This is a genomic window from Caballeronia fortuita, from assembly GCF_001544835.2.
Classification (GTDB): Bacteria; Pseudomonadota; Gammaproteobacteria; order Burkholderiales; family Burkholderiaceae; genus Caballeronia; species Caballeronia fortuita.
In genome coordinates, this window is the sequence record NZ_FCNX02000001.1 from 1 (window position 1) to 55,057 (window position 55,057).

At 63.3% G+C, this 55,057-nt stretch carries 58 protein-coding genes and 1 pseudogene; 26 read left to right on the plus strand and 33 right to left on the minus strand.

The genetic code is table 11. The features are described from left to right. From AWB77_RS35265 to AWB77_RS00015, 4 genes and pseudogenes are all read left to right on the plus strand, one after another. Positions 1-116, plus strand: a pseudogene (locus AWB77_RS35265) (phenylacetic acid degradation protein); the annotation flags it as partial. A gap of 90 nt (positions 117-206) precedes the next feature. Next, the gene (locus AWB77_RS00005; protein ID WP_061132371.1) at positions 207-998 is read left to right on the plus strand and encodes a DUF1835 domain-containing protein; all 792 of its coding nucleotides are present in this window, start codon (positions 207-209) and stop codon (positions 996-998) included. Between the two features lie 33 nt (positions 999-1,031). Then, complete coding sequence (locus tag AWB77_RS00010) at positions 1,032-1,637, plus strand: TetR/AcrR family transcriptional regulator (RefSeq protein ID WP_061132372.1); 606 nt, start codon at positions 1,032-1,034, stop codon at positions 1,635-1,637. Positions 1,638-1,856: 219 nt separating this feature from the next. Beyond that, positions 1,857-2,522, plus strand: a complete 666-nt coding sequence (locus AWB77_RS00015; protein WP_061133079.1) for a GNAT family N-acetyltransferase — start codon at positions 1,857-1,859, stop codon at positions 2,520-2,522. A 31-nt stretch (positions 2,523-2,553) separates the two neighbouring features. On the opposite strand, the gene AWB77_RS00020 is transcribed toward AWB77_RS00015, so the two are convergent. Then, positions 2,554-3,057 (minus strand): Lrp/AsnC family transcriptional regulator, encoded by a 504-nt coding sequence (locus AWB77_RS00020; RefSeq protein ID WP_061132373.1) that lies wholly within the window; start codon positions 3,055-3,057, stop codon positions 2,554-2,556. 151 nt (positions 3,058-3,208) lie between these two features. Between AWB77_RS00020 and hppD the strand changes: the two genes are divergently transcribed. Next, the gene (gene hppD, locus AWB77_RS00025; protein WP_061132374.1) at positions 3,209-4,312 is read left to right on the plus strand and encodes a 4-hydroxyphenylpyruvate dioxygenase; all 1,104 of its coding nucleotides are present in this window, start codon (positions 3,209-3,211) and stop codon (positions 4,310-4,312) included. Between the two features lie 91 nt (positions 4,313-4,403). Here the strand turns inward: hppD and AWB77_RS00030 are convergent, their stop codons facing one another. Beyond that, a complete protein-coding gene (locus AWB77_RS00030; protein WP_061132375.1) occupies positions 4,404-4,613 on the minus strand; it encodes a hypothetical protein in 210 nt (69 codons plus the stop codon). A gap of 342 nt (positions 4,614-4,955) precedes the next feature. Between AWB77_RS00030 and AWB77_RS00035 the strand changes: the two genes are divergently transcribed. After that, on the plus strand, positions 4,956-8,528 hold the full coding sequence (locus AWB77_RS00035) for an indolepyruvate ferredoxin oxidoreductase family protein (RefSeq protein WP_061132376.1): 3,573 nt from the start codon (positions 4,956-4,958) through the stop codon (positions 8,526-8,528). A 73-nt stretch (positions 8,529-8,601) separates the two neighbouring features. Here AWB77_RS00035 and AWB77_RS00040 read toward each other — a convergent pair whose 3' ends face one another. Continuing rightward, positions 8,602-10,875, minus strand: a complete 2,274-nt coding sequence (locus AWB77_RS00040) for an NADP-dependent malic enzyme (RefSeq protein ID WP_061132377.1) — start codon at positions 10,873-10,875, stop codon at positions 8,602-8,604. Between the two features lie 254 nt (positions 10,876-11,129). Further along, a complete protein-coding gene (locus AWB77_RS00045) occupies positions 11,130-12,371 on the minus strand; it encodes an MFS transporter (RefSeq protein ID WP_061132378.1) in 1,242 nt (413 codons plus the stop codon). Positions 12,372-12,655: 284 nt separating this feature from the next. Between AWB77_RS00045 and AWB77_RS00050 the strand changes: the two genes are divergently transcribed. Next, entirely contained in the window at positions 12,656-13,342 is a 687-nt protein-coding gene (locus tag AWB77_RS00050) for an orotate phosphoribosyltransferase (protein ID WP_008352701.1), read from the plus strand. Between the two features lie 84 nt (positions 13,343-13,426). Here AWB77_RS00050 and AWB77_RS00055 read toward each other — a convergent pair whose 3' ends face one another. Next, positions 13,427-14,140 carry a response regulator gene (locus AWB77_RS00055; protein ID WP_061132379.1) on the minus strand — a complete coding sequence of 238 codons (714 nt, stop codon included), beginning with the start codon at positions 14,138-14,140 and terminating at the stop codon, positions 13,427-13,429. Between the two features lie 296 nt (positions 14,141-14,436). Here AWB77_RS00055 and AWB77_RS00060 point away from each other — a divergent pair, with 296 nt between their 5' ends. The 3 genes from AWB77_RS00060 (at position 14,437) to argC (ending at position 16,749) form a co-directional block, all read left to right on the plus strand. Further along, positions 14,437-15,027: a YbhB/YbcL family Raf kinase inhibitor-like protein gene (locus AWB77_RS00060; RefSeq protein WP_061132380.1), complete on the plus strand. Its 591-nt coding sequence runs from the start codon at positions 14,437-14,439 to the stop codon at positions 15,025-15,027. 125 nt (positions 15,028-15,152) lie between these two features. After that, entirely contained in the window at positions 15,153-15,749 is a 597-nt protein-coding gene (locus AWB77_RS00065) for a flavodoxin family protein (protein WP_061132381.1), read from the plus strand. A gap of 46 nt (positions 15,750-15,795) precedes the next feature. Beyond that, the gene (gene argC / locus AWB77_RS00070) at positions 15,796-16,749 is read left to right on the plus strand and encodes an N-acetyl-gamma-glutamyl-phosphate reductase (RefSeq protein WP_061132382.1); all 954 of its coding nucleotides are present in this window, start codon (positions 15,796-15,798) and stop codon (positions 16,747-16,749) included. A 233-nt stretch (positions 16,750-16,982) separates the two neighbouring features. Here the strand turns inward: argC and AWB77_RS00075 are convergent, their stop codons facing one another. From AWB77_RS00075 to AWB77_RS00090, 4 genes are all read right to left on the minus strand, one after another. Continuing rightward, the gene (locus AWB77_RS00075) at positions 16,983-17,348 is read right to left on the minus strand and encodes a response regulator (protein ID WP_061132383.1); all 366 of its coding nucleotides are present in this window, start codon (positions 17,346-17,348) and stop codon (positions 16,983-16,985) included. 7 nt (positions 17,349-17,355) lie between these two features. After that, positions 17,356-17,796 carry a hypothetical protein gene (locus AWB77_RS00080; protein ID WP_061132384.1) on the minus strand — a complete coding sequence of 147 codons (441 nt, stop codon included), beginning with the start codon at positions 17,794-17,796 and terminating at the stop codon, positions 17,356-17,358. Positions 17,797-17,946: 150 nt separating this feature from the next. After that, positions 17,947-18,576 carry a LysE family translocator gene (locus AWB77_RS00085; RefSeq protein ID WP_061132385.1) on the minus strand — a complete coding sequence of 210 codons (630 nt, stop codon included), beginning with the start codon at positions 18,574-18,576 and terminating at the stop codon, positions 17,947-17,949. Between the two features lie 82 nt (positions 18,577-18,658). Beyond that, positions 18,659-19,537, minus strand: a complete 879-nt coding sequence (locus tag AWB77_RS00090) for an NAD(P)-dependent oxidoreductase (RefSeq protein WP_061133080.1) — start codon at positions 19,535-19,537, stop codon at positions 18,659-18,661. An 80-nt stretch (positions 19,538-19,617) separates the two neighbouring features. Between AWB77_RS00090 and AWB77_RS00095 the strand changes: the two genes are divergently transcribed. Both AWB77_RS00095 and AWB77_RS00100 read left to right on the plus strand, forming a co-directional pair. Further along, positions 19,618-20,373 (plus strand): Mut7-C RNAse domain-containing protein, encoded by a 756-nt coding sequence (locus AWB77_RS00095; protein WP_061133081.1) that lies wholly within the window; start codon positions 19,618-19,620, stop codon positions 20,371-20,373. A 48-nt stretch (positions 20,374-20,421) separates the two neighbouring features. After that, complete coding sequence (locus AWB77_RS00100) at positions 20,422-20,691, plus strand: hypothetical protein (protein WP_061132386.1); 270 nt, start codon at positions 20,422-20,424, stop codon at positions 20,689-20,691. A gap of 3 nt (positions 20,692-20,694) precedes the next feature. Here AWB77_RS00100 and AWB77_RS00105 read toward each other — a convergent pair whose 3' ends face one another. The 6 genes from AWB77_RS00105 to AWB77_RS00130 form a co-directional block, all read right to left on the minus strand. Continuing rightward, on the minus strand, positions 20,695-20,946 hold the full coding sequence (locus tag AWB77_RS00105) for a Txe/YoeB family addiction module toxin (RefSeq protein WP_374728668.1): 252 nt from the start codon (positions 20,944-20,946) through the stop codon (positions 20,695-20,697). Positions 20,947-20,957: 11 nt separating this feature from the next. Further along, positions 20,958-21,302: a hypothetical protein gene (locus AWB77_RS00110; protein ID WP_157694712.1), complete on the minus strand. Its 345-nt coding sequence runs from the start codon at positions 21,300-21,302 to the stop codon at positions 20,958-20,960. Between the two features lie 122 nt (positions 21,303-21,424). Then, a complete protein-coding gene (locus tag AWB77_RS00115) occupies positions 21,425-22,714 on the minus strand; it encodes an MFS transporter (protein WP_061132389.1) in 1,290 nt (429 codons plus the stop codon). 172 nt (positions 22,715-22,886) lie between these two features. Further along, entirely contained in the window at positions 22,887-23,204 is a 318-nt protein-coding gene (locus tag AWB77_RS00120; protein WP_061132390.1) for a high-potential iron-sulfur protein, read from the minus strand. Positions 23,205-23,337: 133 nt separating this feature from the next. Beyond that, complete coding sequence (locus AWB77_RS00125; RefSeq protein ID WP_061132391.1) at positions 23,338-24,438, minus strand: NAD(P)/FAD-dependent oxidoreductase; 1,101 nt, start codon at positions 24,436-24,438, stop codon at positions 23,338-23,340. A gap of 184 nt (positions 24,439-24,622) precedes the next feature. Next, positions 24,623-25,600 carry an AAA family ATPase gene (locus AWB77_RS00130; RefSeq protein WP_061132392.1) on the minus strand — a complete coding sequence of 326 codons (978 nt, stop codon included), beginning with the start codon at positions 25,598-25,600 and terminating at the stop codon, positions 24,623-24,625. 292 nt (positions 25,601-25,892) lie between these two features. On the opposite strand from AWB77_RS00130, the gene AWB77_RS00135 reads away from it, so the two are divergent. Further along, positions 25,893-26,414, plus strand: a complete 522-nt coding sequence (locus AWB77_RS00135) for a hypothetical protein (RefSeq protein WP_061133082.1) — start codon at positions 25,893-25,895, stop codon at positions 26,412-26,414. Positions 26,415-26,464: 50 nt separating this feature from the next. Then, positions 26,465-27,271: an endonuclease/exonuclease/phosphatase family protein gene (locus AWB77_RS00140; protein ID WP_061132393.1), complete on the plus strand. Its 807-nt coding sequence runs from the start codon at positions 26,465-26,467 to the stop codon at positions 27,269-27,271. A gap of 6 nt (positions 27,272-27,277) precedes the next feature. Here AWB77_RS00140 and AWB77_RS00145 read toward each other — a convergent pair whose 3' ends face one another. Then, positions 27,278-27,673, minus strand: a complete 396-nt coding sequence (locus tag AWB77_RS00145) for a response regulator (RefSeq protein ID WP_061132394.1) — start codon at positions 27,671-27,673, stop codon at positions 27,278-27,280. Positions 27,674-27,866: 193 nt separating this feature from the next. On the opposite strand from AWB77_RS00145, the gene AWB77_RS00150 reads away from it, so the two are divergent. Beyond that, positions 27,867-28,463, plus strand: coding sequence for an alpha-ketoglutarate-dependent dioxygenase AlkB family protein (locus AWB77_RS00150; RefSeq protein ID WP_061132395.1), 597 nt, complete (start codon positions 27,867-27,869; stop codon positions 28,461-28,463). Between the two features lie 16 nt (positions 28,464-28,479). Here AWB77_RS00150 and AWB77_RS00155 read toward each other — a convergent pair whose 3' ends face one another. Beyond that, positions 28,480-28,854, minus strand: coding sequence for a RidA family protein (locus AWB77_RS00155; RefSeq protein ID WP_374728671.1), 375 nt, complete (start codon positions 28,852-28,854; stop codon positions 28,480-28,482). 153 nt (positions 28,855-29,007) lie between these two features. On the opposite strand from AWB77_RS00155, the gene AWB77_RS00160 reads away from it, so the two are divergent. Beyond that, a complete protein-coding gene (locus tag AWB77_RS00160; protein ID WP_061132397.1) occupies positions 29,008-29,502 on the plus strand; it encodes an MgtC/SapB family protein in 495 nt (164 codons plus the stop codon). Here the strand turns inward: AWB77_RS00160 and AWB77_RS00165 are convergent. The 3 genes from AWB77_RS00165 to arsC all read right to left on the minus strand — a co-directional run bounded on the left by AWB77_RS00165 (position 29,499) and on the right by arsC (position 31,727). After that, positions 29,499-30,671 (minus strand): GGDEF domain-containing protein, encoded by a 1,173-nt coding sequence (locus AWB77_RS00165; protein ID WP_061132398.1) that lies wholly within the window; start codon positions 30,669-30,671, stop codon positions 29,499-29,501. The genes AWB77_RS00160 and AWB77_RS00165 overlap by 4 nt on opposite strands. 244 nt (positions 30,672-30,915) lie before the next feature. Continuing rightward, a complete protein-coding gene (locus AWB77_RS00175; protein WP_061133083.1) occupies positions 30,916-31,185 on the minus strand; it encodes a hypothetical protein in 270 nt (89 codons plus the stop codon). 119 nt (positions 31,186-31,304) lie between these two features. Continuing rightward, a complete protein-coding gene (gene arsC, locus AWB77_RS00180; RefSeq protein ID WP_061132400.1) occupies positions 31,305-31,727 on the minus strand; it encodes an arsenate reductase (glutaredoxin) in 423 nt (140 codons plus the stop codon). Between the two features lie 447 nt (positions 31,728-32,174). Here arsC and AWB77_RS00185 point away from each other — a divergent pair, with 447 nt between their 5' ends. From AWB77_RS00185 to AWB77_RS00195, 3 genes are all read left to right on the plus strand, one after another. Then, a complete protein-coding gene (locus AWB77_RS00185) occupies positions 32,175-32,477 on the plus strand; it encodes a hypothetical protein (protein ID WP_157694713.1) in 303 nt (100 codons plus the stop codon). Between the two features lie 91 nt (positions 32,478-32,568). Further along, positions 32,569-32,835 carry a cupin domain-containing protein gene (locus AWB77_RS00190; protein ID WP_061132402.1) on the plus strand — a complete coding sequence of 89 codons (267 nt, stop codon included), beginning with the start codon at positions 32,569-32,571 and terminating at the stop codon, positions 32,833-32,835. A gap of 8 nt (positions 32,836-32,843) precedes the next feature. Then, positions 32,844-33,659 carry a DUF72 domain-containing protein gene (locus AWB77_RS00195; RefSeq protein ID WP_061132403.1) on the plus strand — a complete coding sequence of 272 codons (816 nt, stop codon included), beginning with the start codon at positions 32,844-32,846 and terminating at the stop codon, positions 33,657-33,659. A gap of 15 nt (positions 33,660-33,674) precedes the next feature. Here the strand turns inward: AWB77_RS00195 and gudD are convergent, their stop codons facing one another. The 3 genes from gudD to garL form a co-directional block, all read right to left on the minus strand. After that, positions 33,675-35,006: a glucarate dehydratase gene (gudD, locus tag AWB77_RS00200; protein WP_061132404.1), complete on the minus strand. Its 1,332-nt coding sequence runs from the start codon at positions 35,004-35,006 to the stop codon at positions 33,675-33,677. Between the two features lie 228 nt (positions 35,007-35,234). Then, complete coding sequence (locus tag AWB77_RS00205) at positions 35,235-36,170, minus strand: 2-hydroxy-3-oxopropionate reductase (protein WP_074168820.1); 936 nt, start codon at positions 36,168-36,170, stop codon at positions 35,235-35,237. 22 nt (positions 36,171-36,192) lie between these two features. Then, positions 36,193-36,978 carry a 2-dehydro-3-deoxyglucarate aldolase gene (gene garL / locus AWB77_RS00210; protein ID WP_061132406.1) on the minus strand — a complete coding sequence of 262 codons (786 nt, stop codon included), beginning with the start codon at positions 36,976-36,978 and terminating at the stop codon, positions 36,193-36,195. Positions 36,979-37,241: 263 nt separating this feature from the next. Between garL and AWB77_RS00215 the strand changes: the two genes are divergently transcribed. Next, positions 37,242-37,946 (plus strand): FadR/GntR family transcriptional regulator, encoded by a 705-nt coding sequence (locus AWB77_RS00215; RefSeq protein ID WP_061132407.1) that lies wholly within the window; start codon positions 37,242-37,244, stop codon positions 37,944-37,946. A gap of 588 nt (positions 37,947-38,534) precedes the next feature. Here AWB77_RS00215 and glmS read toward each other — a convergent pair. The 5 genes from glmS to AWB77_RS00240 all read right to left on the minus strand — a co-directional run bounded on the left by glmS (position 38,535) and on the right by AWB77_RS00240 (position 44,133). Next, positions 38,535-40,352 (minus strand): glutamine--fructose-6-phosphate transaminase (isomerizing), encoded by a 1,818-nt coding sequence (gene glmS / locus AWB77_RS00220; protein ID WP_061132408.1) that lies wholly within the window; start codon positions 40,350-40,352, stop codon positions 38,535-38,537. Positions 40,353-40,434: 82 nt separating this feature from the next. Further along, positions 40,435-41,796, minus strand: a complete 1,362-nt coding sequence (glmU, locus tag AWB77_RS00225) for a bifunctional UDP-N-acetylglucosamine diphosphorylase/glucosamine-1-phosphate N-acetyltransferase GlmU (RefSeq protein WP_061132409.1) — start codon at positions 41,794-41,796, stop codon at positions 40,435-40,437. 96 nt (positions 41,797-41,892) lie between these two features. Continuing rightward, positions 41,893-42,864, minus strand: a complete 972-nt coding sequence (ttcA, locus tag AWB77_RS00230; protein ID WP_061132410.1) for a tRNA 2-thiocytidine(32) synthetase TtcA — start codon at positions 42,862-42,864, stop codon at positions 41,893-41,895. After that, entirely contained in the window at positions 42,861-43,262 is a 402-nt protein-coding gene (locus tag AWB77_RS00235; RefSeq protein ID WP_061132411.1) for a dihydroneopterin aldolase, read from the minus strand. Before AWB77_RS00235 ends, ttcA begins: the two co-directional genes overlap by 4 nt. Positions 43,263-43,290: 28 nt before the next feature. Beyond that, complete coding sequence (locus AWB77_RS00240; RefSeq protein WP_061132412.1) at positions 43,291-44,133, minus strand: SDR family oxidoreductase; 843 nt, start codon at positions 44,131-44,133, stop codon at positions 43,291-43,293. 13 nt (positions 44,134-44,146) lie between these two features. Here AWB77_RS00240 and AWB77_RS00245 point away from each other — a divergent pair, with 13 nt between their 5' ends. Further along, positions 44,147-45,352 (plus strand): class I SAM-dependent methyltransferase, encoded by a 1,206-nt coding sequence (locus AWB77_RS00245; RefSeq protein ID WP_061133084.1) that lies wholly within the window; start codon positions 44,147-44,149, stop codon positions 45,350-45,352. Between the two features lie 10 nt (positions 45,353-45,362). Further along, entirely contained in the window at positions 45,363-45,557 is a 195-nt protein-coding gene (locus AWB77_RS00250; protein WP_061132413.1) for a DUF2905 domain-containing protein, read from the plus strand. Between the two features lie 654 nt (positions 45,558-46,211). Here the strand turns inward: AWB77_RS00250 and AWB77_RS00255 are convergent. From AWB77_RS00255 to AWB77_RS00270, 4 genes are all read right to left on the minus strand, one after another. Beyond that, on the minus strand, positions 46,212-47,447 hold the full coding sequence (locus AWB77_RS00255; RefSeq protein WP_061132414.1) for a multifunctional CCA addition/repair protein: 1,236 nt from the start codon (positions 47,445-47,447) through the stop codon (positions 46,212-46,214). Further along, a complete protein-coding gene (locus tag AWB77_RS00260; RefSeq protein WP_061132415.1) occupies positions 47,444-48,064 on the minus strand; it encodes a glutathione S-transferase family protein in 621 nt (206 codons plus the stop codon). The genes AWB77_RS00255 and AWB77_RS00260 overlap by 4 nt, the downstream gene beginning before the upstream one ends. Positions 48,065-48,082: 18 nt before the next feature. Beyond that, positions 48,083-49,039 (minus strand): complex I NDUFA9 subunit family protein, encoded by a 957-nt coding sequence (locus tag AWB77_RS00265; RefSeq protein WP_061132416.1) that lies wholly within the window; start codon positions 49,037-49,039, stop codon positions 48,083-48,085. Positions 49,040-49,159: 120 nt separating this feature from the next. Continuing rightward, entirely contained in the window at positions 49,160-51,127 is a 1,968-nt protein-coding gene (locus tag AWB77_RS00270) for a lytic transglycosylase domain-containing protein (protein ID WP_061132417.1), read from the minus strand. A 19-nt stretch (positions 51,128-51,146) separates the two neighbouring features. Between AWB77_RS00270 and AWB77_RS00275 the strand changes: the two genes are divergently transcribed. Then, a complete protein-coding gene (locus AWB77_RS00275; RefSeq protein WP_082852549.1) occupies positions 51,147-51,776 on the plus strand; it encodes a 5-formyltetrahydrofolate cyclo-ligase in 630 nt (209 codons plus the stop codon). On the opposite strand, the gene AWB77_RS00280 is transcribed toward AWB77_RS00275, so the two are convergent. Next, positions 51,773-52,285, minus strand: a complete 513-nt coding sequence (locus AWB77_RS00280; protein WP_061132418.1) for a winged helix DNA-binding protein — start codon at positions 52,283-52,285, stop codon at positions 51,773-51,775. The genes AWB77_RS00275 and AWB77_RS00280 overlap by 4 nt on opposite strands. Positions 52,286-52,469: 184 nt before the next feature. Between AWB77_RS00280 and pxpB the strand changes: the two genes are divergently transcribed. From pxpB to pxpA, 3 genes are read left to right on the plus strand one after another with little or no spacing between them, the layout of a single operon-like run. Further along, positions 52,470-53,123 carry a 5-oxoprolinase subunit PxpB gene (gene pxpB, locus AWB77_RS00285; RefSeq protein ID WP_061132419.1) on the plus strand — a complete coding sequence of 218 codons (654 nt, stop codon included), beginning with the start codon at positions 52,470-52,472 and terminating at the stop codon, positions 53,121-53,123. After that, positions 53,120-54,160 (plus strand): 5-oxoprolinase subunit C family protein, encoded by a 1,041-nt coding sequence (locus AWB77_RS00290; RefSeq protein ID WP_061132420.1) that lies wholly within the window; start codon positions 53,120-53,122, stop codon positions 54,158-54,160. Before pxpB ends, AWB77_RS00290 begins: the two co-directional genes overlap by 4 nt. Positions 54,161-54,210: 50 nt before the next feature. Beyond that, positions 54,211-54,957: a 5-oxoprolinase subunit PxpA gene (gene pxpA / locus AWB77_RS00295; protein WP_061132421.1), complete on the plus strand. Its 747-nt coding sequence runs from the start codon at positions 54,211-54,213 to the stop codon at positions 54,955-54,957. The last annotated feature ends 100 nt before the right edge of the window (positions 54,958-55,057 follow it).

Consider the following 55,057-nt stretch of genomic DNA (forward strand, 5'->3'; position numbering starts at 1 on the left):
TGAAGATGGACAAGAACTACACGCTCGAACAGCACGAGATCGATGACGGGTTCGTGCTCACGTGCCAGTGTCATCCGATAAGCGAACGGGTGGTGGTGAGTTTCGACGAGCGATAGGGTCCAGGCCACAGCCCGCCTTCTTTCGATTCGCGTAAACTAGGATCGCTCACTCGAGCGGTCCTTGCGTCTTTCCGGCATCCGATACCGATGAACACGATTCATGTCACGAATGGCGATAGCGCGGCCCAATCCCTCACCGAAGCGCTCTTGCGCGCGGAACGCGACGAACGCGTCATCGCGCTGCGCGACGATCTCGCCGTCGGTCCGATCCGCGATATCGACGAATCACCGCTCGCGCGCGCCGCGTTCTGGCGCCAGGTATTGAACAGCGCGATCGACTTCGAGAACGAACTGGAGGAACAACAGGCGCTTTTCAACCGGCTCGCGCGCGGCGACGGTCAGATCGTCGTGTGGCACGGCCAGAGCGCGGCGGATCAGCTCACGCTGCGGCGCGTCGCCTATCATCTGCGCAACGCGCCGCAGCGCCTCAACGAAGCGAAGCTCAATCACGACGATCTGAAAATCGCAAGCGACGAACGCGATGCCGAACGCGTCGGCCGCGCGACGGCCGTCGGCATGTTTTCGCCGAAGCAACTGCTCGCGAAGCTGCCTACCGCCGCGCCGATCTCCGTGCTGCGCATCAGCCGGCTCGCCCTCGAATGGCAGGAAGCGAAGCACGCCAACGCGGACACGCGCCGCCTGCGCGACAACATGCTCGTATCGGGAACGTGGATCGACATCGACGAAGCGTTGCTCGATCTCGCCGGACCCGAATGGCAGCCCGCCGCCCGAATCGCCGGCGCCGCGATGGGACAGTGCTTCGACTTCATGCTCTCGGATTCGATCGCTTTTTGGCGCTGCCGCGAACTCGTCACGGCGGGACGGCTTAAAATCCGCGGCACGCCGTCGGAAATCAGCAAGGCCGAGCTGCGCCGCTGAATCGATATCCATAAGAACGCAATTTTCCAGCACATGGCCCGTACCAAAGCGCCCGATCACGAGACGCAACGCGAACAGATCCTCGAACTCGCCGCCGCGAAATTCGCCCAGACGAGCTACCCCAGCACTTCCATGGCCGATCTGGCCGCCGCGAGCGGCACGTCGAAGGCCCGCCTCTATCATTATTACGAGAGCAAGGAAGCGATCCTCTTCGATCTGCTCGACCGCTACACGAAGCGGCTGATGCTGATCATCGCGGAAGTCGAAGGCGCTAGTCAGCGTCGCGGGCTGGGCGAGCGCGAGGCGTTCGCCGATCTCGTGCGCGCGTTTCTCGCCGAATACGAGACGTCGCACAGCCGGCATGTCGCGCTGCTCAACGACGTGAAGTATCTCGAAGAGGCGCAGCGCGAAATCATCCTCGATCGTCAGCGGGATATCGTCGCGGCGTTCGCGCGACAACTTGCGCGCGCGTATCCGAAGCGCGCGAGCAAGGACAACCAGACGGCGCTCACCATGATGGTGTTCGGCATGATCAACTGGACGTTCACCTGGCTCAAGCCCGGTGGCAAGCTCGGCTACAGCGAGTTCGCGGAACAGGTCGTCGACATGATCGAGAACGGTCTGAACGGTGATCACTGATTATTGCTGCGGCACACCAGACTCACTGGTCGGTGAATTGTCGTATCGCCGCAGCACGTCTAAACCTCTGATTTTGATGGTATTTATTCGATTTCAGTGATCGTTTAGAAGTCCGCGTCTAACGTAATTTAAGGGTTTTCCCGTACCCGAATCTCCGGAATCCGCTAGAATTCGTTTTGCTTTGCAGCATGCTGCATGACGAATGAAGGAGGAACAGCCGTGGAACTGACCATCAACCGCACTGCCGGGCAGATCGTGCCGCACGATCTGCCACTCAAGGTCGCGCGTAAGCCGGTTCTCGTCCGTGAACTCTCCTCGGCGGATCGCGAGCGACTTCTCGCGCACTTCCTCGCGCTCGACGAAGACGATCGCCTTCTGCGCTTCGGGCAGATCGTCCCGGATCACGTCATCGAGAACTACGTGCGTAACATCAACTTCTCGAACGACAAAGTCTTCGGTGTTTTCGGCAGCGCGCTCGAACTGATCGGCGTCGGTCATCTGGCATATCTGCCGGCCGAAGGCGACAAGCGCACCGCCGAGTTCGGCGTGTCGGTGCTGGAAAGCGCGCGCGGCTGCGGCATCGGCTCCAAGCTGTTCGAGCGCGCCGCCATGCGCAGCCGCAATACGCACGTGTCGGTGCTCTACATGCACTGCCTGTCGCGCAATTCGACGATGATGCACATCGCGAAGAAATCGGGCATGAATATCGAATACGCCTACGGCGAAGCGGATGCGTATCTGTCGCTTCCGCCGGCGGATCAGACGAGCATCATGTCCGAGATGCTTCAGGAGCAGGCCGCCGTGTTCGACTACGCGATCAAGCGTCAGGCGCATCGTGCGTCTCAGGTGTTTCAGGCATTCATTCCGTCGCTCGACGCGGCGTGATCAGCGGGCGGCATCGACCGCCCTTTTCGTTTCAGCGCAGCGGCAGAACCGTCGTCTCCTTGATGCGTTCCAGCGAAAAGCTCGAGCGCACGTCGATCACCGACGGATGATGCAGAAGCTCGTCCTGCACGAAGCGCGAAAAATCATCCATATCGCGCACCTGCACACGCAGCAGAAAATCCATTTCTCCGGTCATCGCATCGCAGGCGACGACTTCCGGCCACGAACGCACCGCTTCGCGGAACATATCGCCATGCGTCGGCGTTTTCGGCGTGCCGGCCGCGGCCTGCGTTCCCCCGCGCTTTTCCAGGCGCACATTGACATAGGCGAGTAGACCTAACCCGAGCTTCTTCGCATCGAGCAACGCGACGTAGCCACGAATCACGCCGCTTTCCTCAAGCCGGCGAATCCGCCGCAGACACGGACTCGGTGACAAATTCACACGATCCGCGATCTCCTGATTCGACAGCCGCCCGTTCTCCTGAAGAATCGCGAGAATGCGCAGGTCGATAGTATCCAGTGCGAGTTCAGCCATTTCATAGCTCCAAGTCGCGAAATGTTGGCAACATAGTGCGCAATCTTAGGAACGGACGATTTGTTTCGCAAGCTTTTGCCAGCCACATGCGACTAGACTGTCTCCACGTCGCGCAAACGCGCCGCATCCCATCAGGAATCAGGAGACATGCATGACCGCAACGACTTGGGAGAATCCCGTCGGGACCGACGGCTTCGAATTCATCGAGTACACCGCGCCGGATCCCGTCGCACTCGGCAAACTGTTCGAGCAGATGGGCTTCACCGCGATCGCAAAGCATCGTCATAAGGACGTGACGCTGTATCGGCAGGGCGAAATCAACTTCATCGTCAACGCGGAACCGGACTCTTTCGCGCAGCGTTTCGCGCGTCTGCACGGCCCTTCGATCTGTGCGATCGCCTTTCGCGTTGCCGATGCCGCCAAGGCGTACAAGCGTGCGCTAGAACTCGGCGCGTGGGGCTTCGACAACAGGACCGGCCCGATGGAACTGAACATTCCGGCGATCAAGGGCATCGGCGATTCGCTGATCTATTTCGTCGACCGCTGGCGCGGCAAGAACGGCGCGCAGCCGGGCAGCATCGGCGACATCAGCATTTACGACGTCGACTTCGAGCCGATTCCGGGCGCGGAGCAGAATCCGGCTGGCCACGGTTTGACGTACATCGATCACCTGACGCATAACGTGCATCGCGGCCGCATGGTCGAATGGGCCGAATTCTACGAACGCCTTTTCAACTTCCGCGAAGTTCGTTACTTCGACATCGAAGGCAAAGTGACGGCGGTGAAGTCGAAGGCGATGACGTCGCCGTGCGGCAAGATCCGCATTCCGATCAACGAGGAGGGCTCGGAAAACGCCGGCCAGATTCAGGAATATCTCGATGCCTATCGCGGCGAAGGCATCCAGCACATCGCGCTCGGCACGAACGATATCTACAGCACGGTCGATGGCCTGCGTGGCGCGAAGATCGCGTTGCTCGATACCATCGACACGTATTACGAGCTCGTCGACCGCCGCGTGCCGGGGCATGTGGAATCCGTCGCCGAATTGAAGAAACGCAAGATTCTGATCGACGGCACCAAGGACGAAATCCTGCTGCAGATCTTCACGGAAAACCAGATCGGACCGATCTTCTTCGAGATCATCCAGCGCAAGGGCAATCAGGGCTTCGGCGAAGGTAACTTCAAGGCGCTATTCGAATCGATCGAACTGGATCAGATGCGGCGCGGCGTGCTGAAGGACACGACCGCAGGCTGATCGGGCAGAAGGCATAAAAAAAGGGACATGAATTCATGTCCCTTTTTTCGTTCCGGCGGACCGTTGCGTTGCCCGGTCCGCGAAGAGCGGGTCAGCCCGCCGTCTCGTCGTCGCTGCGGTCGGATTCGCGGCGCTTTTGGGCGCCCGCCTGAACCGACTGAGCGCGCACTTGCGCGACCTGTGCAACCGACGACGCCCCGAACGGCGAAGCGCCATTCGCGCGCGCGCCGCCCATCGGCGCGCTGATCGCGAAAAAGGCCGCCGATACCATCAAGAAATTCTGGATGTGGCGTTGTTTCATCGTTATCTCCTTCTAACTGCGTATGTACGACACTCCCGAAAGCCAAACGTGCGCAAAAAGACGGCACGGAAATTTCGGAAGCGCCATTTTAGACAGACATGAACGCCGGGGTTCCTCAGATCGGTCGGATTTACACGCTGTAACAAAACCCTCCTGGTGACGGTCAAATCGTCAAGAAACCGACGCAAAGCGGCTGTAAGTGAGGAATTTTTAACGGGTTTGCCCCACTGTCTCGAAAACCCTGAGACCGGCAAACTGGAATCCCGGCCCGACAGTTCACAAGACGCGACGGCCCGAAACATGCTTTGGTGATCCCAAACCTCGGGTGGAGGAAGACACATAATGAACGCCCCGCTAGACGCAGAACAAAGAGCTTCGCTAGAAGCCGCGCTGAAATCCGTCACGCTCGACGACAAATACACGCTCGAACGCGGCCGCGCCTACATGAGCGGCATCCAGGCGCTGGTGCGTCTGCCGATGCTCCAGCAAGAGCGCGACAAGGCCGCCGGCCTCAATACTGCCGGATTCATCTCCGGTTATCGCGGTTCTCCCCTCGGCGGTCTCGACCAGTCGCTCTGGAAGGCGAAGAAGCATCTGGCCGGCCATCAGGTCGTGTTCCAGCCGGGCGTGAACGAGGATCTCGCCGCCACTGCCGTGTGGGGCTCGCAGCAAGTCAACCTGTACCCGAGCGCCAAATACGACGGCGTTTTCTCGATGTGGTACGGCAAAGGCCCGGGCGTCGACCGTTCGGGCGATGTCTTCAAGCACGGCAACTCAGCCGGATCGGCGACGCACGGCGGCGTACTCGTCCTCGCCGGCGACGATCACGCCGCGAAATCATCGACGCTCGCGCATCAGTCGGAGCACGTGTTCAAGGCGTGCGGCCTGCCGGTGCTGTTTCCGTCGAACGTGCAGGAATACCTCGATTTCGGCCTGCACGGCTGGGCGATGTCGCGCTACTCGGGACTTTGGGTCGCGATGAAATGCGTGACCGATGTCGTCGAGTCGTCGGCTTCCGTGGATATCGATCCGCATCGCACGAAAATCGTCCTTCCGACCGATTTTGCAATGCCCGAAGGCGGCCTGAACATCCGCTGGCCCGATCCGCCGCTCGTGCAGGAAGCGCGTCTGCTCGATTACAAGTGGTACGCCGCGCTCGCCTACGTGCGCGCGAACAAGCTGGACCGCGTGGAGATCGATTCGCCGCATGCGCGCTTCGGCATCATGACCGGCGGCAAGGCGTATCTCGACGTGCGTCAGGCGTTGACCGACCTCGGCCTCGACGATGCGACGTGCTCGCAGATCGGCATCCGTCTCTACAAGGTCGGCTGCGTGTGGCCGCTCGAAGCGCAGGGCGCGCACGAATTCGCGCGCGGGCTGGAAGAGATTCTCGTCGTCGAGGAAAAGCGTCAGATTCTCGAATACGCGATCAAAGAGGAACTGTACAACTGGCCGGATGCGCAACGTCCGCGCGTCTACGGCAAGTTCGATGAAAAAGACGGCGCCGGCGGCGAATGGTCCGTGCCGATGGGCAACTGGCTCCTGCCGGCGCACTACGAGCTATCGCCCGCGATCATCGCGAAGGCGATCGCCACGCGTCTCGAGAAGTTCGATCTGCCTGCCGACGTGCGCGCGCGCATCGCGACGCGCATCGCCGTGATCGAGGCGAAGGAAAAGGCGCTCGCGCGGCCGCGCGTCGAGGCCGAACGCAAGCCTTGGTTCTGCTCGGGCTGTCCGCACAATACGTCGACGAACGTGCCGGATGGTTCGCGCGCGATGGCGGGCATCGGCTGCCACTATATGACGGTCTGGATGGACCGCAGTACCAGCACGTTCAGCCAGATGGGCGGCGAAGGCGTCGCGTGGGTCGGCCAGGCGCCCTTCTCCGACGACAAGCACGTTTTTGCGAATCTCGGCGACGGCACGTATTTCCACTCGGGGCTGCTCGCGATCCGCGCGGCGATCGCGGCGAAGGTGAACATCACCTACAAGATTCTCTACAACGACGCCGTTGCGATGACAGGCGGCCAGCCCGTCGACGGCGTTCTGACGGTGCCGCAGATCACGCATCAGCTCGCGGCGGAAGGCGCGGCGAAGATCGTCATCGTCACGGACGAGCCGGAAAAGTACACGGCCGATGTCGGTCTTGCGCCAGGCATCGACGTGCATCATCGCGACAAACTCGACGACATTCAGCGTCAGTTGCGCGAGATTCCCGGCACATCGATCCTGATTTACGACCAGACCTGCGCCACGGAAAAGCGTCGTCGTCGCAAGCGCGGCGCGTATCCCGATCCGGCGAAGCGCGTCGTCATCAACGAGGCGGTGTGCGAGGGTTGCGGCGATTGCTCGGTGAAGTCGAATTGCCTGTCGGTCGAGCCGCTCGAGACGGAGTACGGCACGAAGCGGCAGATCAACCAGTCGACGTGCAACAAGGACTATTCGTGCCTGAACGGCTTCTGCCCGAGCTTCGTGACGGTCGAAGGCGGCCAGTTGAAGAAGCCGAAGGCGACGAGCGTCGCGAGCGATACGATGCCCGCGGTTCCCACGCCGGAGTTGCCGGAAATCGGGCGGCCGTATGGCGTGCTGGTGACGGGCGTCGGCGGAACGGGCGTCGTGACGATCGGCGCGCTGCTCGGCATGGCGGCGCATCTGGAGCAGAAAGGCGTCACGGTGCTCGACGTCACCGGTCTCGCGCAGAAAGGCGGCGCCGTGATGAGTCACGTGCAGATCGCGAACCGCCCGACCGATATCCACGCGACGCGCATTGCGATGGGCGAGGCGGATCTCGTCATCGGCTGCGATGCGATCGTCACCGCGAGCAACGAATGCGGCTCGCGGATGCAGCCTGATCACACGCGCGTCGTCGTGAACAGCGCGCAGACGCCGACCGCCGAGTTCATCAAGAACCCGAACTGGAGCTTTCCGGGCGCGAGCGCGGAGGCCGACATTCGCGCGGCGGCAGGCGAGCACGTTGCGCTCGTCGATGCGAACCGTTTCGCCGTCGCGCTGATGGGCGACGCGATCTATACGAATCCGTTCGTGCTGGGTTATGCGTGGCAAAAGGGATGGGTGCCGCTGCGGCATGAATCGCTCGTGCGCGCGATCGAACTGAATGCCGTGCAGGTCGAAAAGAATCTCGCCGCGTTCGAGTGGGGACGGCGCGCGGCGCACGATCTGTCGTCGGTGACGCGGCTCGCGCAAGGGACGCAGACGCAGGACGCGCCGGCCAAGATCATCACGCTGCATACGCCGAAGGCGCTCGATACGCTCATCGACAAACGCCTCGACTATCTCGCGAAGTACCAGAACGCGGCTTACGCGGCCCGGTACGGACGGCTGGTCGCGGCGGTGCGCGCGAAGGAAGCGGAGTTGGGCAACGCCGATTATCCGTTGACGGAGGCCGTCGCGAGGAATCTGCACAAGCTGATGGCGTACAAGGACGAATACGAAGTCGCGCGTCTTTATGCCGATCCGGTTTTCCTCGACAAGATCCGCGCGAGTTTCGAAGGCGACTGGAAGGTGAAGGTGCACCTCGCGCCGCCGTCGCTGTCGAAGAAGGATTCGCACGGTCATCTGGTGAAGAAGCAGTATGGGCCGTGGATGATGTCCGCGATGCGCGTGCTCGCTCGCTTCAAGTTCCTGCGCGGCACGGCGCTCGATCCGTTCGGCCGCACCGAAGAACGGAAGATGGAGCGGGCGTTGATCGAGGAATACGAGGCGCTGGTGCTCGAGTTGATCGGCGGGCTGACGGCGCAGAAGTTGCCGCTTGCGATCGAACTGGCGAATCTGCCGGATTCGATGCGCGGGTATGGGCACGTCAAGGACAACAACGTGCGGGCGGCGAAGGTGAAATGGGAGAAGTTGATCGCGCGGTGGCGCGATCCTCAGGGCGAAGCGCGACAAGTGGCTTGACGCGTTAGCCCCATAAAAAACGGCGATCCGGTCATCCGGATCGCCGTTTTTCTTTCAGCGCGGCAAATAAACCTTACTTCGCTACCCGCGCATTGGCACTCGCCACCGCCGTCATATTGATGATCCGACGCACGGTCGCCGCCGGCGTGAGGATATGCACAGGCTTCGCAGCACCCAGCAGGAATGGCCCGACCGTCACGCCTTCGCCGCTCACCATCTTGAGCAGGTTGTACGTGATATTCGCCGCTTCGACGTTCGGCATGATGAGCAGATTCGCCTCGCCATGCAGCGTCGTGCCGGGGAACGACGCCTTGCGCACCGCTTCCGACAAAGCCGCATCGCCGTGCATTTCGCCATCGATTTCAAGATCCGGCGCACGCTCCGCGATCAGCTTGCGCGCTTCCGCCATCCGGTTCGCCGACGCGCTCGGCACGCTGCCGAAGTTCGAATTCGACAGCAGCGCGACCTTCGGCTGCACGCCGAATCGCTCGATTTCGCGCGCCGCGAGAATCGTCATGTCGGCGAGCTGTTCGGCAGTCGGCGTCTCGTTGACGTACGTATCGCTGATAAAGAGATTGCGCCCTTGCAGCATCAGCAGGTTCATCGCAGCGAAGTTGTTCGCGCCTTCCGCCTTGCCGAGCACCTGATCGATGAACTTCAGGTGATCCTGATACGTATCGATGAGACCGCAGATCATGCCGTCCGCATCGCCGGTATGAACCAGAATCGCGCCGATCAGCGTGTTGAACTTGCGCAACGCGGCCTTCGCGCTTTCCGGCGTCACGCCCTGACGCGCGGCGATCTCGTGATACGCCTGCCAGCTCTTCTGATAACGCGGATCGTCTTCCGGATTCACGATCTCGAAATCGACGCCCGGCTTGAGCTTCGAGCCCATCTTCTGAAGCCGCATCTCGACGACCGCCGGCCGTCCGATGATGATCGGCTTCGCGATCTTCTCCAGCAGCACGAATTGCGCGGCGCGCAGCACGCGCTCGTCCTCGCCCTCCGCGAAGGCGATACGCGCGGGCGCCGCCTTCGCCGCCGCGAACACCGGGCGCATCACCATCCCCGTGCGATACACCGTGGCGCCGAGCGTCTCGCGATACGCATCCATGTCCTTGATCGGACGCGTCGCCACGCCCGAATCCATCGCGGCTTGCGCGACGGCCGGCGCAATCTTGATGATGAGGCGCGGATCGAACGGCTTCGGAATCAGATAGTCCGGACCGAATTCCAGCGAATGACCTTCGTACGCCTTCGCGACCTCATCGCCCTGATCGGTTTCTTCGGCGAGTTCGGCGATCGCGCGCACGCACGCGAGCTTCATCTCTTCCGTGATCGTCGTCGCGCCGACGTCCAGCGCGCCGCGGAAGATGAACGGGAAGCACAGCACGTTGTTGACCTGATTCGGATAATCCGAACGGCCCGTCGCGACGATACAGTCCGGCCGCACGCGCTTCGCCTCTTCCGGGCGGATCTCCGGCTCGGGATTCGCCAGCGCGAGAATCAGCGGCTTGTCGGCCATCGTCTGAACCATCTCGGCCTTCAACACGCCCGCGCTCGAGCAGCCGAGGAACACGTCGCAGCCGTGCATCGCATCGGCGAGCGTGCGCGCGTCGGTCGACGCCTGATAGCGCTCCTTCGATGCATCCAGATTGCCGCGGCCTTCGTAGATCACGCCCTTCGAATCGATCACGAGCGTGTTCGATTTCTTCAGGCCCAGATGCACGAGCAGATCGAGACACGCGATCGCCGCCGCGCCTGCGCCCGAGCAGACGAGCTTCACTTCGTCGAGCTTCTTGCCGACCACTTTCAGGCCGTTGAGAATCGCCGCCGACGCGATGATCGCCGTGCCGTGCTGGTCGTCATGGAAAACAGGAATCTTCATGCGCTCGCGCAGCTTCTTCTCGATGTAGAAGCATTCCGGCGCCTTGATGTCTTCGAGATTGATGCCGCCCAGAGTGGGTTCGAGCATCGCGATCGCATCGACGAGCTTGTCCGGATCGGTTTCAGCCAGCTCGATGTCGAACACGTCGATGCCCGCGAACTTCTTGAAGAGACACCCTTTGCCTTCCATCACCGGCTTGGCCGCGAGCGGGCCGATGTTGCCGAGACCCAGCACGGCCGTGCCGTTCGTCACGACGCCGACGAGATTCGCGCGCGACGTGTACTTCTGCGCATCGAGCGGTTCGTCGTAGATCGCCATGCACGCGGCCGCGACGCCCGGCGAGTATGCGAGCGACAGGTCGAGCTGATTGGAAAGCGGCTTGGTCGGAGTAACCGAAATCTTGCCGGGACGGGGATTCTGGTGATACGCGAGGGCACTTTGCTTCAGTTGTTCGTCCATGATTGACCTGAGACGTTTGAGATTTATTTGAACAGGGTTCACATTGCCGTCGACCGTGCTGCTCTGAATGCGGGAATGTGAATCGATGGACCAATTGTCATGTGCTCGGCGCGCCGGATAGACGCGGCGTCCCGCTCGCAAGGATGGAACGAGCGGACGGAGCCTTTGGTTTTTTTGGGACAACCAGTGTACACCGCGCGCCTGGAATGACGCGATGCAACGTTTCAGCGCTTTTTCGTCGGATGACTTGGCGTTCAGTCGAGTTCGGCGCCGCGCTTTTCGGGGATGAGAAAGAGCGTCGCGACGACATCGAGCAGATAGATCGATGCGAGAAACGCGAGCGCGACGGCGAACGAGTAACGCGCGGCGAGCGCGCCGACCGCGACCGGCCCGAAACCGCCCACCGCGCGCCCGATATTGAACAGCACGTTCTGCGCGGTCGCGCGTGCTTCGGTCGGATAAATCTCGGAGATCAGCGCGCCGTAACCGCCGAGCATGCCGTTCACGAAGACGCCCATCACCGCGCCGCCGATCAAAAGCGCCGTCGGACTCGTCAGGTTGGAGTAGACGAAGACCATCGCGACCGCGCCGATCTGATAGACGAGAAACGCCGGCTTACGCCCGAAGCGGTCCGCCGCGAGTCCGAACAGCCAGATGCCGAACGCCATGCCGATCACCGTCGCCGCGGTCCAGAGCCCCGATTTCGTCAGCGAGTAGCCGAAGGTCTTCGAGAGATAGCTCGGCAGCCAGATCATCAGCCCGTAATAGCCGAAGTTCTGCACCGAGCACAGGATCACCACGCCCAGGCTCGCGCGCGCGGTGCGGGCATCGTCGAAAAGACGTTTGAGCGGGAGCTTGCGGGCCGCATCGGATTTGGCCGCCGCGCGGCGTTCGGTGAAGAGCGCGGGTTCGTCCACGTGCCGCCGCACGAAGAACGAGGCGACCGCCGGCAGCAGCCCGACCGCGAACATGCCGCGCCAGCCGATCACGGGCAGGAGCATCGGCGTGACGAGCGCGGCGGCGAGCACGCCCAGTTGCCAGCCGATCCCCACATACGACGACACCCGCGCCCGCAATCGCGCAGGCCACGCCTCGGCGACGAGCGCCATACCGATGCCGAACTCGCCGCCAAGCCCGATTCCCGCGATCGTCCGATAAACCAGCAAGTCGCCATAACCCTGCGCCAGCGCGCAAAGACCGGTGAACACGGCGAACAGGAGAATCGTCCACGTGAGCATACGCACGCGGCCGAAGTAATCGGACAGCATGCCGAAGAGCACGCCGCCCGCCACCGCCCCGGCGAGCGTCCACGTGACGAGCGCGCCGGATTGTGCGGGCGTGAGATGCAGATCGGCGGCGATCGCGGGCAGCATGAAACTGAGGATCAGCAGGTCGAAGCCGTCCATCGCGTAGCCGAGAACGGACGCGACGAGCGCTTGCAGCGCGTGCCGCGTGGGCGCGGCGTTGGAATCGTTGGCAGGGGAAACGGATGTCATCGGGCGAATGAGTGAGCGCAACAGCGCCGGCAGTGTACGTGTGAGCGCCGCGCCTTCACAACCTGCAAACCATTCGCTGCGGCCCACCGCGTCGGGTAGAATGACGGGCTAGCCGTGCATGGGACGGCCCTAAGGCGCTAAAGCGCCAAGTCCCGCCGACACGCGCGCAGCGCACGCGAAAAAGCCATCCGAAAGGAATGCTCTTTTCACGTCGATCCATGCGCCAGGGCCCTCGCGGCCGCCTCCCGCTTTTGCAAGCGCCACACAAGTCCAAGGATTCGCCCATGACAGGCTTCGATCGCCAGACGATCTCCGACACCACCGCCAAGATGTTGCTCGAAGTGCAGGCGGTGCACTTCAACGCGGAAAAACCGTACATCTTCACGTCCGGCTGGGCGAGCCCGGTGTATATCGACTGCCGCAAGCTGATCTCCTATCCGCGCGTGCGTCGCGGCCTGATGGAGATGGCCGAAGCGACCATTCTGCGCGATGTCGGTTACGAACAGATCGATGCAGTCGCCGGCGGCGAAACGGCTGGCATCCCGTTCGCGGCGTGGATCGCCGATCGCCTGATGGTGCCGATGCAATACGTGCGCAAGAAGCCGAAGGGTTTCGGCCGCAACGCGCAGATCGAAGGCTTGCTGACCGAAGGCCAGCGCGTGCTGCTCGTCGAAGACCTGACCACCGACAGCCGCAGCAAGATCAACTTCATCAATGCCCTGCGCACCGCCGGCGCGACGGTGAATCACTGCTTCGTGCTTTTCCACTACAACATCTTCAAGGAGAGCGTGTCGGTCTTGAAGGACATCGACGTCGATCTGCACGCGCTCGCGACGTGGTGGGACGTGCTGCGCGTCGCGAAGGAGCAAGGCTACTTCGAGACGAAGACACTCGACGAAGTCGAGAAATTCCTGCACGCGCCGGCGGAATGGTCGGCCGCGCACGGCGGCGCAACCGCCGCGCCGCAATAAGCCTTAACCGCCGCAGTCTCGTAAAAAAACAAAAAGCCGCTGATTAACATCAGCGGCTTTTTGCCATTCGACAACGGAATTACGTCAAAGCGAATTCGGATTAGGAACGGAAGAACTGTCGAGCGAACCGTCGCCGGAATAAGCCGACAGATTCATCAAACCGTTGCTTTGCGCGTACTGAAACAACTCGGAATCGCGCTCGATGCCAAGTTTGCGCATCGCGGTGTTTTTCTGCGTGCTGATCGTTTTGATACTGCGACGGAGTTGAGCGGCGATTTCGGTAATGGTCATGCCCGACACGAACAGGCGCACGACCTCCAGTTCCCGCTTGGACAGAATCACGCTGCGCTGCTGCCCGCTGCTGCTGAGACCCATGCTGTCGAGCGCGGCCTTCACCGAAGGACCGAGGTACTCCTGTCCGCGCATCACGTGTTGAATCGCCCAGCCGATGTGATTCATGTCGTCGGCCTTGTTGATGATGGACATCACGCCCACTTCGCGCAAACGTTTGAGCAAGGCCGGATTTTCGAGCATGGTCAGTACGACGAGCTTCACGCGCGGAAACTGCCGTCCGATATAGCCGAGCAAAGGCATGCCGTCGCCATAGGAGCCGCCGGGCATGGCGAGATCCGTGACGAGGACGTCGCAGGGCGACTTCTGCAGTAGTTGGACGAGTTCCGTTGACTGGCGCGCCTGTCCGACAACGTCGACCTCGGGAAACTTGCTCAGCGCCTGTGCCGCGCCGAATAGAATCACCGGATGATCGTCTGCGATTACGACCTTTATTCGCTGGCTCATTTATATCTCCTGTAAATCGGTCGATTTGTTGCCGCGCGAATCTGCATCGAATTACTCATCTCTACGTTCTATAGAATCGGAAGTCATCGCCGTCAAGGCGCTTCGCACGTTACTACGTCAAAAACCGGTGAGCCTGCGAAGCGCCATCGGTTAAGTCTCAAGGAATCCAAGCTTTAATTCTTTGTTGCAATGTTAAACTGCAAGTTGCTACGAAGCGCATCACTGAGACAAAAAACATCGTTGCAGCCAGCGAAACGCTGCTATATGGCGAAACGATACTGACAGGAGTTCAGCTTATGCGCCTCACCGGCCGACGCGTGAGTTCGACTGGCCACGTCGCATCAGTACTGTTGTTCGCCTTAATGGCGGTGGTTTGCTCGAATTCCCGCGAGGCCGCCGCCGATCCCGCCTTCTCCGTCTCCAGCACGGATCTCGCGCCCGGCAGGCCCGTCGGGCGCGATCTGCTTTTCGATCAATCCGAGTGCAAGGGCGGCAATCGCTCGCCGCAGATTGCCTGGCGCGGCGCGCCACCGAACACACGCAGCTTCGCCGTGACGATTTTTGACGCCGACGCGCCCGGACGCGGCTGGTGGCACTGGGCGGTCGCGGGCATCCCGGCGGGCACGGACCGGTTGCCGAACAACGCGAGCGCATCGGGCGCGCTGCGCAAAATGGGCGCGATCGAGGCGCGCAACGACTGGGACACCGACGGCTACGGCGGCCCCTGCCCGCCACCCGGCAAGCCGCACCGCTACATCGTGACCATCTACGCGCTCGACAGCGCCGATCTGCGGCTGCGCCAAGGCACGCCCGCGCTGATGTTCGAGCACGAAATCCGCACGATGGCGATCGCCAGCGCGCACTTCACCTTCACCTACGGCCGTTAGCCCGACGTCCGGAACCGTGCGGTCGCGCCGGTAGGTCAAAAATTGTCTTTGCTAGACTGGCTGGGACCATCCGCAGGGCGCGCACGACGCGTGTGCCGCGGCGCGCGGCACGACCCGGGGACACCATGTCGAACATCATCATCGTTTATCACAGCGGTTACGGCCACACGAAGAAGGTCGCGGAAGCCGTGCTCGGCGGCGCCGCCGATGCCGGCGCGAGCGTGAAACTGATCGCCGTCGGCGAACTCGACGACGCGAGCTGGGCCGAACTCGACGCTGCCGACGCCATCGTTTTCGGCGCGCCGACCTACATGGGCGGGCCGTCCGCCGACTTCAAGAAGTTCGCCGACGCCAGTTCGAAGCCGTGGTTCGCGCAGAAATGGAAGGACAAGATCGCGGCCGGCTTCACCAACTCGGCCCATATGAACGGCGACAAATTCCTGACGATCTCGTATTTCGTCACGCTCGCGATGCAGCACGGCATGATCTGGGTCGGCACCGGCATGATGCCGTCGAACACGAAGGCGGCCACGCGCAACGATCTGAACTTCGTCGGCGGTTTTTCGGGGCTGCTCACGCAATCGCCCGCGGACGCCTCTCCTGATGAAGCGCCGCCGCCCGGCGATCTGGAGACGGCGAAGGTGTTCGGCGCGCGCATCGCGGAAGTGACGGCGCGCTGGCTTGGCGACATCGGACATCAACCCGCCTCCAAATCGCCTTAAACTATCGGTTTTGCGGCGAGCGCCCGCACGAACCAGCGAGATCGAGATGACCACGAAAGTATTTGTCGACGGACAGGAAGGCACCACCGGCCTGAAGATTTTCGAATATCTGTCGCAGCGCCGTGACATCGAAGTGTTGCGAATCGAGGAAGCGCGGCGCAAGGACATCGAGGAGCGCCGCCGGCTCATCAACACATCGGACGTGACGTTCCTGTGTCTGCCGGATGTCGCGTCGCGCGAGTCGGTATCGCTCGTCGCGCCGGATAACGCGCGCACCGTGATGATCGACGCCAGCACCGCATTTCGCACACAGGACGACTGGGCGTATGGGCTGCCGGAGCTGTCGCGCGCGCAACGCGAACGTCTGCGCACTGCAAAGCGCATCGCGGTGCCGGGCTGCCACGCGTCGGCGTTCGTGCTGTCGTTGCGACCGCTCGTCGCGGGCGGCCTCATTCCCGCCGATTTCGACGCCCACGCCTACTCGATCACCGGCTACAGCGGCGGCGGCAAGAAAATGATCGCGGAGTACGAAGCGGGCGGCAACGAGAAGCTCATGAGCCCGCGCCCCTACGCGCTCGGCCTCACGCACAAGCATCTGCCGGAAATGTCGGTGCACACGGGGCTGAAGCGCGCGCCGCTTTTCACGCCGATCGTCGGCCCGTTCCTGAAGGGTCTCGCCGTGACGACGTATTTCTCGCCCGCCCAGCTCGCGCGCCCGGCGAAGCCGCAGGACGTGCGGGACATGCTGGCCGAGTACTACAACAACGAGCCGTTCGTGCGCGTGATGCCGTTCGAAGCAGAAAGCAATCTCGACGCCGGTTTCTTCGACGTCCAGGCCTGCAACGAGACGAATCGCGTCGATATCTTCGTCTTTGGCAACGAAGAGCGTTTCGTGACGGTCGCGCGCCTCGATAATCTGGGCAAAGGCGCGTCTGGCGCGGCGATTCAGTGCATGAATCTGGCGATTGGCGCCGCCGAGGAAACGGGTCTAGCGCGCTGAGCGCGGTTTCGTCCGAGCGTGAAAGGCCGGTTCGCTTCGCTGCGGACCGGCCTTTTTTGCGTCTGCCGATGCAGGGCAGCATCGAAACATAAGGACGAAAAAAAGCCCGCCAAGCTGGCGGGCTGAATCCATATCAGTGGAGACATGGAGGAGACAGGAGTGAATATACCAAGAAGATTGGTGCGTTGCAACATCGCGTGATGCGACATGCCGACTCGATGCCCGATCGAAGCTCAGGGCTGCATCGTCGAGAGAATGAATTGCAGTTGATCCGCTGAAATCGGCTTGACGAGATGGACGTCGAAACCAGCGTCGAGCGTCATTTCGCGATGCTGCGGCTGGCCCCAGCCCGTCAGCGCGACGAGCATCATCGCGGAACCGTTCGGCAGCTTGCGCAGCGCGCGCGCCGCGCCGAGGCCGTCGACGAGCGGCATGCCCAGATCGAGAATCACGACTTCGGGATCGAACTGCGCGGCGACGTCCACGGCCTGCGCGCCATTCGCCGCGAGCGCGACTTCGTAGCCCATGCCGGTCAACAGATTCGCGAGGCCGGCGAGCGCATCGTCGTCGTCATCGGCTATAAGGATGCGCTTGCTCACGATGGCCTCACCGGGAACCGTAGATCTCGAGTTTCAGCTTGTTCGATCCTGCCTGCGCCGCCGCGATCTCCGTGCGCGCGCCGCGTGCGCCCAGGTAGAAATGCTGGCGCGCGGGCGAATTCTGATCGTGCGTCGCGTCGGGCAGGCACGAAGCGATATCGGCTGCAACGCTCTGCAGCGCGTCGGCACCCGAGCTGCCATGCGGCGTCCACGTGCATCGATAGTTGCTTTGCGTCGCGGCGCACTGCGCGTCGTCGCCATAAGGCAGCGCGACCGGGCGGCCGTCGAATGCGGAAAGCGATGAAAAACCCGGCGCGGCCGCGACGATGCGCTTGAGCGCATCGCAAGGGCTCGGTGTATCGTCGGCGCGCGCGCCAGTCGTCGCCACCAGGCCCATGCAAAGCAGAAGGAGCGCGGCGCGAGCGACACGTCGGCCAAACGGATACATGAGGCGTCTCCTTTTCAGCGTTCTTCTTGTTATCCGCGATCCGCGATGTGCGCGACTATGCGCCCAAAGCCCGCGCAAGTATGTTCGAAAGCGAGTGAAGCACTGTAAGCGGAGCAAATCACGCACCCGTTCGTGCAGACGTTTGCGGAATCAGCGGCGCACGAGCGCCATCATCGCGCCGAATCCGACGAACACGCCGCCCGTCAGCCGGTTGAACGCCTGCGCGACGTTCGCGCTCTTCAGCTTGTCGCCGATACGCGCGCCGAGTCCCGCATACACCGCGTACCAGCTCACTTCGATGATGGCGAACGTCGACACGAGCACGGCGAATTGCGGCAGCACCGGCCGGTTTGCGTCGATGAACTGCGGCAGCAGCGCCGCCGCGAAAAGGATCGCCTTCGGATTGCTGCTCGCGACGAAAAAGCCGTTGCGAAACAGCGTGATGCGCGGGGCGACGTGTGCGGCGCCGCTATCGTCGCGGATATCGATCGCGCTCGCTTTCGCGCGCCAGCTTTTCACGCCCAGCCAGACGAGATAGGCCGCGCCGGTCAGACGCAGCGTGTCGAAGAGACGCGGCCACGCGTCGAGAAACACGCCCAGTCCCGCCGCCGATATCGACAACATGACGACGAGCGCCGTCAGACACCCGGCCATGGTGGCCGTCGAGCGGCGAAAGCCGTGCCGCGCGCCGTGCGTCATCACGAGCAGCATGTTGGGACCGGGAATCGCGGAAACGACGAAAACAGTGGCGACGAACAGCCACCATAGATGCAGGCTCATTGCGGCGTGACGAGGAAGAAGGCGGGATTGGCATTATGCCGTTCGCCCGTCTCCGCCTCGACACCGATTTACGATCTGCAATCTACGATTCGCGCCCGGCGCGGCGCGCCGCCACCTGACCGAGCACGGCGAAATCCTTCTCGCCGTCGCCGTGGGCGAGCGCATCGACCAGGTTGTCGCGCACGACGCTCGCCACCGGCAGCGGCACGTTGACGGCATCGCCCGCGGCGATAGCGAGGCGCACGTCTTTCAGTCCGAGACGCGCCTTGAACAGCGCGGGCTCGTAGCGGCGTTCGGCGATCATCTTCCCGTAGCCTTGGTACACCGGCCCCGGAAACAGCGAATTCGTGATGACGTCGAGCAGCGTCTGCGATTCGATGCCGTGGCCGCTCACGAGCGCCGCCGCCTCGCCGAAGCTCTCGATCGCCGATGCCAGCATGAAATTCGCCGCGAGCTTGAGCACGTTCGCGTGCTGCGGCTCGCTGCCGACGCGCCAGGTTTTCTGGCCGAGCGCATCGAGCACGGGCTGCACGCGGTCGATCGACTCGCTCGCGCCTGCCGCGAGGATGTTGAGCTTGCCCGCCGCCGCGACGTCCGGCCGCCCGAGCACCGGCGCGGCGACATACGCGACGCCGTGCTGCGCGTGCAGTTCGGCGAGTTCGAGTGCGAGCGCGGCCGAAATCGTCGCCATGTTGACGTGCACGAGGCCCTTCGGCGCGTGCTTGAGCAGGCCGCCATCGACGAGCACCGAACGCAGCGCGTGATCGTCGGCGAGCATTGAAAACGCGGCGTCGCCGGCGAACGCCTGCTCGGGCGTATCGACCACCGACGCGCCCTGATCCGCGAGCGCGCGTGTCTTGTCACGCGAACGGTTCCAGACGCGCACCGTGTGTCCCGCCTTGAGCGCGCGCTCCGCCATCGCGCCGCCCATTTCTCCCAGTCCGATGAATCCGATATCCATGTTGAGTTGCTCCTTGAACGTCTGCGCAGTAAAGCACATCGACGCAAAGCGCGCAGAAGCGTGCAATGCCATACTGCTGCATGGTCAAGGCGCGCTTTCACTTCCATCGCGAACTGAACGATTTCCTCGCTCGATCCCTGCGCGGACATACGTTCGCGTGCGCGTGCGCGAAGTCTTCGACGACCAAGCACATGATCGAAGCGCTCGGCGTGCCGCACACGGAAGTCGATCTGATCGTGAAGAACGGCCGCGCGGTCGGCTTCGATGCCCCGATCGAGCCGGACGATCTCATCGAGGTTTATCCCGCGCATCACGCGCCTGCCGGCATGAAAAGCGGCGCGTTGCTGCTGCGTCCGCCGGTCGATGTAGCCGGCCTGCGTTTCATCGCCGATGCGCATCTCGGCGGGCTCGCGCAACTGCTGCGGCTCGCGGGTTTCGATACGCGTTACGACAACAATTTCCCCGACGACGAAATCGAACAGCTCTCGCAAGACGAGGCGCGCATCGTGCTCACGCGCGATCGTGAATTGCTCAAGCGTCGCGCCGTGCTGCGCGGATGCTACGTGCGCGCGCTTCAGGCCGACGGCCAGTTCCGCGAAGTATCGGAACGCTTCGATCTTGCGCCGCACGTGCGCGCGTTCCGTCTCTGCCTGATGTGCAACGCGCCGTTGCGTGCGGCGGCGCCCGGCGAAATCGATGGCCGCGTGCCCGAGGGCGTGCGCGAGCGGCATGCGCGCTTCGTGACGTGCGACGTGTGTCGTCGCGTGTTCTGGGAAGGCTCGCACTGGCGGCGCATGCGCGCGCGTATCGATGCGCTCGCGGAGGCGGGTCGCTAGTTCCGTACAATATCGGGCTGGCAATCAATCGTCGCATCGGAGCATCGCGTGAACAAATTCGAACTGGAACAGAACAAGGCATTCAAACTCGCCAACGACCTGAAGCAAGGCGGCCGTGGACGCATGGCCGCAGCGGATGCGCAGAAGGTCGACCGGCGCGAACAGCGCAAGCTCGATCAGGCGAAAGGGCTCGTGCCGTTCGCATGCAAGCTCGATGAAAAGCTCGTCAGGCAGTTGAAGGAGCGCGCCGAGGCGCACGAAGGCGGCATGACGGAAGTACTGGCGGAGTTGCTGGTGAAGGCGGGGTTGGAGCGGTAAGGGTCAGGTGTCGGCATAGTGGCCGCGGCAGCGAACGATGACAAGATGATCGTCCGTGACGCCGTACACGAGGCGGTTCCTATCATCTATACGACGCGACCACGCTCTCTCGCGCTTCAGCGGCTCGGGCTTGCCCGTTCCCGTGAACGGGCTGCGGCAGCATTCGTTGATCAAGCCCGTCAGCTTCTCGAAAATCTTCGCATCCGAGCCGCGCCACTGATGATAGTCGCTCCAGCTCGGCATCAGAAATTTCACTCCGCGCGCCATCATCCGGCCTGCTTTGTTCGTTTCGCAAACATGTTGCGGAACATATCGAAAAACGACGATTTCGGTGTTCGCGTTCTACGCTCGCGCCGGGCATTGTCGTCTTCAAGATCTGCCGGCGTCAGGAACCTGACGCCCTGCGCTTCCATCAAGTCGAACGTCTCATCGACTGCCCGGCGGCAAAGCTCGTTTTCGACCTCCTGAAGCCGGGCGACAAATAGCGCCATCCTGTCCTTCGAAACAACGACGAGCTTCTGCGAATTCAGCAGCGGCATCTCGCCCCACTCGCTCCCCAACCTCCCCGCTGCCCGCGCCGCCTCATACTTCCGCTCGATTAATTCAACCATCCTAACCATTTTCCGCCCTCGCAGTTGACCGACGATGGACCGATTATGACCGCCAACGCACGCGTCACACCACTCGTCCGAACGGATTAGGACGATTCGCCCGCGCGCGCCTCGGCTTCTGTCTAGCGCGTGAAGTCCCGCGCTTCGTCGACGTCCGCATGCCGCGTCGCCGGAATGCACGCCACCGCGATCAGCGACAGCACGAGACCGCCCATCACATAGAAGACGGGCGCGAGTTGCGCCTCCGTCACGCGGATGAGCCACGTCACGATGAACTGCCCGAAGCCGCCGAAGATCATCACGGCGATGTTGTACGCGAGCGATAGCCCTGTCGAACGCACATGCGCCGGAAACAATTCGGCGATGAGCGCGCCGAACGGCCCGTAGTACCCGGACAGCGCAACCGACAGCAACGCCTGCACGACGATCAGCCGCATCACGCTCGGCTCCGCCGCGAGCCACGCGAAGAGCGGATAGATGATGACGAGCGTGATCGCGAGCGACCACAGCGACAGACCTTTGCGCCCGATGCGATCCGACCACGCGCCCGCGACCGGCGAAAGCACCGTGAGCAGAAGATTGCCGACGATCAGCGCCGTGAACGACTGGCCGAATGGCAGCTTCAACTGCTTGACGGCGAACGTCGGCAGATAGGCGATCAGCACGTAGACGCTCACCGTCAGCGCAATCACCGAGCCGAGCCCGCACAGCACTTCGCGGCCATGCGTGCTGAAGACTTCGCCGAGCGTCGCGCGGCGCGCGGTTTTCTTCGCGTGCAGGAACGCTTCGGTATCGGCCATGTTGCGGCGAATGTACAGTCCGATCGGCCCAATGATGAGACCGAAGATGAACGGCACGCGCCAGCCCCACGCATCGAGGGCTTCGGGCGACAGTCCACGCGAAATCGCCGAGCCGACGATTGCGCCGAGCAACAGCGACGCCGCCTGGCTCGCCATCTGGAAGCTGCCATAGAGGCCGCGCTTCGAGAACGGCGCCGCTTCGATCAGGAGCGCGGTCGAGCTGCCGAACTCGCCGCCCGCGGAAAACCCTTGCAGCAGCCGCGCGAACACGATGACGAGCGGCGCGCCGATGCCGATCGCGGAATACGGCGGCGCAATCGCCAGGAGAAAGATGCCGAGCGTCATCAGCCCGATGACGAGCGTCAGCGCCGCCTTGCGCCCTGCGCGATCCGCATAGAGACCGAGCACAATGCCGCCGACCGGCCGCATCACGAACGCGACGCCGAAGGTTGCGGTGGTCAGAAGAATCGACGAATAATCGCTGCTGCCCGGAAAGAACAAACGGGCGATGACCACCGTCATGAAGCCGAACACGGTGAAGTCGTACCACTCCAGCGCGTTGCCGATGACCGCCGCCGTCACGGCGCGCGCGTTCAATGCTCTTCCTGGCATGCGATCCCCTGGGTCATTGCTCGGGTGTCCGCGCTGTAAAGATGCGCACGCGCGGCTCTTTTTGCCTTGGCGAGTGTAAAGACGGTTTTTCTCCCGATCAAGCGAATTGCGCACGAAAAAAAGCGCGCCGGGCCGCCTGGCCGGGCGCGCTTTCTTTCGACGTCGGTCGCGCTTATGCCTTCTTCACATACGCGCTGCACCAGCCCTTCGATGCGACCTGCTTGTTGCTGAACATCGGGCACGGCGCGTAGGGATCGCTCGCCTTGCCTTGATAAAACTGACAGTTGCCGCAATCCTGGCCGGCGGCGTACTTCGCGAACTTCGCCTTGTCGACCTTGCTCGCGTCTTCCTTGTAGCCGAGGGCTTGCGCGGTAGGGTCGCTTTCCGCGACTTTAGGTGCATCGGCGGCGAATGCGGCCTTCGAGCCGAGCGCGAACGTCGATGCGACGCCCACGCTGGTAATGAGAAACGTGCGACGTGATGTCTTCATGGTGACTCGCTCCATGTTGTATTGGGGGAAAAGCGCCGTTCTTCGCGACGGCGATATCCGAGCATAGCAATCTGAAAGCGAGTCGACGACGTCAAATGTTAGAGATAAGCGACGGCGGAACGTCGCATGCCGGTCAGCGCGCCATGTCGGCGACGCGTTCGCCGATCGCGAGCGATGCCGTCAATCCGGGCGATTCGATGCCGAAGAGATTCACGAGCCCCGGCACGCCGTGCGCCGACTTGCCCTGGATCAGGAAATCCGCCGCCGCCTGGCCGGGGCCGGAGAGCTTCGGCCGGATGCCAGCGTAAGCGGGCTGCAGCGCGTCGTCGGGCAGGCCCGGCCAGTACGCGCGGATCGCGGCGTAGAAGGAATCGGCGCGGCGCGGATCGACATCGTAGTCGAGCGCCGGCACCCATTCGACGTCCGGGCCGAACTTCGCCTGCCCGCCGAGATCGATCGTCAGATGCACGCCGAGTCCGGCTTCGTTGGGCATCGGATAGATGAGCCGTTCGAACGGCGCGCGCCCGCTCACGCTGAAGTAATTTCCCTTCGCGAAGTAGAGCGGCGGCACGTGGCGATCGTCCAGTCCGCGAATGCGCCGCGCGATCTCGTTCGCGTGCAGCCCCGCGCTGTTGATGAGGAACGAGGCCCGCAAGCGCGCCGGCGAAGCGCCGCCCGTCTCGACGATGAAGCAGCCTTCGCGCGCATCGATCGATACGACCGGCGTATGGAACACGATGTTCGCGCCGTGATTCTCCGCCTCGCCCTGCAGCGCGAGCATGTACTGATGACTGTCGACGATGCCCGTGAGCGGCGACCACACCGCTTCGACGCACTGCAGTTGCGGCTCCATCTCTGCCGCCTGCGCGCCGCTGATGCGCACGAGCCCCGTCACGCGATTCTCGACGCCCTTCTGCTCCAGCGCCGCGAGCTGCGGCACCTGATTGCGCGCCGTCGCGACGAGCAATTTCCCGCATTGCCGGTGCGGCACGCCGTGCGCCTGACAGAACGCGTAGAGCATGTCGCGCCCGCGCACGCACAGTTCGGCCTTGAGCGATCCGCGCGGATAGTAGATGCCCGCGTGTATCACTTCACTGTTGCGCGAACTCGTCCCGATGCCGATACCCTCGCCCGCCTCCAGCACGATGACTTCGCGCCCGCGCTGGGCCAACGCGCGCGCGATCGCCAGCCCGACGGCGCCCGCTCCGATTACTACGCACTCGATCCGATCCATGTCTTCTTCCGCGGCAGAGTTGTCCCAACTATTTTACGTTCGGGACTATTGCGCGATACACAACAAACCCACATGGATTGCATCGTTTTCCGGTGCAATTCGGAAAAAGGCAAGAATCTGGCCGCCAGATGTCGAAAATGCCAGGTTTTCGCGGCTTTTTTGGCAATCCCAGAAAGCGCGCGGCTCAGAAACCGATCGCTTTTTTTCGGGAATTACGGTCGATCTGAATGTCGCGCGCCTCCACGCGATGTCGTCCGTCGATGCGCGCGTTGCCGAACGCATTGAGCATCGCGCGCCGCATGCCGCGCGGCGACGCTTGCGTGAGCGCGTCGAGCGGCGCGTCACCAAGCGTTTCCGGGAAGCGCGCGCCCCACGCGTGCGCGTTGCGGATTTGAGCGTAAATCGACTGCGCGATGCGCCGCGCGCCGTCGCGATCCGGCGCGGGAATTTCGTAGACGTTCATGCGGTTCATGAGCGGCTCGGGGATCGCGCGCGCGTCGTTGGCCGTCGCGATCCAGACGACGTTGCCCGCGTTGATCGGCACTTCGGCGAATTCATCGACGAAAGTCTGCGCCGTGTCGTGCTCCAGGAGCGCGTAGAGCGCGCCGAGCGGATCGTATTGCGCGTCGCCGGTGGCCTTGTCGATTTCATCGACGGTGATGACGGGATTTGCGTAGCTGCCGTTCACCAGTGCGTCGAAAACCTTGCCCGGCTTGGCGTTGCGCCATTGCGACGACGCGCCCGAGAGAATCCAGCCCGCCGTCAGCGAACTCATCGCGACGTAATGGCTCGACGTGCCGAGCAGCCGCGCAAGCTGCTTCGCGAAATGTGTCTTGCCGATGCCCGGCTCGCCGAGCAGAAGCATTGGCATGAGTTCGAGGCGGTCGTCGGTTTCGAGGCACAGCGCGATCTGCTTGCGGATATCGGCGAGCGGTTCTTCGAAATTCGGCAGGTCCGCGACGAGGTCGTCGACCGACGGCATGCGGTTCGGCTTCACGCAAAAACGCAGATTGCCCACCTTGAGCATCTTTTCGTAGATGGCGCGCAAGGCGTCGCTCGCGCCTTCGGACAAATCGTTGAGCGCGGATTCCACGTCGTCGAGACTGTAGACCTTGCTGAACGATGCCACCGCGAGCTCTTGTTTGACCACGGCTGTCGTCATGTCACACCCCGTCATTTTTTATGGTCGACGAGTCCAGTGTATCGACGCCAAAACCGCGCGCAAGCGAGCAGTCGAACGCGTGTGCTGCTAATCGGGACGCGCTAGTATCATCGTCGGGCCGATGCGGCGAGCGGGTTCGAAACCTGCTTTGTCTCGCACAATAATGTGTTTCGCGGGCCGGCTGAACCGGGTCCGCACGGCCGTGTCACAAGGAAGTCGCCGAGGAACGCCGATCCCGCGGCCGCGCAAGACGCGCCGCCATCCGAACAGTCCGCGCGCAGGAGCCGCTTTGATGCATACACCGATACGCACCGCCTTTCTGAACGCAGCACTCGTGACGGGCGCATTTTTCGCCACGTCCGGCGCGTACGCGCAGACTCCGCCATCGCAGCCGGTGACGTGGGAATTGCAGGTCGTGCGCGACGGGCAACAGATCGACACGTTTTCTGGCACGACGAACGTCGGCCAGGCGCGCACCGACACGCACCACAACAAGGTGCAGAACCGCGTCGGCTGCGCGGATCAGGCGGCGGGCGAAATCGATCTGCAACGCACGATCACCATTTCGCCGACCCACGCGAGCGCCGACGACATCACGCTCGCCATCGACGCGCAGGAAACCTTGCAGGACGACAGTTCGCGCGCCTCGCCGTCCGGCTGCAAGCTGCCGCCGGTGCCGCGTCAGGTGAGCGGATCGCATCCGGGGCTCGTGCTGAAGCCGGGCGAATGGGGACAATGGCAGATCATCGACAGCAATCCGTCGCTCGCGTATCGGGTGCGCGCGAGTGTGGGCGCGTCGACGGCGGCGCAATGACAACCGCGGTGACGTAGACTCGAGAGGCCGCCGCTCTAGACCAAGAACGCATGCGAAATCCAGAACATCTTCCGCCAGGCCCATCCGCGCATCCGGCCACGCCGGATTTCACCGCGGTCAGCTGGAATCTCCACAAGGGCCGTTCGCCCCTCGGCCTGCGCGCGTGGAACGCGATGCAGCGGTGGGTTCAGTCCACCAACGCCGATGTCTATTTCCTTCAGGAAGCGATGGCGCGGCGCATGCCGCAGCCCGTGCTCGCGAGCGGCTTCGGCAATCCGCTGAGCGCGCCGCTCGATGACGTCTGGCATTGCCAGGCGACGGAAATCGCCACGGCGCTCGAATTGCAGATCGCGCTCGGGCCGAACGTGTTCAAGCCGTCGTGGCGGCACGGCAACGCGATTCTCTCGCCGCATCCGCTCGATCTGTCCGGACGTTGGGACATCTCGGCGCATCGCTTCGAGAAGCGCGGCCTGCTGGTCGCGCGCGCGACCTTCGCCGGCCAGTCGATCACCTTGCTGTGCGCACATCTTGCGTTGACGCGTCAGGCGCGGCTGCGTCAGATGAACTGGATCGCGCACTGGATCGCGAAGGAAGCGCCGGAAGGTCCGCTCATGCTGGCGGGCGATTTCAACGACTGGCGCAACGATTCCGTGCCGCTTTTCGGCGAACTCGGCATGAGCGAGGTCGCCACCATGCTTGGCGAATCGGGCCGCACCTTCCCGGCGTTTTCACCGGCGCTCGCCCTCGACAAAATGTTCGTGCGCGGTCTGAGGCCCGTCGAATGGATCGTGCCGACGCAGGACACCGCCTGGCTGTCCGATCACCTGCCGTATATGGCGAAGCTGCGCGTCGAATAAGCGCGCTCAGGGTTTCGCGAGCAGCGCTTCCAGATCGGCGATGGTGACGGGCTTCGTCAGATGATGATCGAAGCCCGCGTCGAGCGCATTCTGACGATCGGCGTCGCTGCCCCAGCCGGTCAGCGCGAGCAGCAGCGCGCCGCGAGTCGCATCGCGCTTGCGCATTTCCCGCGCGACATCGAAGCCGCTCATGCCCGGCAAACCGATATCGAGGACGACCACTTCCGGCCGGAAATCATCGACCGATGCGAGCGCGCGCGGGCCGTCGTGCTCGGTGCGCACTTCGTGGCCGAGCGCTTCGAGCAGCATCGAGATGGCAAGCGCCGCATCGACGCTGTCGTCGACGAGCAGGATGCGGCGGCGCTGCGCCGCGCCGCCGCTTGCTTCGGCGGTCGTGTTCATGCGTTTTCCCCGAGAGTCCTTGCCGTGCGAGCGTTGGAACGATGTGCATGTTCCGGCCCTCGTGCGGCTTTATTGAGATAGATGGGGGAATGTAGCACAGCGTCCCGCCGGCCAAGAAACGATCCGCAAGCACGACGCGCGGCGCCTCTGCTATCGTGAAAGCTTCACCGCCGCCTTTTTGCGTGCTTCCTTCATGTTCGATCTCTTCGACGACATTCCCAAGCCCGACATCGCGTGGCATCCGGACTGGATCGCCGCCGACGAAGGCTCCGATCTCATGGGCGCGCTGATCGCCGAAGTCGCCTGGCAGCAGGACACGATGACGACGCCCGGCGGCCGCGTATCCTTGCCGCGCCTCACCGCATGGCAGGGCGAACCGGACGCGGTCTATGTCTACTCCGGCATCCGCAATGTTCCGCAGCCGTGGACGCCCGCCGTCGCGCAACTGCGCGCGCGGGCCGAAGCCGCGTGCGAGGCGCGCTTCAACAGCGTGCTGCTGAACCGCTATCGCAGCGGACTCGACAGCATGGGCTGGCACGCCGACAAGGAACGCGAGCTCGGGCCGGAGCCGGTCATCGCATCGGTGAGTCTCGGCGCGACGCGCACCTTCGAGTTCCGCCACGCGCGCACGCACGCGACACACACGCTCGTGCTCACGCACGGCAGCCTGCTCGTGATGCGCGGCCGCACGCAACGCGAATGGGTGCATCGTGTGCCGAAGGAAGCCGGCGCGCGCGGGGAGCGCATCAATCTCACATTCCGCTGGGTCGATGCGTCGAAACGCAAGTAACCGTAAGTAACCGCGCTTACGGACGTTTCGCGACGAAGTCGATCTCCACGAGCGCATCGCGCGCGAGCCCGGTAACGCCGATGCACGTGCGCGCCGGCAGCGGCTTCGGCAGGAAATACGAGCGGTAGACGGCGTTCATCGCGTCGTAGTCGCGCTTGAATTCGGTCAGGAAGATACGCACGCTGACCACGTTGTCGAGCGTAAGGCCGACGCCGTTCAGCACGAGGATCAGGTTGTCCATCACACGACGCGTCTGTGCCGCGACGCCATCGGGCAACGGCGCGGAATCGTCGTCCGGATCGGTCGGCATCTGGCCGGTGAGGAACACCCAGCCGTCGGCTTCGGCCGCGTGCGAGAAAGGGCCGACGGGCGTCGGCGCGGCATCGACCATCGTGAATTTGGGCAACTGGGTCACTTCGTCTCCTTGTTGTGCGTTCTGGATCGAACAGGAACCGGCACGTTAGCGCGCCAAAATTGCGCGCGCGCCCGCGCCTCGTGCGAAGATGGCCCGGCTTACGAACACCTTCACGGACGCGCGGACGCAATGCTTCCCTACCCCATTCTCGTCGATGCCGTGTTGCGCATGCTGACCGCGATGCTGATCGGCTGCGTGATCGGCATCGATCGCGATCTGCACGGCAAGCCGACCGGCATGAAGACGCTCGGGCTCGTGTCGCTCGGCGCGTGTCTCGCGACGATGTGCGCGCAAGGCTTCTCGATGACGCTTTCCAACGACGCCGACGTCTCGCGCGCCGTGCAAGGCATCGTGACGGGCGTCGGCTTTCTCGGCGCGGGCGTGATCCTGCAGAATCCGCGCGAGAACCGCGTGCGCGGGCTGACCACGGCGGCCTCGATCTGGGTGACGGCGGCGGTCGGCATCGTCTGCGGGCTGGGTGTGTGGAGCGTCGCGTTCATCGCGATGATTCTGATGATCGCGTTGCTCACGGTCGGGCGCGTCATCGAAAAGCGGCTGTTGCGGCGCTGGATGAACAAACCGGCGGACGAGCGCCAGAAGTACGCCGACGTCGAAGAAATTTAAGCGATGGCGTCCGCGGCGGGCGCCTTCACGCGGTTGCGGCCCGCGACTTTCGCCGCGTAGAGCAGGCCGTCGGCGCGCGCCATCAGCGATGCGAGCGGCTCGCGCCCGTCCCAAGCCGCGATGCCCGCGCTGAAGGTGTAATGCAGCACGCCGCCGGGCACGGCGCACGGCGTCGCCTCGATGGTCTTGCGCAGACGCTCGACGAGCGCGGTCACTTCTCCGATCTGATGCGCCGTGCAAAAGAGACAAAACTCCTCGCCGCCGATACGCCCGAACGCGTCGCTCTCGCGGATGCGCGCCCGCACGATCGACGCGAAATGGCGCAGCACCTCGTCGCCCGCCGCGTGGCCGTATCGATCGTTCACGCTCTTGAAATGGTCCACGTCGACGACGGCCACGTACTCGCGCCGGCCTTCCACGGGCGCGCGCGCGAGCCGTTCCGCCGCGGTGGCGAGCAGCGCCTTGCGCGACAGCGCGCCGGTCAGATCATCGAAGCGCGCAAGGCGTTCGAGCCGTTGCGCGAGCCGGTCGTGCGCCATCATCACGAGACCGATGCACAACGACGGCAGCACGAGAATGCCGAGCGCGAGGAACGTGATTTGCATCACGCCGGGTTGCAGCAGCGAGCTTTGCGCGGGCGGCTGCACGACGTAGATCGCGCCGCGCACGGTATGGCCGAGCGCGCCGAGCGCCGCCGCGCCGGCGACGAACAGGTAGTTATAACGCGGCCTTTCCTTCGGACGTTCGATCAGCACGCGCCCGGCTATGGCGAGATCGCACGCGGCATGAAACGCCGACACGATCACCACGCGCATGTTCACATCGGGGACGACGTACGTGAAGTACACGATGCCCGCCATCACGACGAGCCACATGATCCAGCCCGCCCAGTGCTGCACGGGACGCATGCGCACGTCGAAGAAATCGTTGCAGCCTTCGTAGATGAGCAGGACGGTCGCGGCAAGCAACTGATTCGCCACGACGATGCCGAGCCACGCCGGCGCGACGTTCTGCACGGCGAACAGCACGAGCGAAACGATCGCGAGCACGTTCGCCCACAACCAGCGCGGCACGCCGTCGATCGCGTGCGAAAGCAGCGAAATCAGCACCAGTATCGAGAGAATGCTCGATAGCGCGGTGACGACGAGAATGCTGACGGGACTGAACATCGCTGAAAGTGGACGGGATAATGCTCGTGCCTGGCGAAGACGGCGCCGAACGCCGGCGCGGCGAGGTGATTCGCAAAAAAGGATTCGCGGCGAAAGAGCACGAGTATCCGACATCACCCAAGTGTTTACGACACGAATGCGCGCGGCCTGAACGCATCGATATGCGACACGGAGTCGCATCGCGCATGAAAAACGCGGCGCAACCCTCAGGCCCGCCGCGTCCATTTTCGCGATGCTCCGCGATTTACCAGTCGTGACGCTCGCGCCAGCGTTCCTCGCGGCGCATCTCGTGATGCCAGCGGCGCTCGCGCCATTCGTGACGGCGCCATTCGCGCTCACGCCAGCGCTCGTCGCGATCGCCGTATCCGTAATAGCCGACCGGCACTGCGGGCTGCGCGTACACCGGCACGCCGACGCCCACCGCGACATCGACATGCGCGTTCGCCGCGCCCGACATCGCAAGTCCCACGATCCCCGCCAACCCGATAGCCGCACCGAGAAGTTTCTTCTTCATGTCGCTTTCTCCTTGCACCGAGTGCTCTGTGAGTCACTGCAGTCTAGAAAGCGATGCCGGATACAGGTGCAACGGTCTTGCCAGAAAGGTAACGTCAGGTAACGGTCAGGCGCGCATTGTTAGCGCACGCGCTTGCCGGACGAATCGATGACGACTTCGCCATCCTCTTTCGTGAACGGTCCTTTCTGCGCTTCGGGCAGGATATCGAGCACGCGCTCCGAGGGACGGCACAGCCGCGCGCCCTTCGGCGTATCGACGAATGGACGGTTGATGAGGATCGGATGCGCGAGCATCGCGTCGATGAGTTGATCGTCGGTAAGGCTCGTGTCGTCGAGCCCGAGCTCGGCGTACGGCGTGCCTTTCTCGCGCAGCGCGTCGCGCACGGAAAGCCCCGCGCGCGCGATCAGCGCGACGAGCGTCTCGCGGCTCGGCGGATGCGTCAGATATTCGATTACGGCCGGTTCGATGCCCGCGTTCCGGATCAGTGCGAGCGTGTTGCGCGAGGTTCCGCACTTCGGATTGTGGTAGATGGTGACGGTCATGGTCGCGATGCCCCTGCGTTCGTGAGTTTTCGTGAGTGAGCGGAATGTACGCCTCGCATTCTAGAACCGATGCCATGCTGACGCGATCGACAGCCTCGCGCCACGAGCGCGACCCTATGCGGCGCGCGCGCTCGAATGTCCTGTTCATTCGCATGCGCGCGGCCTATAACGGAATGTGCAGCGCGGCACGCGTCTTCTGCGACTTGCGGCTCGCATCTGCCGGCAAGCGCACCGGCGCACCGTCTGCATCGCATACGAACAAGTCCGGCAACCCGCAGCGCAATCCGGCCGGGACCGGCGCCGATAAACGTTCGCCAGCGCGCCACGCGTGGCACATGCAGATTCATGCAGGTTTCGTGGCACGTTCCGTGCGGAACGACGATCCGAATCAGCGAACAGCGTTACGCGGTGTACACGCGAGCGCGCCCTTCCGATCAAGGAGTCAACATGAAATCACGCATCGCCATGGCGGCGCTCGCCGCCTCGTTACTCGCCACTGCGGGCCTCGCATCGGCCCAGCAAACCTACTATCGCACGGCGCAAGTGCCGGGACAGGCCACCGCCGACACCTGGACCGATCCGGGCGCGCCGCAGCAGAGCGCCATGCAAGACCAATCGGGCGACATGTCCTACGGCGGCTCGCCGATGACACACGGCGCGGCGGGCGCGACCACGATGGGCACGATGGACAGCGCGGCCTCCAGGCCATGCACGCGCGGGCCGCAATGCAACATCTTCTTCGGCCAGTAATTTTTTTGACTGCGCTAGCGCAGGTGCATGACCCGGCGCGTCCGCTTCGCACGATCGGACGCGCCTTCCCTTATTCAACGGAACGGCCCACATGCACCGCGACGCATTCATCGCACGTCTTGGCAGCGAAGGTTTCAACGAAGTCGTGACGGTCACGCGCGAGCCGAACGGTTCGCTCGATGTCCATGCGCATCCGTTCGAAGCGAAAGCGCTGATCCTCGAAGGCGACGTCACGATCCGCATCGGCGACGACGCTAACACTTATCGCGCGGGCGATATCTTTCATCTCACGGCGAACGTCGAGCATTCGGAGCAGTACGGTCCGCAAGGCGTGAGCTATCTCGTCGGCCGGAAGTAAGCGCGCCGATGGCCACCAGATCGAAGACCGCGCGCATTCGCGTCGGCATCGGCGGATGGACGTTCGAGCCGTGGCGCGGCACGTTCTATCCCGAAGACCTGGCGCAGAAACGCGAACTCGAATACGCGAGCCGCGCGCTGACTTCAATCGAAGTGAACGGCACGTTCTACGGTTCGCAGAAGCCCGCGACGTTCGTCAAATGGCGCGACGAAACGCCCGACGACTTCGTGTTTTCGCTCAAAGCGCCGCGCTATGCGACGAACCGGCGTGTGCTCGCCGAAGCGGGCGATACGATCGAGCGTTTTTTTGGCAGCGGCGTGCTCGAACTCGGCGACAAGCTCGGTCCGATCAACTGGCAGTTCGCGCCGACCAAGAAGTTCGATCCCGAGGACTTCGAGCGTTTTCTCGAACTGCTGCCTGCGAAGGTCGAGGGCCGCGCGATCCGTCATGCGATCGAAGTGCGGCACGAGAGTTTCTGCGATGCGGCGTTCGTCGCGCTCGCGCGGAAATACCGCGTTGCGATCGTGATGGCGGGCGATTCGAAGTATCCGCAAATCGCGGATGTGACCGCGCCGTTCGTCTACGCCCGCATCATGGGCACCACCGACAAGCAGGCGAAGGGCTACGCGAAGGCGGCGCTCGATCGCTGGGCGGAGCGCGCACAGATATGGGCGGCCGGCGGCCTGCCGGACGACTTGCAGACCTACGGCAAGGCGGCCGCGCCGAAAGCCGCATCGCGCGATGTGTTTCTCTACGTCATCAGCGGATTCAAGGAGCGCAATCCGGCCGCGGGCATCGCGCTCATCGAACGTTTGAAGAAGTAGAAGCGTCGGAAGCGTTCAGCGCACGAGACAAGGCTTCTTGTTGTCGAACTTCCAGTTCGGAATCAGGTATTGCATCGCGACGCCGTCATCGCGCGCGCCGAGTCCGTGCTGCTTGTAGAGTTCGTGCGCCTTCTCGACTTCGTCCATATCCAGCTCGATGCCCAGGCCCGGCGCCTCCGGCACCTTCACCTTGCCGCCGGCGATCTGCAGCGGATCGCGCGTCAGACGCTGGCCGTCTTGCCAGATCCAGTGCGTGTCGATCGCGGTGATCTTGCCGGGCGCGGCGGCGGCGACGTGCGTGAACATCGCGAGCGATACATCGAAGTGATTGTTCGAATGCGAGCCCCACGTCAGGCCCCAGTCGTTGCACATCTGCGCGACGCGCACCGAGCCTTGCATCGTCCAGAAATGCGGATCGGCGAGCGGGATATCGACGGATTGCAACTGGATCGCATGACCCATCTGACGCCAGTCGGTCGCGATCATGTTGGTGGCCGTCGGCAGGCCGGTCGCGCGGCGGAATTCCGCCATCACTTCGCGGCCCGAGTAGCCGTTTTCCGCGCCGCACGGATCTTCGGCGTAGGCCAGAACATCGTGTTTGTCGCGGCACAGGCGGATCGCTTCGGCCAATGACCACGCGCCGTTCGGATCGAGCGTCACGCGCGCCTGCGGGAAGCGTTCGGCGAGCGCCGTGACCGCTTCGATTTCCGCGTCGCCGGCGAGCACGCCGCCTTTGAGCTTGAAGTCGTTGAAACCGTAGCGCGCCTGCGCGGCTTCGGCGAGACGCACGACCGCTTCGGGCGTCAGCGCGACCTCGGTTCGCACGCGCTCCCAGTCGTCGCGGCCGTCCGCGCCCGACGCATAAGGGAGATCGGTCTTGTTGCGATCGCCGATGTAGAACAGATAGCCGAGCATTTCCACTTCGTCGCGCTGCTGGCCTTCGCCGAGCAAGGCCGCGACGGGCACGCCCAGATGCTTGCCGAGCAGATCGAGCAACGCGGCTTCGAGCGCGGTGACGGCGTGGATCGTCGTGCGCAGGTCGAAGGTTTGCAGGCCGCGTCCGCCCGCGTCGCGATCGGCGAAGTTCGTGCGGACCCGATTGAGCACCGCATGCAGATTGCCGATCGATTGCCCGACGACGAGCGCGCGGGCATCGTCGATCGTCTTGCGGATGTTCTCGCCGCCCGGCACTTCGCCGACGCCCGTGCTGCCCGCGCTGTCCGTCAGGATCACGACGTTGCGCGTGAAGAACGGGCCGTGCGCGCCGGAGAGATTCATCAACATGCTGTCGCGGCCCGCGACCGGCACGACGCGCAGTTCGGTGATTTTCGGAGTGTCGTTCGACATGAAAAATCCTTTGCAATAGAGATACGTTGTCTGATGACATTGTATGTTCATGCGCCGGTTTCGCCAACAACGCGTTTACCCTTGAGCGTTAGAGGCTTATCGGATACGGATCGGGCGAAGATTCCAGTTGCTGAAGCAGCGAGCGATTGAGTCATCTGACAACTCGTTTGCAATCGACAAAAAAGCCGGCTCGCGCCGGCTTCATCGTCCATCGTAGTAACGATCGCGTTACTTCGCCTTCTGCCCGATCTCGTGATTCGCCATGATTTCGAGCGCGCGCACCATGCCCGAATGATCCCAAGCCTTGCCGCCATGCGCGGCGCACGCGTTGAACAACTGCATGCACGTCGACGTATTCGGCAGCGCGACGCCGAGCGACTGCGCGGTCGCGAGCGCCAGATTCAGATCCTTCTGATGCAGTTCGATACGGAAGCCCGGGTTGAACGTGCGCTTGGTCATGCGCTCGCCGTGCACTTCGAGAATGCGCGACGACGCGAATCCGCCCATCAGCGCCGTGCGGACCTTCTCGGCATCGACGCCGGCTTTCGATGCGAGCAGCAGCGCTTCGCCGACCGCCTCGATCGTTGCCGCGACGATCACCTGATTGGCGACCTTGCAGACCTGTCCCGCGCCGACTTCGCCGATCAGTGAGATGTTCTTGCCCATCATGTCGAAGAGCGGCTTGACCTTGTCGAACGTGGCCTGCGCGCCGCCGACCATGATCGTGAGCGACGCGGCCTTTGCGCCGACTTCGCCGCCAGACACAGGCGCATCGAGATAATCGGCGCCCTTTTCGCGCACTTTCGCCGCGAACTCGCGCGTGGCGATCGGCGAAATCGAGCTCATGTCGACGACGATCTGTCCGCTCTTCAGCTTGCTCGCCACGCCGTTCTCGCCGAACAGCACGCGCTCGACGTCGGGCGTGTCCGGCACCATGATGAAGATGACTTCCGCGTTCCCGGCGACGGCCGCGGGGGAATCGCAGGCTGTCGCACCCGCGCCGGTCAGTTCGGCGGGCACACCGCTGCGCGTGAAAGCCGCGAGCTGGACGCCGTTCTTGAGAAGATTGGCCGCCATGGGATTGCCCATGATGCCCAGTCCGATGAAGCCTGCCTTTTGCATGTATCGCTCCTTGATATCACTGTTCGATTGTCGATGATCGATGCCGTCCCGTTGCGCGCCGCGCTCATTCCGGGATGAAGTGTTTCTTCACGCCCTGCGCGGCGTTTCTGAGCAGCCCGAGATCCGCGCACACGGCGACGAACGTGCTGCCGAGCGCCAGATAGCGCTCCGCGTCTTCCTGGACCGTCGCGAGAATGCCGCTCGGCTTGCCCGCCGCGTGCGCGCGCTCGAATACATGGGCGATGACCGCCTGCACGTCCGGATGGTTCGCATCGCCGATATGTCCGTACGACGCGGCAAGATCCGACGGGCCGACGAACAGCGCATCGATGCCCTCCACCGCGATGATCTCGTCGATCGCTTCGACCGCCGCGCGGCTTTCGATCTGCACCGCGACGCTGATGTTGTCGTTCGCGATCTGAAGATAGTTCGGCACCGTGCCGTAACGGTTGCCGCGGTGCCCGACCGATACGCCGCGTATGCCTTGGGGAGGATAGCGCGTCGAGGCGACGGCGCGCTCGGCGTCGGCGGCGCTGTCGACAAACGGAATCAGGAAGTTGACGAAGCCGCTGTCGAGCAACTTCTTGATGACGACGGCATCGTTCGCCTGCGGACGCACGACAGGCGCGCTCGGGCTGTCTTTCAGCGCCATCAGTTGCGGAATGAGCGTGAGCGCGTCATTGGGCGCGTGTTCGGCGTCGAGCAGCATCCAGTCGAATCCGACGACGCCGACAAGCTCGGTGGCGATCGGGCTTGCGAGCGACATCCAGCAGCCGATCAGCCGCTTGCGCTCCCGCAGTGACGTTCGGAAAGCGTTGGGCAGCGGTTGGTACGGTGACGAAGACGGCATGGTGTCTCCCTGTGATGACGGCGATCCGTGGAAAGCGGTTTTGTCCGATGTAGTTATCAGACGTCTTAACACAGAGTACTGCGAGTCGAGCGTGGTTCGACAGCGGCGTTAACCCTGACTTGCTTGATTTCTCGGCGGATCTGCGACCGCTTCGTCGTTCTTTCTCATACGATGTCTTATATCGAGGCACATCTATCCGTACGTTTGACGAATGCTGGCGTGGACAGCAAGATTCGTCGTCTGTCTCTCATAAGCACACAAACATGGCCAGTCTCACCGATAAAGTTGTCGCCACGCTTTCCGAAGATATCGAACGCGGTGTGCTGCGTCCCGGCGACAAGCTTCCTACTGAAGCCGCGTTGATGAAACAGTTGTCGGTGAGCCGCTCCGTCGTGCGGGAGGCGGTGTCGCGTCTGCAGGCCGCGAGCGTCGTGGAAACGCGGCATGGTGTCGGCACGTTCGTTCGCGCGCAGGAAGATCGCGAATCGGTGCGCCTGGCCGACGCGGACTTGTCGAATCTGCTCGACATCATGGCGATCATCGAGTTTCGCATCGATCTCGAAGGCGCAGCCGCCGCGCTCGCCGCCTCGCGTCGCACTGACGCGAATCTGCAGCAGATCGCGGCGGCGCTCGAACGCTTCGAGGCGCAACTCGCGAGCGGCAGTACGGATGTGCTGCAACACGACGTCGAGTTCCATTTGCAGATCGCGCGCGCGAGCGGTAATCGTTATTTCTATGATGTGCTCAGTCAGATGGGACGCGGCGTCAGTCCGCGCACGCGACTCGGCAAGGCGGAGATCGCCGAGCTCGATCAGATTGGACGCCTGCGCAATGTGCTCGACGAGCACAAGGCGATCTATCGCGCGATCGAGCGTCAGGATCCCGATGACGCGCGTGCGGCAATGCGATTGCATCTGAGCAACAGCCGGCAACGGTTGAGGCAAGTGCATGGCACGACGCCCGCGTAACGCTACGCTTTTGAGCAAGGCGGCCACGTTGCTTAAGTAAACAGAAGAGTTCGTATGTATACGTGGTAGTAGTTAACAAGCCTCCCGCATTTCAGTGGATAACTCATCGTGCGCGTTTCGCGTCAGGGACTTACCGCGTAAACAACTTCGGTATATCGGTTCCGGTTTCCGGCTGAACCTTGAACAACTATCGAGCGTCCGGAGCAAACGTCGAGTTATTCAGAAAGCGCCAACAGTAAACACAGCCGGCTGCCAACAAGGTTGTCCACAGGCGCGCGTACGCTCGCGCCGATCTTCATCTTTGTCGAGTTCGCCTGGAACCTCGGAATGCGCGGCTGTGGCTATCGTAGTAGCGCGTCACTGACCTCCGTGTCTTCAGGACTCGTCAGGTCGAGATCAAGAATATCGATGTAGATTAGTACACCGTTTCGATTTTTCGGCTGAGCGAGTGGCGTCGCGAATACGGGTAAAAAGCGTGTCACCGAGTCCGTTGCATCGATATCGGTGGCTTCTCGTCGCGCTAACGAAAAAGGTCCGCGTCTGCACGCGGACCTTTTGTCTTCTTCTTCAGAGCTTGCCGACGAACGCTTATTCCACCGTCACCGACTTCGCCAGGTTTCGCGGCTTGTCGACGTCCGTGCCGCGCGCGCACGCCGTGTGATACGCGAGCAACTGCAGCGGCACGATGTGCAGGATCGGCGACAGCGCTCCGTAGTGTTCCGGCATCCGGATGACATGAATGCCGTCTTCACTGACGATGCGCGTATCGGAATCCGCGAACACGTACAGCTCGCCGCCGCGCGCGCGCACTTCCTGCATGTTCGACTTCAGCTTTTCGAGCAGCGCGTCGTTCGGCGCGACGGTCACGACCGGCATCGCTTCGGTCACGAGCGCGAGCGGGCCGTGCTTCAATTCACCCGCCGGATACGCTTCCGCGTGGATGTACGAAATTTCCTTGAGCTTCAGCGCGCCTTCGAGCGCGATCGGATAGTGCAGGCCGCGTCCGAGGAAGAGCGCATTCTCCTTGCGCGCGAACTCTTCCGACCACGCGATGATCTGCGGCTCCAGCGCGAGCACGCTGTTCAGCGCGGCCGGCAAGTGGCGCAGTTGCGTGAAGTACGCGGCTTCCTGCTTCGCGTCGACGTGACCGCGCAACTTCGCGAGCGTCACCGCGAGCACGAAGAGGCCGACGAGCTGCGTCGTGAACGCCTTCGTCGATGCCACGCCGATTTCCGTTCCAGCGTGCGTGAGGAACGCCATTTCGGTCTGACGCACCATCGCGCTCGTCGCGACGTTGCATACCGCAAGCGTGTGCTTGTGACCGAGCGATTGCGCGTGCTTGAGCGCGGCGAGCGTATCGGCGGTTTCGCCCGATTGCGAGATCGTGACGACGAGCGCCTTCGGGTTCGGCACCGACTCGCGATAGCGATACTCGCTCGCGATCTCGACCTGCGTCGGAATCTTCGCGATCGATTCGAGCCAGTATTTCGCCGTCACGCCCGAGTAGTAGCTCGTGCCGCACGCGAGAATCAGGATGCTGTCGACTTGCGAGAAGGCATCGCGCGCGGCATCGCCGAAGAGGCTCGCGCTGAACTCATCGGCTTGCGGAATCGTATCGGTGATCGCGCGCGGCTGCTCGAAGATTTCCTTCTGCATGAAGTGGCGATACGGCCCGAGTTCCACCGCGCCGCCGTACGCCGTCACGACGCGCACTTCGCGCTCGGCGGGCACGCCTTCACGATCGACGATTTTCACGCCTTCAAGACCGATCTCCACCACGTCGCCTTCTTCGAGGAACGCGAAGCGGTCGGTGCTGCCGGCAAGCGCCAGCGCATCGGATGCGAGGAAGTTCTCGCCCTCGCCCACACCGACGACGAGCGGCGAGCCCTGGCGCGCGCCCACCACCGTGTGCGGCTGGTTCTTGTGCATCACCGCGATCGCATATGCGCCGTGCAATTGCTTCACGGCCTCGCGCACGGTCTGGAACAGATCGCCGCGATACATGCTGTGGATCAGATGCGCGATGACTTCGGTATCGGTCTGCGAGACGAACTCGTAGCCTTTGCCCTTCAGCATTTCGCGCAGCGATTCGTAGTTCTCGATGATGCCGTTGTGCACGAGCGCGACGGCATCGCGCGAGAAGATCGGGTGCGCGTTGTCGGTGACGGGCGCGCCGTGCGTGGCCCAGCGCGTGTGCGCGATGCCGGTCATGCCGCCGAGATTGGTGTCGCGCACTTGCGCGTCGAGATCGGACACGCGCGCGACGCTGCGCGCGCGGCGCGGCTCGCCGTGACTCAGAACGGCCACGCCGCACGAGTCGTAGCCGCGATATTCGAGCCGGCGCAGGCCTTCGACCAGCACCGAGACGATGTTACGTTGCGCTACCGCGCCGACAATTCCGCACATGGACGTTCTTCCTCTGAAACTTGCATTCGAAAGCGCGATGCGGATAACACCGCGCGCGTTGGGCCAGATCTGACTGCCAGCCTTACGATTTCTTCTTCACCGGGCGCTTGTAGCCCGTCTTGCTGACCTGCGTCTTCTCGTTGAGCACGAGTTCGCCTTCTCCCACATCCTTCCATACCGTCGTGCCCGCCGCGATCGTCACGCCGCGGCCGACGCGCACCGGCGCGACCAGTTGCGTATCCGATCCGACGAACACGTCGTCTTCGATCACCGTCCGATGCTTGTTCGCGCCGTCGTAATTGCAGGTGATCGTGCCCGCGCCGATATTGACGCGCGCGCCGACATCCGAATCGCCGACATAGCTGAGATGGTTCGCCTTCGAGCCATGACCGAGCACCGCATTTTTCACTTCGACGAAATTGCCGACGTGCGCCTCATCGCCGAGCACGGCGCCCGGACGCAGCCGCGCGTACGGACCGAGCACGACGTTCGCGCCGGTCTTGCCGCCTTCGATATGCGTGTATGCATCGACACGCGTGCCCGCGCCGATATCGGCATCGCGGATCACGCAATTCGGGCCGATCGTCACGTTGTCCGCGAGCGTCACGCGCCCTTCGAACACGCAGTTCACGTCGATCGACACATCCGCGCCGCATTCGAGCGTGCCGCGCACGTCGATGCGCGCCGGGTCCATCAGCGTCACGCCGGCATCGAGCAACGCATTCGCGACGTTGCGCTGATGGATGCGCTCCAGTTCCGCGAGCTGAATCTTGCTGTTCACGCCGAGCGTTTCCCATTCGGCGTCCGGCTGCGCGGTCACGACTTCGACGCCCGCTTCGATCGCGCGCTCGACGACGTCCGTCAGATAGAACTCGCCCTGCGCGTTGTTGTTCTTCAGCGACGCGAGCCACGTTTCGAGCGTGCGCGTCGGCGTGATGACGATGCCGGTGTTGATCTCCGCGATGCGCCGCTCTTCTTCGCTCGCATCTTTCTGTTCGACGATCTTGCGTACCTTGCCGCCCGCGTCGCGCACGATGCGCCCGTAGCCGGCCGGATCGCTCACGTCGACCGTCAGCACGCCGTAGCGCTCGGCGCCCGCGGCATGGATCAGGCGTTCGAGCGTGCTTGCGCGCGTCAGCGGCACATCGCCGTACAGCACGAGCGTCGGCACCGACGGATCGAGCAGCGGCAGCGCCTGCTGAACGGCGTGCCCCGTGCCGAGCTGCTTGTCCTGCAGCGCGAACTGGACATCCGGCGCGCCGACGGCTTCGCGGACCTTGTCCGCGCCATGCCCGACGACGACGACGAGCCGCGTCGGCGACAGCGTGCGCGCCGTATCGATGACGTGCGCGAGCAGCGGTTTGCCCGCCAATGTATGGAGTACTTTCGGCAAGGCGGAGCGCATGCGCTTGCCCATGCCGGCCGCCAGAATCACGATATTCATCGCTGAAGCCTTGCTGGTATGACGAGCCGCCAATCTATCACGCGGCTCTTTGGCGCAATGCGGCGAATCCCACGTTGCGCCTTATTGGATAAAGGGTTACAGGTCGTCGAACTGCACAATTGAAACCGTACCGGACGATCCTGACGGTTCGGTTGCACACGGTTCCTCGTCGAACGCGATATCGCCCTGCGGATCGGCTTCGCCCGTCGCGCGCAATCCGGCGAACGGAAACAGTTTGCTGTCCATCAGATGCGACGGCACCACGTTCGACAGCGCACTGAACATGTTGTCCACGCGCCCCGGAAAGCGCTTGTCCCATTCGCGGACCAGCGCCTTCATTTCGGCGCGCTTCAGATTCGGCTGGCTGCCGCACAGGTTGCACGGGATGATCGGAAATTCGCGCAGCTCGGCGTACTTTTCCAGATCGACTTCCTTCACGTAAGCGAGCGGACGGATGACGACGTTCCTGCCGTCATCGGACTGCAGCTTGGGCGGCATGCCCTTCAGCTTGCCGCCATAGAACATGTTCAGCAGCAGCGTCTGGATGATGTCGTCGCGATGATGGCCGAGCGCGATCTTGGTCGCGCCGAGCTCGCCCGCGACGCGATACAGAATGCCGCGCCGCAGCCGCGAGCACAGCGAACATGTGGTCTTGCCTTCCGGCACGAGCCGCTTGACGATGCTGTACGTGTCCTGATTTTCGATGTGAAACGGAATATCGAGCTTGCTCAGATATTCCGGCAGCACGTGCTCCGGAAAGCCCGGCTGCTTCTGATCGAGATTGACGGCGACGATCTCGAAGTTGATCGGCGCGCGCTCGCGCAGGCGCATGAGGATGTCGAGCATCGCGTAGCTGTCCTTGCCGCCGGACAGGCACACCATGACCTTGTCGCCTTTCTCGATCATGTTGAAGTCGCCGATCGCCTCGCCGACCTGGCGCGCGATCCGCTTGAACAACTTGTTGTTCTCGTACGCTTCCTTCTGCTGGCGCTTCGTCATCGCCTCGCGTGCGGGCTTTTGCGGCTCGGCGGTTTCGGCTGCGCCTTCGATCGTGTCACGCGCGTTCATGCTCGTTCCTCTTTGATGCGGAAGACTTCGACGCCGACCGCGTCGCAGTCCGGATAGACATCGGGCTTTTCCGTCGATACGGCCACCGCACGCACGTTCGGATGCGCGAGCAGCGCGGCGGCGACGTCGTCGCACAGCGTTTCCTGCAAGTGGATGTGCCCGCGCTTCACGCGCTCGGCGATGGTTGCGCGCATGAAGTCGTAATCGACGACTTCGGCCAGCTTGTCCGCGACGGGCGTCGACAGCGCGAGCGGCACGTACAGCTCGACGTTGATGACGACGCGTTGCTCGCCGCGCTTCTCGAAGTCATGCACGCCGATGTTGATGCGCACTTCGTAGTTGCGCAGAAAAAGCCGCCGGCAATCGGTCAGCCGGGGATGCGAGAGTGCGGCAAGCATGTTGGTTCCAGTATTCAGTAGACGCGGTTCATGGCTTTTGCGCGCCGATCATGTACATGACGTCGCGCGGGCTCGGCACGAGATGCTGGCCGCCATCGACGACGAGCGTCGTGCCGGTCACGCCGTGCGCATTCGCGAGAAAGCACGCGGCTTGCGCGACGTCATCGACGGTCGATGCGCGATTCAGCGGCGTCACGCGATGCGCCGATTCGAACGACGCGGGCGTCTGTCCGGCGGAAATCAGCGTCAAGCCCGGCGCCAGCCCGACGACGCGCAGCTTCGGCCCCAGCGCCTGCGCGAGCGCGACGGTCGCGTTTTCGAGCGCGGCCTTCGTCAGCGTGTAGGACAGGTAGTCCGGATTCATGTTGTACAGCTTCTGATCCAGCACGTTGATGACGACGCCGCGTTGCGTGCCGTCATCGCGAGCGGCCTCGGGCGTGATCTCGTGCAGCATGCGCGTGAGCGTGAGCGGCGCGGCGACGTTGACGGCGGTCATTTCCAGCAGCTTCGCGTAGCCGAAGTCGGTCGCGGTGTCTTCGTCGAAACGCGATGCGCAGTTCACCACGCAATTCAACCCTCCGAACGCCTCGGCGCACGCTGGCACGAGCCGCGCGACTTCCGCTTCGACGCTCAAGTCCGCCTTGAGCGCGACCGAGCGCCGCCCGAGCGCCTCGATTTGCGCGACCGTCTCGCGCGCTTCGTGCCCGGAATGGCCAAAGTGCACGGCCACGTCCCAGCCCTGCCGCGCGAATTCCAGCGCAATGCCTTGCCCGATGCGCTTCGCCGCGCCGGTCACGAGCACGGCGCGAGCGCGCGAAACGGAACCGGAAGAGGGCGAATTGGGCGAAGAAAACGGCGTGGAAGCGCTCATTTACAATACTGGGATGAATCCGAAAGCCAGACAATCCGATAGTTTACCTGCTCCGGGCGCCGACGCGCTCGCCCAGTCCGAGGCGCTGACCGGTCTGATCCGCGAGCGCATCGCCGCGGCGGGCGGCTGGCTGCCGTTCGACCGATACATGGACCTCGCGCTCTACGCGCCCGGCCTCGGCTACTACAGCGGCGGAGCGACTAAATTCGGGCGTCGGGCGGAAGACGGCAGCGATTTCGTCACCGCGCCGGAACTGTCCCCGCTTTTTGCGACAACGCTCGCGCGGCCGATCGCACAAGCGTTGCAGCAAAGCGACACCCGGCACTTGATGGAGTTCGGCGCGGGCACCGGCAAGCTCGCGGCGGGCTTGTTGAATGCGCTCGCCGGTCTCGATGTCGCGTTCGACAGCTATTCGATCGTCGATCTTTCGGGCGAGTTGCGCGCGCGTCAGCGCGAGACCATCGAAAAGGAAGCGGGCTTGCATGCGTCGAAGGTGAAATGGCTGGACGCGTTGCCGGATGGTTTCGACGGCGTCGTGATCGGCAACGAGGTGCTCGACGCGATGCCGGTGCGCCTCGTCGTGCGCAAGCTCGGCGCATGGCACGAGCGCGGCGTCGTGGTGCTGAACGACCGGTTTGCCTTCGATGACCGGCCGATTGCGCGGGATGCGCAGATCGATTTGATCGATGCCGCTATCGACGAGGCGAACGACGAGCCTTTTGCCGAATACCTCACGGAGACGCACGAGGCCGCGCTCGCGTTCACCAAGACCGTTTGCACGATGCTTACGCGCGGCGCGGCGTTTTTCATCGATTACGGCTTTCCGCGACGCGAGTTCTACCACGCGCAGCGCGCGACGGGCACGTTGATGTGCCATTACCGGCATCGCGCGCATGCGGATGCGTTTCTGTACCCGGGATTGCAGGACATCACGGCGCATGTCGAGTTTACGGGTATCGCGGAAGCGGGCGTGGAGACGGGCGCGGATTTGCTCGGGTTCACGTCGCAGGCGCGGTTTCTGATGAACGCCGGCATCACCGATGTGTTGAGCGCGCTCGATCCCGCCGATGTGACGCGGTTTTTGCCAGCGGCGAATGCGGTGCAGAAGCTGCTGTCGGAAGCGGAGATGGGCGAGCTTTTCAAGGTGATTGCGTTCTCGCGCGGCATCGACGGGACGCTCGACGCGTTTTCCACCGGGGACCGGTCACATACGCTATGAGTGCGTCGATATGATCCGCTGGCTTCTTACCACGTTCATCGCGCTCGCGATTCTCTCAGGGTCGCTGCCTTGGTTGAAGAAGTTCGGGATCGGGCGGTTGCCCGGAGATTTCACTTTGCGGATTTTTGGGCGGGAATACTCGTTTCCGTTTATGTCTACGCTCGTCTTGTCGGTTCTGCTGTCGTTGATTGTTCGGGCGCTTTAAGGGTTTCTTGTCGTTGGATCCTGTATTCTTAGTGGTCTATTTGCGCTGCCCCTGTGCGGGGCGGCACCTACTTTCTTTGCTGCTGCAAAGAAAGTAGGCAAAGAAAGCAGCTTTTCAGGCCCGCGGTCACACGCACGTTGGGTAGTTCTCTCGTCCCAGGTGGCACTCGCCTAAAGAGTGCCCTCATTACAATCATCCGGCATGGCTCGCGCACGGTCCGCCGCCCGAAACCGTTAGGAGTGCTGGTTCAGCACGAAACAGTTCCGGCACAGCGCTTCGCGCTGCCGCCGGGTATGCAAGGGAAACCAATGTGTGGCGGACGCAGTGAGATGAAAGTGTTAGCAAAGAAGCGCGCGCAGACCCGATTGACCGATCGGCCGCGAAGCGGGCTGGAGCTATCTCGCGCTGTACCAAGTTGTTGGGTGATGCGATGTGGCAGACCGTGCGCGATCCAAGCCCGGTGATTGTGATGAGGGCACTCTTTACGCGAGTGCCACATAGGACGAGAGAACTACCCAAACTGCGTGTGACCGCGGGCCTGAAAAGCTGCTTTCTTTGGTTACTTTCTTTGCAGAAGCAAAGAAAGTGACTGCCGCCCCGCACAGGGGCAGCGCAAATAAACCCACACGAAAACGGGATCCGGCGATAGAGAAATCACCCCCCCAGAGCCTCTTTGACAGCCAAAACCCGCGCATCATGCACGGCATCCTTGATCCTGGAAGGTTCGGAAGCAAACCGCTCCGCCACAGCCCCCGCATCCACCGCCCGAGCGGCAACCAGCGCCTCCCGCAACCGCTCCGCCTGCGGATAAGCCTGCTGCTCCAGCCCGAGCCTCCCGCGCGCATCGGCGAGGCACGCCTGCAGTGCTTCAGCAAACCGCGCCGGCTTGCGCAACGCATCCGATCGCTCGAAGAGACGCACAAGCGCCGCCGGGCCCATCTCCATCACGCGATGGATATTGCCGTGCTCCCGCGCGACGAGCATCGCCAGATCGCGGCACTCGTTCGGCACGCGAAGACGCTCGCAAAGCGGCCGCAGTAAATCCACACTGCGCCCCTCATGGCCGATGTGCCGCGGCAAGATGTCCTCCGGCGTCGTCGCTTTGCCGAGATCGTGCGTGAGCGCCGCAAAACGCACCGGCAACGCGAATCCCTGCGACGCCGCATAGTCGAGCACCATCATCACGTGAACGCCGGTATCGACCTCCGGATGATAGTCAGCGCGCTGCGGCACGCCCCACAACGCATCCACTTCGGGAAGAATCCGCGCGAGCGCGCCGCAGCCGCGCAATACCTCGAACATGCGCGACGGCTTCTTCTCCATCAGCCCGCGCGACACTTCCTGCCACACGCGCTCGGGGACGAGCGCATCCACTTCGCCCGCCGCGACCATCCGCTTCATCAGCTCGGCGGTTTCGGGCGCGACATCGAAATCGGCAAAACGCGCGGCAAAACGCGCAAGCCGCAGAATGCGAACGGGGTCTTCGATGAACGCATCGCCGACATGTCTGAAGAGCTTGTTCTTCAAATCGCTGCGCCCGTCGAACGGATCGATCACGGGGCCGGTCAGCTCGCCCGCTGGCGTCACTTCGCGCGCCATCGCGTTGATCGTGAGATCGCGGCGCGCGAGATCCTCCTCTAGTGTGACATCGGGCGAATAGTAAAACTGAAAGCCGTGATAGCCCGCCGCCGTCTTGCGCTCGGTGCGCGCGAGCGCGTATTCCTCGTGCGTCTGCGGATGAAGAAACACGGGAAAATCTTTCCCCACCGGCCGATAACCCAGCGCCACCATCTGCTCGGGCGTCGCGCCCACGACGACATAATCGCGATCCACCACCGGCACGCCAAGCAGCTCATCGCGGATCGCGCCGCCGACCGCGTAGATGTTCATCGCGCTTCCTCGCGCGCGTCGTCGATCCACGCCGCGACCGCCGGCAGCGCCGTCACGCGCTTCGCGTAATCGAGCGACGTCGCGCTCAATTGCGGCGCGTAGCTGTGAAAGCGCATGACGACCGGCGCGAACATCGCGTCCGCGATACCGAACTCACCGAACAGGAACGGCCCGCCCGACTTTGCGAGACACTCTGCCCAGATCGCCTCGATGCGCGCAATGTCCTCCAACGCGCCCGGCGTCGCCCCCATGCCCGGCGCGTGTATCGAGAGGTCCATCGGCATGTTCTGGCGCAAGTCCGCGAAACCCGCATGCATTTCGGCGCTGACGCTTCGGGCGCGCGCGCGGGCAGCAGTATCGCGCGGCCACATCGCGTGTTGCGGATACATCTCTGCAATGGTTTCGATGATCGCAAGCGATTCCCACACCGCATCGCCCGCATCGGTGACGAGGCACGGCACCTTGCCCGATGGCGAGACTTCGAGAATCTTCGCTTTCGTGCCGGGGCGGCCGAGGCGGATCAGTGTCTCTTCGAACGGGATGCCGAAATGTTTGAGCAGCACCCACGGACGCATCGACCAGGAAGAACTGAGCTTGTCACCGATAACGAGTTTCATGCGATCACAAAAAGATGTTTAACGATGCGCGGTTGCGCGAAAAGCGTTGAAGCGCGAACGCGACGAGTTGCCGCTCAGATACAGCGGCGCGATGGTTTCGATGCTCGCGGGCTCGTCGATGCCCAGTTCCGGCGCAAGCGGCCCGCTCGCGATGCTCGGCGTTTTCATCGAATCGAGATTGTCGCGCGAGATGATGGGCTCGCCGGGCGCCATTTCCATCGTCATCGCCTGAAGACGGCCGAGGCTCTCCGGCAGCTTGATGATGCGCGAATGCTTGCCGATCGTCGCTCCCGCGAAACGCACGAGTTCCGCGAGCGTGTAGACGGCCGGGCCCGCGAGTTCGTAGGTCTGGCCGCTGGCGGCGTCGAGATCGAGCACGTTGACCATCGCCTTCGCCACGTCGCCGACGAATACCGGCTGGAATTGCGCATCGGCGCAGGCGAGCGGTATCACCGGAAAGACGCGCTCCAGAAACGCAAACTGGTTGAGCAGATTGTCCTCGGGACCGAACACGACCGAGCTGCGGAAGAGCGTCCAGTCGAGTCCCGATTCGCGGACGATCTTCTCGCCATCGCCCTTGGAGCGCAGATACATGCTCGGGCCAGCCGGATCGGCGCCGATCGCGCTCATGTGCAAAAGACGCCGCACGCCCTTCGCCTCGCACGCCGCCGCGATCTTGCGCGGCAACTCGACGTGCGCGCGCGCGAACTCGGGGCCGTAACGATCGTCGCGCCGCCCCTGAAGAACGCCGACGAGATTGATCACCGCATCGCACTGATCGATGAACGCGGCGAGCTTTATAGGATCGTGCACATCGGTTTCGATGACATCGACGGGCAACAGCGTGAGATGCGCGGCGTTCGCGCGCCGCCGCGTCGCGATGCGCACGTTCTTGCCGAGATCGACAAGTGCATTGACGAGATGGCTGCCGATGAATCCCGAACCGCCGATCAGCGCTACATGTTGGTGTCGCATAGTTCGCCTCTTGGGTCGGCCTGACGAATGCGGCTTCAGTTCAGGACGGCGCGCCGAAAATGAAAACGCCCGCGCGTCCTGTCGTTCGACGCGCGGGCGTGAGGTTTCGCTGCAAGACGATCAGGGCGCGATATAGCCCAGACGCGCCTTCAACGACTGCGGACGGCCTTCGAACAGCGCCGCGTAGTAGACGGTGTTCGACAGCACGTTCTTCACGTAATCGCGAGTCTCGGTAAACGGGATGGTTTCAGCAAAAACCGCGCCCTCGACCGGTGCGCGCAAATCCTGCCGCCACTGCTTTGGCCGGCCCGGACCGGCGTTATAGCCAGCCGTGGCGAGCACGGGCGAGTTATCGAATTGATTGTAGATCATCGACAGGTAATTCGTGCCGAGCAGGATGTTCGTGTTGATGTCGTTCATCTGCTCGCGCGACACGGGACCAAGCCCGATCTTCTTCGCGACGAGTTGCGCCGTGCCGGGCATCAACTGCATCAGGCCGCCCGCGCCGACTTCCGAGCGCGCGTTGATGATGAAGCGCGATTCCTGGCGGATCAGCCCGTACGCCCATTCGATGTCGAGGCCGGTGTTCTGCGCGTCGCGCTCGACGATATCGCGGAACGGCGACAGATAACGCAGCGTGAAATCGTGCTCGGCCTTCGTCTTGTCGGCGGTGTTCACCGTGCGATCGAACATCTCGATGCGCTTCGCGTATTGCGCGGCCGCGAGCAGTTGACGATCGGTCATCGTGCGCAGCGGCCAGTTCCATTCGCGATTGCCTTCGAGCCGCATGTTCAGTGCGTAGAAACGCTGCGACAGCGCGAAGCCCGGCACCGACTGCATCTGCGCGACTTCGGCGTCCGAAACCGAGGTACGCGGCGGCACCGTGATCTTCTGGCCGAGTTCTTCGAGCGCGAGCTGGCCGTAGAAGTTGTATTGATCCGCGATGCTCTGGAATTCCTGATTCGCCGTAGCCGCGTCGCCGGCCTGCTTCACGGCACGCGCGTGCCAGTACACCCACGAAGGCTGTGCGCGCAGCGTGGGCGGCATCTGTTCGATGGACCAGCGCACCATGTTCCAGTCGCCGGCGAGCAACGCGCTGCGCGTGCGCCATTCATACGCCGGATTCGACAATTGCGCGTTCGCCGACAGCCGATACCAGTCCGCCGCCGACGGCATGCGCTTGATCGCCGCCTGATAGCCGATCGTGCCCCAGCCTGTCGCGCGCTCCGCCGGCGTCAGGCTCGGCGCGACCGCGCTGAACGTGGCCGCGGCCATCGCCGGATCGTTGCGCGCCATGCGCGTGATGGCGAGCAGCGTCAACTGATGCGCCGGCGTGTTGGGCATCACGCCGCGCGCGAGGTAGAGCGGCGGCTTGTTGACGGCGTCGTCGAAGAGCGAATCCTTCGGCTTTTCCTGACCGAGCGCGTCGACGATGCTCGAGCCCGTGGTCGTGTAGTTCTGCTCGTAGGCGAGACGGATCTGCTGCCAGATATCGTCGCTCGTGAACTGGCCCGACTCCGCGAGCGCGCCGATAAGATCGACGCAGCCATCGCCATACCATTTCGGTTCGACGAGCAGCGCGCGCGCCGCATCCGAAACATTCTCGCCACGCGACATGCGCGCTTCGAGGGCGTAGCACTTGACCTGCGTGTCGTCGTTGAGAACGAAGCGGGAATACTGCTGCTCGAAGTTTTTCCAGTCGTGACGACCGCCGAGCACGACGAGATAGTCGTTGCGCATCCGATCGGCGATGGCCTGGCCGTCGTAACGCTGCAAGAACGAGAGCACCGGCGCGTCGGGCGCGTCGATGCGCGCGTGGCCCTGCGAATCGAAAAGCTGCGGCTTGATCGTGAAGTATTCGAGATAGCTGGGCGCCGGATAGTTCGGAATCTGCGCCGCGAGCAGCGCGGCTTTGCCGGCATCGTTCGCGCGCGCGGCATCGCGCAACTGCAGGAAGATGCGGTCGTCGGATGTGGGCGGGAAGTCGGCGTCGGGGCGAACAGCGGAAGCCGTGCCGCACGCGACGAGCGCCGCCGTGGCAAGGGCTGTGCCGACCGCGAGATATACTCGTTCGAGGCGTTTTGACATCTTTATTTCTGGAGCGCGAATGGTCTTGAACCGTGTCCTGAGATCGGAGGAAAGCATAGCACGCAACGTTTGCGATCAATCCAAGAGCGAACCTAAAAGCGCCCTGCGCGCCACGCTGCTCGCGACTCGTGAAGCCCAGCGCGAACAAGCCGGACAGGCCGCACGCAACGAAGCGCTCGCCGCGCGCGTTCGGGAGATGCTCGCGCGGCACGAGGCGCGCAGCGTAGGCTTTTACTGGCCGGTCGCGGGCGAGTTCGACGCGCGCGATGCGCTCACGCACTGGCTCGACGCCGATGCGACGCGCGGCGCCGCGCTGCCGGTCGTCGTGACACCGCACGCGCCGATGGTCTTCCACGCCTGGCGCGCCGATGCGCCGATGAAAGAAGGCCGATACCGCATTCCGGTGCCCGCCGAAGAGACGATCGCGGTGCCGGAACTGTTGCTGATTCCGTGCGTCGGTTTCGATGCGGATCGATATCGGCTGGGCTACGGCGGCGGTTATTACGACCGCACGCTCGCCGCGTGGCCGAACGGCGTGCGGCCGGTGACGATCGGCGTCGCATACGAATCGGGCAAGTGCCGCACGTTGCCGCGCGAGACGCACGACATGCCGCTCGACGCGATCATCACCGAATCACGCATGTACTAAAGCGATGCCGCTGCGCGCGCGGCGGTATCGTAGAGACCGGATGCATTGCGCATCAATTGCGCGGCCTCGCCGATCTGCTCGTTCGTAAGACCGCTTTCGCGCAGCGTTTCAATGAGACACGCCTCGCGCACCTCGCGATATTTGCCGCACAGTTCGCGCCCAGCCGGGGTCGCGGAAAAGAACACTTCCTTGCCGTTTTTCTCGCTCTGCACATAGCCGCGAGCGACGAGTTTCTTCAGTGCATACGTGGCGACGTGCGTGTCCTCGATATTCAGCACGAAGCAGATGTCAGCGAGCTTCTTCTTGCGGTCGCGATGACTCACGTGGTGCAGCAGCGACACTTCCACCGCCGTCATGTCCTTCGCGCCCGCCGCGGACATGCAGCGCACCATCCAGCGATTGAACGCGTTGCCCGCCATGATGAGGCCGTATTCGAACTCCGACAATTCCGCGCTGGCTTCGGAGACGAGATGCTCGGACGAAACGATCTTGGTGGGATGGCGCGGCATGGCGATGACCGGTTTTGAGTGCGTTGGAGTGTAGCGCAACGTCGATTTCGCGAGCGACGGCGCGCCTCGGCAAAAACCTGTATTGATAATTTCTTGATAATTTATTGACAATGTAACATTCTGCGACGGTGCGGCGTTCAATCGGACAGGTGAATTTCGCGCATCGCAAAGGCAAATTCGAGGCATGACAAGACCACGTATTCATCCGCTGGGCGACACCGCGCTCGTGTGCGAAGCCACGCCGCCCGCCACGCTCGATTGCCAGCGCCGCATCTGGGCGCTGGCGGAGCACGGGCGCCTCATGCCGCACGTCATCGAAGTGGTGCCGGGCATGAACAATCTCACGATCGTTTTCGATCCGCTGAGCGCCGACTACGAATCGCTCGCCGCTCAACTGGAAAGCGGCTGGGACGCAGCCGAAGCAGCCGACATGCAAGGCGCCGAAATCGAGATTCCGGTGCGCTACGGCGGCGCCGACGGACCCGATCTCACCGCGCTCGCTGAGCACACGGGCTTTTCCGTCGACGAAGTGGTGAAGCGTCATACGCAAGCGGAGTACGTCGTGTTCTTCCTCGGTTTTCAGCCGGGCTTCGCGTATCTCGGAGGGCTCGATCCCGCGCTCGCCATGCCGCGCCGCGCCGAACCGCGTCTCGACGTGCCGGCGGGATCGGTCGGCATCGGCGGGGCGCAGACGGGCATTTATCCGGCGGCGTCGCCGGGCGGCTGGCAATTGCTCGGGCGCACGGAGCTGAAATTGTTCGACGCGGCCAGAAATCCGCCGACGCTCATGCAGCCCGGCGACCGCGTGCGCTTCACGGCGCTGGAGGTGCGCGCATGATCGACGTCATTCGCGCGGGCGTGCTCACTTCCGTCCAGGATCTCGGCCGGCGCGGCTACCGGCATCTCGGCGTGAGTTCGGGTGGCGCGCTCGACGCGCTGTCGCTGGAAATCGGCAACCGTATCGTCGGGAACCGGCCGGACGCGGCGGGCATCGAGATCACGTTCGGGCCGACGGTGCTGCGCTTCAAGCACGCGACGCGCATTGCCATCACTGGAACCGATTTCGGCGCGACGCTCGACGACGAACCGGTGTATTCGTGGTGGAGCCTGCCAGTGCGCGCGGGCCAGGAACTGACGCTGCGCGCGGCGAAGCGCGGCATGCGCTGCTATGTGGCGATCGCGGGCGGCATCGACGTGCTGCCGATGCTCGGCTCGCGCTCGACCGATCTCGGCGCGTGCTTCGGCGGCCTCGGCGGACGCGCGCTGCGCGACGGCGACCGGCTGCCGGTCGGTGTCCCGCAGCCGCACAAGGGCATCGCGTTTTCGCCGGAAGAACCAGCGTTCGGCGTGAAAGCGCCCGCGTGGTGCAAGTTCGTGCTCGTGGACGAACCCGTGCGGCGCGGACGCCATTCGCCGGGACTCGCGTGGGCCGTGCCGATCCGCGTGCTGCGCGGCCCGGAATACGCGAGTTTCAGCGACGCCGCGCAGGAGCGCATTTGGGACGAGGAATGGACGATCACGCCGAACAGCAACCGGATGGGCTTTCGCCTCGCGGGCACGGCGCTCGAGCGGCGCGAGAAGATCGAGCTGCTGTCGCATGCGGTGCTGCCCGGCACGATCCAGGTGCCGCCGAACGGCCAGCCGATCATCCTGATGGGCGACGCCCAGACCACGGGCGGCTATCCGAAGATCGGCGCGGTCATCAAGGCGGATTTGTGGAAGCTCGCGCAAGTGAGGCTGAACGGCGGCGTGCGCTTCATCGAGACGTCGGTGGAAGAAGCGCGGCACGCGCTCGCCGACGAACGGCAATACGTAAGCCAGGTGGAAACGGCCATCGCGATGCACGAGGAACGCATCGCGCGCGCGGGCTCATGAAGGCGCGCCGCGCATCCATCACCATTTAACGGAACGACTGCGAAAACATCATGGAAATCGATCTCAATGCCGATCTCGGCGAAGGCTGCGGCTCCGACGAAGCGCTGCTCGATCTCGTGAGTTCCGCGAACATCGCGTGCGGCTGGCACGCCGGCGGCGCCACCGCCATGCGCGATTGCGTGCGCTGGGCCGTCGAGAAGGGCGTCGCCATCGGCGCGCATCCGAGCTTCAACGATCCCGAGAACTTCGGCCGCAAGGAAATGGACCTGCCGCCGGAGGAAATCTATGCGGGCGTGCTGTATCAGCTTGGCGCGCTCTCGGCGATCGCGCAGGCAGAAGGCGGGCGCATCGCGCATGTGAAGCCGCACGGCGCGCTCTACAACCAGGCGGCGAAAAGCACCGCAATCGCCGATGCCATCGTCTCCGCCGTGCACGACTTCGATCCGTCGCTGCTCGTGTTCGGGCTCGCGAACAGCGGGCTCGTCGAAGCGGCGCGGCGCGCCGGGCTGATCGCCATCGAGGAAGTGTTCGCGGATCGCGGCTATCGCGCGGACGGTTCGCTCGTGCCGCGCAAGGAACCGGGCGCGCTGCTCGACGATGAAAATGCCGTGCTCGACCGCACGCTCGCGATGGTGCGCGAGCAGCGCGTGAAAGCCGTATCGGGCGAATGGGTGCCGCTCAACGCGCAGACGATCTGTCTGCACGGCGACGGCGCCCATGCGCTCGAATTCGCGCGGCGCATTCGCGACGCGCTGGCGGATGCGGGCATCGAAGTGCGCGCCGCGCACGCCGAGTGACAGGCAGCAAGGTAGTTTTGAACGCCCCGTCGAACCGGGGCGTTTTAGCAAGCAAGCAGTGAATCCACGCGCCCGGTACGAGGCGTGACGTCAATATTGT

Excerpts from the sequence above, each read along its gene's own strand:
- AWB77_RS00005 (WP_061132371.1), top strand. The coding sequence starts at position 207 with ATGAACACGATTCATGTCACGAATGGCGATAGCGCGGCCCAATCCCTC.
- AWB77_RS00010 (WP_061132372.1), top strand. The coding sequence starts at position 1,032 with ATGGCCCGTACCAAAGCGCCCGATCACGAGACGCAACGCGAACAGATC.
- AWB77_RS00020 (WP_061132373.1), bottom strand. The coding sequence starts at position 3,057 with ATGGCTGAACTCGCACTGGATACTATCGACCTGCGCATTCTCGCGATT.
- hppD (WP_061132374.1), top strand. The coding sequence starts at position 3,209 with ATGACCGCAACGACTTGGGAGAATCCCGTCGGGACCGACGGCTTCGAA.
- AWB77_RS00030 (WP_061132375.1), bottom strand. The coding sequence starts at position 4,613 with ATGAAACAACGCCACATCCAGAATTTCTTGATGGTATCGGCGGCCTTT.
- AWB77_RS00035 (WP_061132376.1), top strand. The coding sequence starts at position 4,956 with ATGAACGCCCCGCTAGACGCAGAACAAAGAGCTTCGCTAGAAGCCGCG.
- AWB77_RS00040 (WP_061132377.1), bottom strand. The coding sequence starts at position 10,875 with ATGGACGAACAACTGAAGCAAAGTGCCCTCGCGTATCACCAGAATCCC.
- AWB77_RS00045 (WP_061132378.1), bottom strand. The coding sequence starts at position 12,371 with ATGACATCCGTTTCCCCTGCCAACGATTCCAACGCCGCGCCCACGCGG.
- AWB77_RS00050 (WP_008352701.1), top strand. The coding sequence starts at position 12,656 with ATGACAGGCTTCGATCGCCAGACGATCTCCGACACCACCGCCAAGATG.
- AWB77_RS00055 (WP_061132379.1), bottom strand. The coding sequence starts at position 14,140 with ATGAGCCAGCGAATAAAGGTCGTAATCGCAGACGATCATCCGGTGATT.
- AWB77_RS00060 (WP_061132380.1), top strand. The coding sequence starts at position 14,437 with ATGCGCCTCACCGGCCGACGCGTGAGTTCGACTGGCCACGTCGCATCA.
- AWB77_RS00065 (WP_061132381.1), top strand. The coding sequence starts at position 15,153 with ATGTCGAACATCATCATCGTTTATCACAGCGGTTACGGCCACACGAAG.
- argC (WP_061132382.1), top strand. The coding sequence starts at position 15,796 with ATGACCACGAAAGTATTTGTCGACGGACAGGAAGGCACCACCGGCCTG.
- AWB77_RS00080 (WP_061132384.1), bottom strand. The coding sequence starts at position 17,796 with ATGTATCCGTTTGGCCGACGTGTCGCTCGCGCCGCGCTCCTTCTGCTT.
- AWB77_RS00085 (WP_061132385.1), bottom strand. The coding sequence starts at position 18,576 with ATGAGCCTGCATCTATGGTGGCTGTTCGTCGCCACTGTTTTCGTCGTT.
- AWB77_RS00090 (WP_061133080.1), bottom strand. The coding sequence starts at position 19,537 with ATGGATATCGGATTCATCGGACTGGGAGAAATGGGCGGCGCGATGGCG.
- AWB77_RS00095 (WP_061133081.1), top strand. The coding sequence starts at position 19,618 with ATGGTCAAGGCGCGCTTTCACTTCCATCGCGAACTGAACGATTTCCTC.
- AWB77_RS00110 (WP_157694712.1), bottom strand. The coding sequence starts at position 21,302 with ATGGTTGAATTAATCGAGCGGAAGTATGAGGCGGCGCGGGCAGCGGGG.
- AWB77_RS00115 (WP_061132389.1), bottom strand. The coding sequence starts at position 22,714 with ATGCCAGGAAGAGCATTGAACGCGCGCGCCGTGACGGCGGCGGTCATC.
- AWB77_RS00120 (WP_061132390.1), bottom strand. The coding sequence starts at position 23,204 with ATGAAGACATCACGTCGCACGTTTCTCATTACCAGCGTGGGCGTCGCA.
- AWB77_RS00125 (WP_061132391.1), bottom strand. The coding sequence starts at position 24,438 with ATGGATCGGATCGAGTGCGTAGTAATCGGAGCGGGCGCCGTCGGGCTG.
- AWB77_RS00130 (WP_061132392.1), bottom strand. The coding sequence starts at position 25,600 with ATGACGACAGCCGTGGTCAAACAAGAGCTCGCGGTGGCATCGTTCAGC.
- AWB77_RS00135 (WP_061133082.1), top strand. The coding sequence starts at position 25,893 with ATGCATACACCGATACGCACCGCCTTTCTGAACGCAGCACTCGTGACG.
- AWB77_RS00140 (WP_061132393.1), top strand. The coding sequence starts at position 26,465 with ATGCGAAATCCAGAACATCTTCCGCCAGGCCCATCCGCGCATCCGGCC.
- AWB77_RS00145 (WP_061132394.1), bottom strand. The coding sequence starts at position 27,673 with ATGAACACGACCGCCGAAGCAAGCGGCGGCGCGGCGCAGCGCCGCCGC.
- AWB77_RS00150 (WP_061132395.1), top strand. The coding sequence starts at position 27,867 with ATGTTCGATCTCTTCGACGACATTCCCAAGCCCGACATCGCGTGGCAT.
- AWB77_RS00155 (WP_374728671.1), bottom strand. The coding sequence starts at position 28,854 with ATGGTCGATGCCGCGCCGACGCCCGTCGGCCCTTTCTCGCACGCGGCC.
- AWB77_RS00160 (WP_061132397.1), top strand. The coding sequence starts at position 29,008 with ATGCTTCCCTACCCCATTCTCGTCGATGCCGTGTTGCGCATGCTGACC.
- AWB77_RS00165 (WP_061132398.1), bottom strand. The coding sequence starts at position 30,671 with ATGTTCAGTCCCGTCAGCATTCTCGTCGTCACCGCGCTATCGAGCATT.
- AWB77_RS00175 (WP_061133083.1), bottom strand. The coding sequence starts at position 31,185 with ATGAAGAAGAAACTTCTCGGTGCGGCTATCGGGTTGGCGGGGATCGTG.
- arsC (WP_061132400.1), bottom strand. The coding sequence starts at position 31,727 with ATGACCGTCACCATCTACCACAATCCGAAGTGCGGAACCTCGCGCAAC.
- AWB77_RS00185 (WP_157694713.1), top strand. The coding sequence starts at position 32,175 with ATGAAATCACGCATCGCCATGGCGGCGCTCGCCGCCTCGTTACTCGCC.
- AWB77_RS00190 (WP_061132402.1), top strand. The coding sequence starts at position 32,569 with ATGCACCGCGACGCATTCATCGCACGTCTTGGCAGCGAAGGTTTCAAC.
- AWB77_RS00195 (WP_061132403.1), top strand. The coding sequence starts at position 32,844 with ATGGCCACCAGATCGAAGACCGCGCGCATTCGCGTCGGCATCGGCGGA.
- gudD (WP_061132404.1), bottom strand. The coding sequence starts at position 35,006 with ATGTCGAACGACACTCCGAAAATCACCGAACTGCGCGTCGTGCCGGTC.
- garL (WP_061132406.1), bottom strand. The coding sequence starts at position 36,978 with ATGCCGTCTTCGTCACCGTACCAACCGCTGCCCAACGCTTTCCGAACG.
- AWB77_RS00215 (WP_061132407.1), top strand. The coding sequence starts at position 37,242 with ATGGCCAGTCTCACCGATAAAGTTGTCGCCACGCTTTCCGAAGATATC.
- glmS (WP_061132408.1), bottom strand. The coding sequence starts at position 40,352 with ATGTGCGGAATTGTCGGCGCGGTAGCGCAACGTAACATCGTCTCGGTG.
- glmU (WP_061132409.1), bottom strand. The coding sequence starts at position 41,796 with ATGAATATCGTGATTCTGGCGGCCGGCATGGGCAAGCGCATGCGCTCC.
- ttcA (WP_061132410.1), bottom strand. The coding sequence starts at position 42,864 with ATGAACGCGCGTGACACGATCGAAGGCGCAGCCGAAACCGCCGAGCCG.
- AWB77_RS00235 (WP_061132411.1), bottom strand. The coding sequence starts at position 43,262 with ATGCTTGCCGCACTCTCGCATCCCCGGCTGACCGATTGCCGGCGGCTT.
- AWB77_RS00240 (WP_061132412.1), bottom strand. The coding sequence starts at position 44,133 with ATGAGCGCTTCCACGCCGTTTTCTTCGCCCAATTCGCCCTCTTCCGGT.
- AWB77_RS00245 (WP_061133084.1), top strand. The coding sequence starts at position 44,147 with ATGAATCCGAAAGCCAGACAATCCGATAGTTTACCTGCTCCGGGCGCC.
- AWB77_RS00250 (WP_061132413.1), top strand. The coding sequence starts at position 45,363 with ATGATCCGCTGGCTTCTTACCACGTTCATCGCGCTCGCGATTCTCTCA.
- AWB77_RS00255 (WP_061132414.1), bottom strand. The coding sequence starts at position 47,447 with ATGAACATCTACGCGGTCGGCGGCGCGATCCGCGATGAGCTGCTTGGC.
- AWB77_RS00260 (WP_061132415.1), bottom strand. The coding sequence starts at position 48,064 with ATGAAACTCGTTATCGGTGACAAGCTCAGTTCTTCCTGGTCGATGCGT.
- AWB77_RS00265 (WP_061132416.1), bottom strand. The coding sequence starts at position 49,039 with ATGCGACACCAACATGTAGCGCTGATCGGCGGTTCGGGATTCATCGGC.
- AWB77_RS00270 (WP_061132417.1), bottom strand. The coding sequence starts at position 51,127 with ATGTCAAAACGCCTCGAACGAGTATATCTCGCGGTCGGCACAGCCCTT.
- AWB77_RS00275 (WP_082852549.1), top strand. The coding sequence starts at position 51,147 with ATGGTCTTGAACCGTGTCCTGAGATCGGAGGAAAGCATAGCACGCAAC.
- AWB77_RS00280 (WP_061132418.1), bottom strand. The coding sequence starts at position 52,285 with ATGCCGCGCCATCCCACCAAGATCGTTTCGTCCGAGCATCTCGTCTCC.
- pxpB (WP_061132419.1), top strand. The coding sequence starts at position 52,470 with ATGACAAGACCACGTATTCATCCGCTGGGCGACACCGCGCTCGTGTGC.
- AWB77_RS00290 (WP_061132420.1), top strand. The coding sequence starts at position 53,120 with ATGATCGACGTCATTCGCGCGGGCGTGCTCACTTCCGTCCAGGATCTC.
- pxpA (WP_061132421.1), top strand. The coding sequence starts at position 54,211 with ATGGAAATCGATCTCAATGCCGATCTCGGCGAAGGCTGCGGCTCCGAC.